The 56,121-nt window shown below is 72.8% G+C and carries 53 protein-coding genes and 2 tRNA genes (2 of these 55 running past the window's edge); 44 read left to right on the top strand and 11 right to left on the bottom strand.

What is annotated here, in order from left to right:
• Positions 1-8, bottom strand: partial view of an SRPBCC domain-containing protein gene (locus EDD26_RS13175; protein WP_123698602.1) — the 5' end (the start) only. It extends 463 nt beyond the left edge of the window; the window shows 8 of its 471 coding nt (coding positions 1-8); it begins with the start codon at positions 6-8; the stop codon falls past the left edge of the window.
• Positions 9-147: 139 nt separating this feature from the next.
• On the opposite strand from EDD26_RS13175, the gene leuS reads away from it, so the two are divergent.
• From leuS to holA, 4 genes are all read left to right on the top strand, one after another.
• On the top strand, positions 148-2,691 hold the full coding sequence (gene leuS / locus EDD26_RS13170) for a leucine--tRNA ligase (protein ID WP_245989918.1): 2,544 nt from the start codon (positions 148-150) through the stop codon (positions 2,689-2,691).
• Between the two features lie 235 nt (positions 2,692-2,926).
• Positions 2,927-3,514 (top strand): ComEA family DNA-binding protein, encoded by a 588-nt coding sequence (locus EDD26_RS13165; protein WP_123698125.1) that lies wholly within the window; start codon positions 2,927-2,929, stop codon positions 3,512-3,514.
• Positions 3,515-3,632: 118 nt separating this feature from the next.
• The gene (locus EDD26_RS13160; RefSeq protein WP_123698124.1) at positions 3,633-5,864 is read left to right on the top strand and encodes a ComEC/Rec2 family competence protein; all 2,232 of its coding nucleotides are present in this window, start codon (positions 3,633-3,635) and stop codon (positions 5,862-5,864) included.
• Between the two features lie 9 nt (positions 5,865-5,873).
• Positions 5,874-6,860, top strand: coding sequence for a DNA polymerase III subunit delta (gene holA / locus EDD26_RS13155; protein WP_123698123.1), 987 nt, complete (start codon positions 5,874-5,876; stop codon positions 6,858-6,860).
• A 152-nt stretch (positions 6,861-7,012) separates the two neighbouring features.
• On the opposite strand, the gene EDD26_RS13150 is transcribed toward holA, so the two are convergent.
• A complete protein-coding gene (locus tag EDD26_RS13150; protein ID WP_123698122.1) occupies positions 7,013-7,597 on the bottom strand; it encodes a helix-turn-helix domain-containing protein in 585 nt (194 codons plus the stop codon).
• Between the two features lie 96 nt (positions 7,598-7,693).
• Between EDD26_RS13150 and speB the strand changes: the two genes are divergently transcribed.
• The 4 genes from speB to EDD26_RS13130 are packed head-to-tail and all read left to right on the top strand — an operon-like array spanning position 7,694 to position 11,197.
• On the top strand, positions 7,694-8,698 hold the full coding sequence (speB, locus tag EDD26_RS13145) for an agmatinase (protein ID WP_123698121.1): 1,005 nt from the start codon (positions 7,694-7,696) through the stop codon (positions 8,696-8,698).
• Entirely contained in the window at positions 8,695-9,120 is a 426-nt protein-coding gene (locus tag EDD26_RS13140; RefSeq protein WP_170165638.1) for a nuclear transport factor 2 family protein, read from the top strand. Before speB ends, EDD26_RS13140 begins: the two co-directional genes overlap by 4 nt.
• Positions 9,121-9,174: 54 nt before the next feature.
• The gene (locus EDD26_RS13135) at positions 9,175-10,554 is read left to right on the top strand and encodes a purine-cytosine permease family protein (RefSeq protein WP_123698120.1); all 1,380 of its coding nucleotides are present in this window, start codon (positions 9,175-9,177) and stop codon (positions 10,552-10,554) included.
• Positions 10,544-11,197 carry a cyclase family protein gene (locus EDD26_RS13130; RefSeq protein WP_123698119.1) on the top strand — a complete coding sequence of 218 codons (654 nt, stop codon included), beginning with the start codon at positions 10,544-10,546 and terminating at the stop codon, positions 11,195-11,197. Before EDD26_RS13135 ends, EDD26_RS13130 begins: the two co-directional genes overlap by 11 nt.
• A 564-nt stretch (positions 11,198-11,761) precedes the next feature.
• Here EDD26_RS13130 and rpsT read toward each other — a convergent pair.
• Positions 11,762-12,022: a 30S ribosomal protein S20 gene (gene rpsT, locus EDD26_RS13125; protein ID WP_123698118.1), complete on the bottom strand. Its 261-nt coding sequence runs from the start codon at positions 12,020-12,022 to the stop codon at positions 11,762-11,764.
• A 252-nt stretch (positions 12,023-12,274) separates the two neighbouring features.
• Here rpsT and lepA point away from each other — a divergent pair, with 252 nt between their 5' ends.
• Genes lepA through hemW form a run of 3 tightly spaced genes read left to right on the top strand, consistent with a single transcriptional unit; the run spans position 12,275 to position 16,000 of the window.
• Positions 12,275-14,125 (top strand): translation elongation factor 4, encoded by a 1,851-nt coding sequence (gene lepA, locus EDD26_RS13120; RefSeq protein ID WP_123698117.1) that lies wholly within the window; start codon positions 12,275-12,277, stop codon positions 14,123-14,125.
• Positions 14,126-14,156: 31 nt separating this feature from the next.
• Positions 14,157-14,792, top strand: coding sequence for a DUF1990 domain-containing protein (locus EDD26_RS13115; RefSeq protein WP_123698116.1), 636 nt, complete (start codon positions 14,157-14,159; stop codon positions 14,790-14,792).
• Between the two features lie 2 nt (positions 14,793-14,794).
• Positions 14,795-16,000 (top strand): radical SAM family heme chaperone HemW, encoded by a 1,206-nt coding sequence (gene hemW / locus EDD26_RS13110; RefSeq protein WP_123698115.1) that lies wholly within the window; start codon positions 14,795-14,797, stop codon positions 15,998-16,000.
• A 9-nt stretch (positions 16,001-16,009) separates the two neighbouring features.
• Here the strand turns inward: hemW and EDD26_RS13105 are convergent, their stop codons facing one another.
• On the bottom strand, positions 16,010-16,879 hold the full coding sequence (locus EDD26_RS13105) for a DUF4870 domain-containing protein (protein WP_123698114.1): 870 nt from the start codon (positions 16,877-16,879) through the stop codon (positions 16,010-16,012).
• Between the two features lie 181 nt (positions 16,880-17,060).
• Between EDD26_RS13105 and hrcA the strand changes: the two genes are divergently transcribed.
• From hrcA to era, 8 genes are read left to right on the top strand one after another with little or no spacing between them, the layout of a single operon-like run.
• Positions 17,061-18,074 carry a heat-inducible transcriptional repressor HrcA gene (hrcA, locus tag EDD26_RS13100; protein ID WP_123698113.1) on the top strand — a complete coding sequence of 338 codons (1,014 nt, stop codon included), beginning with the start codon at positions 17,061-17,063 and terminating at the stop codon, positions 18,072-18,074.
• On the top strand, positions 18,075-19,163 hold the full coding sequence (locus EDD26_RS13095; protein WP_123698112.1) for a DnaJ C-terminal domain-containing protein: 1,089 nt from the start codon (positions 18,075-18,077) through the stop codon (positions 19,161-19,163).
• Positions 19,163-19,888, top strand: a complete 726-nt coding sequence (locus EDD26_RS13090) for a 16S rRNA (uracil(1498)-N(3))-methyltransferase (protein ID WP_123698111.1) — start codon at positions 19,163-19,165, stop codon at positions 19,886-19,888. The genes EDD26_RS13095 and EDD26_RS13090 overlap by 1 nt, the downstream gene beginning before the upstream one ends.
• A gap of 25 nt (positions 19,889-19,913) precedes the next feature.
• On the top strand, positions 19,914-20,261 hold the full coding sequence (locus EDD26_RS13085; protein ID WP_123698110.1) for a histidine triad nucleotide-binding protein: 348 nt from the start codon (positions 19,914-19,916) through the stop codon (positions 20,259-20,261).
• Positions 20,262-20,295: 34 nt separating this feature from the next.
• A complete protein-coding gene (locus tag EDD26_RS13080) occupies positions 20,296-21,270 on the top strand; it encodes a PhoH family protein (protein ID WP_123698599.1) in 975 nt (324 codons plus the stop codon).
• The gene (gene ybeY / locus EDD26_RS13075) at positions 21,270-21,746 is read left to right on the top strand and encodes an rRNA maturation RNase YbeY (RefSeq protein ID WP_123698109.1); all 477 of its coding nucleotides are present in this window, start codon (positions 21,270-21,272) and stop codon (positions 21,744-21,746) included. Before EDD26_RS13080 ends, ybeY begins: the two co-directional genes overlap by 1 nt.
• Positions 21,746-23,023, top strand: a complete 1,278-nt coding sequence (locus tag EDD26_RS13070; RefSeq protein WP_123698108.1) for a hemolysin family protein — start codon at positions 21,746-21,748, stop codon at positions 23,021-23,023. The genes ybeY and EDD26_RS13070 overlap by 1 nt, the downstream gene beginning before the upstream one ends.
• Complete coding sequence (gene era / locus EDD26_RS13065) at positions 23,023-23,964, top strand: GTPase Era (protein ID WP_123698107.1); 942 nt, start codon at positions 23,023-23,025, stop codon at positions 23,962-23,964. The genes EDD26_RS13070 and era overlap by 1 nt, the downstream gene beginning before the upstream one ends.
• 153 nt (positions 23,965-24,117) lie before the next feature.
• Here era and EDD26_RS13060 read toward each other — a convergent pair whose 3' ends face one another.
• Positions 24,118-24,894 carry an FkbM family methyltransferase gene (locus EDD26_RS13060; RefSeq protein WP_123698106.1) on the bottom strand — a complete coding sequence of 259 codons (777 nt, stop codon included), beginning with the start codon at positions 24,892-24,894 and terminating at the stop codon, positions 24,118-24,120.
• A 122-nt stretch (positions 24,895-25,016) separates the two neighbouring features.
• Between EDD26_RS13060 and EDD26_RS13055 the strand changes: the two genes are divergently transcribed.
• The 9 genes from EDD26_RS13055 to EDD26_RS13015 all read left to right on the top strand — a co-directional run bounded on the left by EDD26_RS13055 (position 25,017) and on the right by EDD26_RS13015 (position 34,849).
• The gene (locus tag EDD26_RS13055; protein ID WP_123698105.1) at positions 25,017-25,952 is read left to right on the top strand and encodes a hypothetical protein; all 936 of its coding nucleotides are present in this window, start codon (positions 25,017-25,019) and stop codon (positions 25,950-25,952) included.
• A gap of 81 nt (positions 25,953-26,033) precedes the next feature.
• Complete coding sequence (locus EDD26_RS13050) at positions 26,034-27,245, top strand: sensor histidine kinase (protein ID WP_123698104.1); 1,212 nt, start codon at positions 26,034-26,036, stop codon at positions 27,243-27,245.
• Positions 27,242-27,892, top strand: coding sequence for a response regulator (locus tag EDD26_RS13045; RefSeq protein WP_123698103.1), 651 nt, complete (start codon positions 27,242-27,244; stop codon positions 27,890-27,892). The genes EDD26_RS13050 and EDD26_RS13045 overlap by 4 nt, the downstream gene beginning before the upstream one ends.
• Before the next feature lie 379 nt (positions 27,893-28,271).
• Complete coding sequence (locus EDD26_RS13040; protein WP_245989917.1) at positions 28,272-29,093, top strand: ABC transporter ATP-binding protein; 822 nt, start codon at positions 28,272-28,274, stop codon at positions 29,091-29,093.
• Positions 29,090-30,541, top strand: a complete 1,452-nt coding sequence (locus tag EDD26_RS13035) for an ABC transporter permease (RefSeq protein WP_123698101.1) — start codon at positions 29,090-29,092, stop codon at positions 30,539-30,541. The genes EDD26_RS13040 and EDD26_RS13035 overlap by 4 nt, the downstream gene beginning before the upstream one ends.
• A 171-nt stretch (positions 30,542-30,712) precedes the next feature.
• Positions 30,713-32,506 carry a 2-isopropylmalate synthase gene (gene leuA, locus EDD26_RS13030; protein WP_123698100.1) on the top strand — a complete coding sequence of 598 codons (1,794 nt, stop codon included), beginning with the start codon at positions 30,713-30,715 and terminating at the stop codon, positions 32,504-32,506.
• A complete protein-coding gene (recO, locus tag EDD26_RS13025; RefSeq protein ID WP_123698099.1) occupies positions 32,506-33,237 on the top strand; it encodes a DNA repair protein RecO in 732 nt (243 codons plus the stop codon). Before leuA ends, recO begins: the two co-directional genes overlap by 1 nt.
• The gene (locus EDD26_RS13020; RefSeq protein WP_245989916.1) at positions 33,234-34,010 is read left to right on the top strand and encodes an isoprenyl transferase; all 777 of its coding nucleotides are present in this window, start codon (positions 33,234-33,236) and stop codon (positions 34,008-34,010) included. The genes recO and EDD26_RS13020 overlap by 4 nt, the downstream gene beginning before the upstream one ends.
• Positions 34,010-34,849 carry an endo alpha-1,4 polygalactosaminidase gene (locus EDD26_RS13015; RefSeq protein WP_123698598.1) on the top strand — a complete coding sequence of 280 codons (840 nt, stop codon included), beginning with the start codon at positions 34,010-34,012 and terminating at the stop codon, positions 34,847-34,849. Before EDD26_RS13020 ends, EDD26_RS13015 begins: the two co-directional genes overlap by 1 nt.
• 103 nt (positions 34,850-34,952) lie before the next feature.
• Here the strand turns inward: EDD26_RS13015 and EDD26_RS13010 are convergent, their stop codons facing one another.
• Entirely contained in the window at positions 34,953-35,552 is a 600-nt protein-coding gene (locus EDD26_RS13010; protein ID WP_123698097.1) for a nucleotidyltransferase domain-containing protein, read from the bottom strand.
• 203 nt (positions 35,553-35,755) lie between these two features.
• Between EDD26_RS13010 and EDD26_RS13005 the strand changes: the two genes are divergently transcribed.
• From EDD26_RS13005 to dnaG, 4 genes are read left to right on the top strand one after another with little or no spacing between them, the layout of a single operon-like run.
• Positions 35,756-37,135 (top strand): glycine--tRNA ligase, encoded by a 1,380-nt coding sequence (locus tag EDD26_RS13005; RefSeq protein WP_123698096.1) that lies wholly within the window; start codon positions 35,756-35,758, stop codon positions 37,133-37,135.
• Positions 37,132-38,286, top strand: coding sequence for a tRNA dihydrouridine synthase DusB (gene dusB, locus EDD26_RS13000; RefSeq protein ID WP_123698095.1), 1,155 nt, complete (start codon positions 37,132-37,134; stop codon positions 38,284-38,286). The genes EDD26_RS13005 and dusB overlap by 4 nt, the downstream gene beginning before the upstream one ends.
• Positions 38,276-39,526: a deoxyguanosinetriphosphate triphosphohydrolase gene (locus EDD26_RS12995; RefSeq protein WP_123698094.1), complete on the top strand. Its 1,251-nt coding sequence runs from the start codon at positions 38,276-38,278 to the stop codon at positions 39,524-39,526. The genes dusB and EDD26_RS12995 overlap by 11 nt, the downstream gene beginning before the upstream one ends.
• Positions 39,527-39,535: 9 nt before the next feature.
• The gene (gene dnaG, locus EDD26_RS12990; protein ID WP_123698093.1) at positions 39,536-41,386 is read left to right on the top strand and encodes a DNA primase; all 1,851 of its coding nucleotides are present in this window, start codon (positions 39,536-39,538) and stop codon (positions 41,384-41,386) included.
• Between the two features lie 31 nt (positions 41,387-41,417).
• Here the strand turns inward: dnaG and EDD26_RS12985 are convergent, their stop codons facing one another.
• Positions 41,418-42,107 (bottom strand): hypothetical protein, encoded by a 690-nt coding sequence (locus tag EDD26_RS12985; RefSeq protein WP_123698092.1) that lies wholly within the window; start codon positions 42,105-42,107, stop codon positions 41,418-41,420.
• Positions 42,108-42,217: 110 nt separating this feature from the next.
• On the opposite strand from EDD26_RS12985, the gene EDD26_RS12980 reads away from it, so the two are divergent.
• A tRNA-Asn gene (locus EDD26_RS12980) sits at positions 42,218-42,290 on the top strand.
• 108 nt (positions 42,291-42,398) lie between these two features.
• On the opposite strand, the gene def is transcribed toward EDD26_RS12980, so the two are convergent.
• On the bottom strand, positions 42,399-42,962 hold the full coding sequence (gene def, locus EDD26_RS12975) for a peptide deformylase (protein ID WP_123698091.1): 564 nt from the start codon (positions 42,960-42,962) through the stop codon (positions 42,399-42,401).
• Between the two features lie 41 nt (positions 42,963-43,003).
• On the opposite strand from def, the gene EDD26_RS12970 reads away from it, so the two are divergent.
• The 3 genes from EDD26_RS12970 to EDD26_RS12960 all read left to right on the top strand — a co-directional run bounded on the left by EDD26_RS12970 (position 43,004) and on the right by EDD26_RS12960 (position 45,244).
• Positions 43,004-43,945 (top strand): DMT family transporter, encoded by a 942-nt coding sequence (locus EDD26_RS12970; protein ID WP_245989915.1) that lies wholly within the window; start codon positions 43,004-43,006, stop codon positions 43,943-43,945.
• Positions 43,942-45,141 carry a glycosyltransferase gene (locus EDD26_RS12965; RefSeq protein WP_123698090.1) on the top strand — a complete coding sequence of 400 codons (1,200 nt, stop codon included), beginning with the start codon at positions 43,942-43,944 and terminating at the stop codon, positions 45,139-45,141. The genes EDD26_RS12970 and EDD26_RS12965 overlap by 4 nt, the downstream gene beginning before the upstream one ends.
• Before the next feature lie 26 nt (positions 45,142-45,167).
• Positions 45,168-45,244: transfer RNA gene (locus EDD26_RS12960), tRNA-Ile, on the top strand.
• A gap of 88 nt (positions 45,245-45,332) precedes the next feature.
• On the opposite strand, the gene EDD26_RS12955 is transcribed toward EDD26_RS12960, so the two are convergent.
• A complete protein-coding gene (locus tag EDD26_RS12955; protein ID WP_123698089.1) occupies positions 45,333-46,025 on the bottom strand; it encodes a hypothetical protein in 693 nt (230 codons plus the stop codon).
• 248 nt (positions 46,026-46,273) lie between these two features.
• Between EDD26_RS12955 and EDD26_RS12950 the strand changes: the two genes are divergently transcribed.
• The 3 genes from EDD26_RS12950 to EDD26_RS12940 all read left to right on the top strand — a co-directional run bounded on the left by EDD26_RS12950 (position 46,274) and on the right by EDD26_RS12940 (position 48,191).
• On the top strand, positions 46,274-47,122 hold the full coding sequence (locus EDD26_RS12950; RefSeq protein WP_123698088.1) for a phosphatase PAP2 family protein: 849 nt from the start codon (positions 46,274-46,276) through the stop codon (positions 47,120-47,122).
• Positions 47,123-47,212: 90 nt separating this feature from the next.
• Positions 47,213-47,407 carry a hypothetical protein gene (locus tag EDD26_RS12945; RefSeq protein ID WP_123698087.1) on the top strand — a complete coding sequence of 65 codons (195 nt, stop codon included), beginning with the start codon at positions 47,213-47,215 and terminating at the stop codon, positions 47,405-47,407.
• A 109-nt stretch (positions 47,408-47,516) separates the two neighbouring features.
• On the top strand, positions 47,517-48,191 hold the full coding sequence (locus EDD26_RS12940; protein ID WP_123698086.1) for a DUF6338 family protein: 675 nt from the start codon (positions 47,517-47,519) through the stop codon (positions 48,189-48,191).
• A gap of 13 nt (positions 48,192-48,204) precedes the next feature.
• Here EDD26_RS12940 and EDD26_RS12935 read toward each other — a convergent pair whose 3' ends face one another.
• Positions 48,205-49,548 (bottom strand): APC family permease, encoded by a 1,344-nt coding sequence (locus tag EDD26_RS12935; protein WP_123698085.1) that lies wholly within the window; start codon positions 49,546-49,548, stop codon positions 48,205-48,207.
• 133 nt (positions 49,549-49,681) lie between these two features.
• Here EDD26_RS12935 and EDD26_RS12930 point away from each other — a divergent pair, with 133 nt between their 5' ends.
• Together EDD26_RS12930 and EDD26_RS12925 are read left to right on the top strand one after the other, a co-directional pair.
• Complete coding sequence (locus tag EDD26_RS12930; protein ID WP_123698084.1) at positions 49,682-52,249, top strand: hypothetical protein; 2,568 nt, start codon at positions 49,682-49,684, stop codon at positions 52,247-52,249.
• Between the two features lie 60 nt (positions 52,250-52,309).
• Complete coding sequence (locus EDD26_RS12925; protein ID WP_123698083.1) at positions 52,310-53,386, top strand: alanine racemase; 1,077 nt, start codon at positions 52,310-52,312, stop codon at positions 53,384-53,386.
• On the opposite strand, the gene EDD26_RS12920 is transcribed toward EDD26_RS12925, so the two are convergent.
• Positions 53,383-54,219 (bottom strand): LLM class flavin-dependent oxidoreductase, encoded by an 837-nt coding sequence (locus EDD26_RS12920; protein ID WP_123698082.1) that lies wholly within the window; start codon positions 54,217-54,219, stop codon positions 53,383-53,385. The two genes, EDD26_RS12925 and EDD26_RS12920, sit on opposite strands and share 4 nt — an antisense overlap.
• 70 nt (positions 54,220-54,289) lie before the next feature.
• Between EDD26_RS12920 and EDD26_RS12915 the strand changes: the two genes are divergently transcribed.
• From EDD26_RS12915 to EDD26_RS12905, 3 genes are all read left to right on the top strand, one after another.
• Positions 54,290-55,111, top strand: a complete 822-nt coding sequence (locus tag EDD26_RS12915) for a DUF1684 domain-containing protein (protein ID WP_123698081.1) — start codon at positions 54,290-54,292, stop codon at positions 55,109-55,111.
• Positions 55,112-55,184: 73 nt separating this feature from the next.
• Positions 55,185-55,607, top strand: a complete 423-nt coding sequence (locus EDD26_RS12910) for a hypothetical protein (protein ID WP_123698080.1) — start codon at positions 55,185-55,187, stop codon at positions 55,605-55,607.
• Positions 55,567-56,121, top strand: the start of a protein-coding gene (locus tag EDD26_RS12905) for an HNH endonuclease signature motif containing protein (RefSeq protein ID WP_123698079.1). Its footprint extends 783 nt past the window's final position; 555 of the gene's 1,338 nt are visible here — the first part of the coding sequence; the start codon lies at positions 55,567-55,569; the stop codon falls past the right edge of the window. Before EDD26_RS12910 ends, EDD26_RS12905 begins: the two co-directional genes overlap by 41 nt.

Raw genomic sequence — 56,121 nt, 5'->3', positions numbered from 1 at the left:
TCCGGCACCGACGACTCCCTTCCGCCACCCCGGCGGCCGTGGTGGCCGCGGGAACGGTCTCGATCATGCCATGCGGGGCTCTGCCTGGCTCGCCGTAGACTGGGAAGCCGTCGTGCCGCCTCCGGCCGACGACACCCAGGAGCATCTGTGACCGACGAGACCTACGACTTCGCCCGCATCCAGCAGCGCTGGCTGCCGGTGTGGGACCGCATCCGCCCCTTCGCGACCGACGACGAGACCGACGCACGGCCGCGCAAGTACGTGCTCGACATGTTCCCGTACCCCTCGGGCGACCTCCACATGGGGCACGCGGAGTCGTACGCGTACGGCGATGTGCTCGCGCGCTACTGGCGCCAGCAGGGCTTCAACGTGCTGCACCCGATCGGCTGGGACTCGTTCGGACTGCCCGCCGAGAACGCGGCGATCCAGCGCGGGATCGACCCGAAGGCCTGGACGGCCGACAACATCGAGCAGCACAAGCGCTCGATGCGGCAGTACGCGACCGCGTTCGACTGGGACCGCATCCTGCACACGTCCGACCCGGCGTACTACAAGTGGAACCAGTGGCTGTTCCTCGAGCTCTACAAGGCGGGTCTCGCCTACCGGAAGCCGTCGAACGTCAACTGGTGCCCGAAGGACCAGACGGTGCTCGCGAACGAGCAGGTCGTCGCCGGCGCGTGCGAGCGCTGCGGCACGCCCGTGGTCAAGAAGAAGCTCACGCAGTGGTACTTCAAGATCACCGACTACGCGGACCGCCTGCTCGACGACCTCAACCAGCTCGAGGGCCGCTGGCCCGACAAGGTGCTGCGCATGCAGCGCAACTGGATCGGCCGCTCGGTCGGCGCCGAAGTCGAGTTCGAGATCGAGGGCCACCACAGCCGCGTGCCGGTCTTCACGACGCGCCCCGACACCCTCTACGGCGCGACCTTCATGGTCGTCGCGCCCGACTCCGACCTGGCCGCCGAGCTCGCCTCGGGTGCGTCGCCGGAGGTGCGGATGCGGTTCCAGGCGTACCTGGAGGACGTCGGTCGCATGACCGAGATCGACCGCCAGAACGCCGAGCGCACGAAGACGGGCGTCGACCTGGGCCGCTTCGCGATCCACCCGCTGACGGGGGAGCGCCTGCCGATCTGGACCGCCGACTACGTGCTGGCCGACTACGGCCACGGCGCGGTCATGGCCGTGCCCGCGCACGACCAGCGCGACCTCGACTTCGCGCGCGCCTTCGACCTGCCGGTCAAGGTGGTCGTCGACACGAACGCAGCCGTCACGGGCGTCATGCCGATGATCCCGATCGACGACGAGGGCAACGCGATCGAGCCCGAGGGCTTCGAGCCGCTCGACCCGAAGGCGACCGGCGAGGCGCTCACCGGCGACGGCCGGATGGTGAACTCGGGCGACCTCGACGGCATGTCGAAGCAGCACGCGATCGGCCGCATGGTGCAGATGCTCGAGGCGAAGGGCGTCGGCCGCGCCGCGAAGTCGTTCCGCCTGCGCGACTGGCTCGTGAGCCGGCAGCGCTACTGGGGCACGCCCATCCCGATCATCCACACCGCCGACGGCCAGGAGGTGCCGGTGCCGCTCGAGCAGCTGCCCGTCACGCTGCCCGACACCGCCGGTCTCGACCTGACGCCGAAGGGCACGAGCCCGCTCGGCGCCGCCGAGGACTGGGTCAACGTGCCGTCGCCGATCGACGGCAGCCCCGCGCGCCGCGACGCCGACACCATGGACACGTTCGTCGACTCGTCCTGGTACTACCTGCGGTTCCTGAGCCCGAACGACGACACGCAGCCGTTCGACCGCGCGCAGGTCGAGCGCTGGGCGCCCGTCGACCGCTACGTCGGCGGCGTCGAGCACGCGATCCTGCACCTGCTCTACGCGCGCTTCATCACGAAGGTGCTCTTCGACCTCGGCCACGTGCCGTTCACGGAGCCCTTCGAGTCGCTGCTCAACCAGGGCATGGTCATCCTCGACGGCGCGAAGATGTCGAAGTCGAAGGGCAACCTCGTCACGCTCTCGGAGGAGCTCGAGCAGTACGGCGTCGACGCCGTGCGGCTCGCGATGAGCTTCGCCGGCCCGCCCGAGGACGACATCGACTGGAAGGACGTCAGCCCGACCGGCGCGCAGAAGTTCCTGGCGCGCGCGTGGCGGCTCTCGAAGGAGTCGCTCGCGAAGCCGAGCACCGACCCGAAGCCGGGCGACCGCGCGCTGCGCCGCGAGACGCACCGGTTCCTCGCGGATGCCCCGGGGCTCATCGAGGCGCTGAAGTTCAACGTGGTCGTCGCTCGCCTCATGGAGCTGACGAACGCCGCGCGGAAGACGGTCGACACGGGTGCCGGCGCCGCCGACCCCGCGGTGCGCGAGGCGGTCGAGACGATCGCGCTCGGTCTGTCGCTCTTCGCGCCGTACACGGCCGAGGAGATGTGGGCGAACCTGGGCTTCGAGCCGTCGATCGCGAACGCCGGCTGGCGGAAGGCCGACCGCTCGCTGCTCGTCGAGCAGACCGTCACCGCGGTGGTGCAGGTCAACGGCAAGGTGCGCGACCGCATCGAGGTGGCGGCGGACGTCGCCGGTGACGAGCTCGAGCGGCTCGCGCGCGAGCTGCCGGGCGTCGCACGCTCGATCGGTGACGCGACCGTGCGGCAGGCGATCGTGCGGGCGCCGCGGCTCGTGAACTTCGTCGTCGGGTAGCGCCTTCCCTGCTGGTCGAGCCGCACGGCGAAGCCGCGCGAGTCGAGACCACCGCGCCATCGATCGGGCTGAGCGCGTCGCCAGCACCCCATCGGGGTCGGCGCACGGCTCAGCCCGATCGGGCGTGCCCGCCCGGGCTGCCTCCACCGGAGCACCGCGCGCGCCGTCAGCCCTGCATCCACAGGGCTGACCGCGGCGCGCTCGCCCGCAGGCCGGCCGGCCCTACCGTGCGGGAATGGCCGGTGAGGGTGAGCGCGCTGCGGATGCGCGCTGGCGGCTCGGCGCGGGCGCTGCGGTCGTGCTCGTGCTCGGTGCCGTCGCGGGCGGCGTCGTGCAGCGGATGGTCGCCGACGCCCAGCCCGCGGTCGTCGCCGCCACGCCGGTCGCGACCGCCTCGACGGGGCCGGCGGAGGTCGTCGTCGACGTGCAGGGGGCGGTCGCGCATCCGGGCGTCTACCGGTTGCCGGCCGGCTCGCGCGTGCTCGACGCGATCGCCCGTGCCGGCGGCACGAGCGCGGAGGCCGCGCCCGGTGCGCTGAACCTCGCGCGGCCGGTCGTCGACGGCGAGCAGCTGCTCGTGCCGACCGAGGGGGAGCAGGCGGAGGCAGCCGCCGCGTCTCCCGAACAGGGCGCACTCGTCTCGCTCAACCAGTCCGATCAGGCCGCACTCGAGACGCTGCCGCGCGTCGGCCCCACGCTCGCGCTCGCGATCATCGCCCACCGCGACGAGCAGGGTCCCTTCACCGACGTCGCACAGCTCGACGACGTGCCGGGCATCGGCCCAGCGCTGCTCGCGGCGCTGACCCCGCTTGTGACGCTGTGAGGATGCGCGCCCACCGATCATGCGGACCCACCGATCATGCGCACCCACCGATCATGCGCACCCACCGATCATGCGCACCCACCGACCATGAGCAGGCACTGATCATGAGCAGCTACTGATGCGCGACCTCCGGCTCGCCCTGCCGGTCGCCCTCGCATGGGCGGTGCTCGCTGCGCTCAGCCCGCACGTGGCGATGCTGGGTCCCGCCGCAGCCGGCTGCGCCCTCGTGGCCGGCGCCTGCCTGCTCGGCGCACGCGGCGCAGCCGCTCGGCACGACCACGTCGCGGCAGCGCTGAGCACCGCCGCCGTCGGCGCCGGCCTCGCGGTGCCGTTGCTCGCCGGCGCCGCCTCGGCGACCTCGGTGCCGCTCGACGCGTGCGACACCGTGTCGCTGCTGGTGCTCGGCGCATCGACGCCTGCCGAGGTGCTCGTCACCGGTTGCGACGGAGCAGCCGCCGCTTCCATCCCGCCGAGCGCGCTGCTGCTGCGCGCGGATGCCCCGCTCGCGATCGGCGCGACCGCGCTAGGCGCGTGCGACGCGTGGCTCGACGGATCGCGGTGGCTGCTCGCCTGCGCACGGCTCGATGTCGCGGAGCCTGCGGCGTGGGCGGCATGGGCGTCCCCGCTGCGCGACGGCCTGCTCACCGCGTCGGCGCAGCTGCCGGGCGCTGGCGGCCAGCTCCTGCCGGGGCTCGCGATCGGTGACGAGCGGCGGATCGGGCCTGCGCTCGAGGCCGCGATGCTCGGCGCGGGGCTGAGCCACCTCACCGCCGTCTCAGGGGCGAACTGCGTCATCGTCGTCGGCGCCGCCTTCCACGCCGCTGCCGCGCTCGGCGCCCGACGGGGGGTGCGGGTCGCGATCGCCGCGGGCGCGCTGGCCGGCTTCGTGCTGCTGGTGACGCCGGAGCCGTCGGTCGTGCGCGCCGGCACGATGGCCGGCATCGCCTTGATCGGCCTCATCACTGGCCGCCGCGTTGGTGCGCTCGCGCTGCTCGCCCTCGCTGTGCTGCTCGCGCTCGCCGCGCAGCCCCACCTCGCGACGAGCGCCGGGTTCGCGCTCTCGGTGCTCGCGACCTGCGGCCTCATCGTGCACGCGCGTCCCATCGCGATCGTGCTCGGGCGCGTGCTCCCGATGCCGGTCGCTGCGCTCATCGCCGTGCCGGCAGCCGCACAGCTCTGGTGCATGCCGGTGCTCGTCGCGCTCGACGCCAGCGTGAGCCTCGTCGCGGTGCTCGCCAACCTGCTCGCGGGCCCCGCCGCGCCGCTCGCGACGGTGCTCGGGCTCGCGGCGTGCGTCGCAGCGCCGCTCGTGACGGGCGTCGCGGCGGCCCTCGCGTGGATCGCGTGGCTGCCCGCCGCGTGGATCGCGCAGGTCGCGATGCTCGCGCAGCAGCTGCCGGCCTCGCAGACCGCGTGGCCCGCTGCGCCCTGGGGCGTCGTCGCCGCATCCGTCATGCTCGCCGCGGTCGTGCTCGGGCATGCGCGTCGGCACGTCATGCGAGGCGTGGCGGTCGCCTCGGCCGTCGGTCTCGTCGCGGCGGGCGTCGCGGCGTGGCCGGCCGTGCGGCTCGGGTCGCTCGCCGACTGGACGATCGCGCAGTGCGACGTCGGGCAGGGGAGCGCGACCGTCGTGCGGCACGCCGGCGCCACGGTGCTCATCGACGCGGGCCGCGAGGCGGAGCCGATCGACCGGTGCCTGCGGATGCTCGGGGTCGGCCGCATCGAGCTGCTCGTGCTGACGCACTTCGACGTCGACCACGCGGGAGGGGCGCCGGCGCTCGCCGGGCGCATCGGCACGCTCGTGCATGGCCCGGTCGACGAGCGCGCCGCGCCGCTCGTGGCCGAGCTCGTCGCCGCGGGCGCGACGGCGCAGGAGGCGCGCCGCGGCGACGCCTGGATGCTCGGCGAGCTGCGCGTCGACGCGCTCTGGCCGACGGGCGACGACGAGCCGGGCAACGACGCGAGCGTCGCCGTCGCGATCGACGTCCCGGATGCGGCCGGCGCAGAGGACGGGGAAGGCGCGCTCGAGCTCGTCGTGCTGGGCGACCTCAGCGCCGACGCGCAGTCGCGACTGCTGCGCGCTGGAGTGCCGGGTCCGGCCTCCGTGATCGTGGTCGCGCACCACGGCTCGGCCGACCAGCTGCCAGCGCTCTACCGCCGGCTCGGCGCGGCCGTCGGGCTCATCGGCGTCGGCCCGAACGACTACGGGCACCCGGCGGATGCGGCGCTGCAGCTCGTGCGCGAGACCGGGGGAGCGCCGCTGGGCACCGACGAGCTCGGCACGATCGCCCTCGCCGTCGACGACGACGGCGTCCGCGTGTGGTCCGAGCGCGTCGGCGGCCCGCCGTAGGCTGATCGCATGGCCGCGAGCATCCCCAAGATCAGCTGGGAGCAGGTGTCGCCCGCACCCGTCGTGCTGGTCTTCGGCAAGGAGTCGTTCCTCGCCGACCGCGCGCTGCAGCGCCTCCGCGCGCTGCTGCTGCTCGAGGACCCAGAGCTCGAGGTGCACGACGTCGACGCCGGCCAGTACAGCGACGGGGCGCTCGAGCTCATCGCGAGCCCCTCGCTCTTCGACGAGCCGCGGCTCGTGCGGGTCGCCAACGGCGTCAAGGCGACCGATGCGTTCATCGCCGACGTGCTCCGATACCTGGCGCAGCCGGTCGACGGCACGACCCTCGTCATCCGGCACGACGGCTCGACCGTGCGCGGCAAGAAGATGCTCGACGCCATCCGGCAGACGCCCGGCGCGATCGAGGTCGTCTGCCAGCCGCTCAAGCGCGGCGACATGGTGCCGTTCGCGCGCACCGAGCTGCGCCTGCTCGAGCGCGAGGCGACACCCGGGGCGATCGCGGCCCTCGTCGACGCCTTCGCCTCCGACGTCTCCGAGCTCGCGAACGCCATCCGCCAGGTCGCCCTCGACACCGAGGGCGAGGTCACCGAGCAGGTCGTGCGCACCTACTACGCGGGGCGCGTCGAGACGACGGCGTTCGCGGTCGTCGACGCGGTCGTCGCCGGAGATGTCGCCCGCGCGCTCGTCACCCTGCGGCAGGCGATCGCGACCGGCGCCGACCCTGTGCCGATCGTCGCGGCGTTCGCGATGCGCTATCGCCAGCTCGCGAAGGTCTCGGGAGCCGGTGGCTCCGACTCGCAGGCCGCGCGGCAGCTCGGCATGCAGGACTGGCAGGTCGGCAACGCGCGCCGCGACCTGCGGTCGTTCACGGATGCGTCGCTGTGCGACGCGATCGAGGCGATCGCCACCGCGGATGCGGCGGTCAAGGGTGCCGAGCGCAGCCCCGGCCACTCCGTCGAGCGGCTCGTGCGCCAGCTCGCGGCGCGCACCGCCTGATCCGAGCGCCCTCGCGCTGCGGCGAAGACAGCAAGCGGTCGTCGTCGTGCCTCCGGTACCGATCTCAGGTACCGATCTGCGGGTGGCGGGGCTGCGCACCCGCAGATCGGTACCGGAACCGCCCCTTCGCGACGCGGGAGCGTGGGCGCGGCTCAGGCCGAGCCGCTCCACGGCGCCGGCACGATCGTCCAGAGCACGACGGCAGGCTCGCCGCCCTCCACCCGCCAGGTGTGCGGCTCGCGGCCCGGCAGGGTGAGCGCCGCCCCGGCGTCGACGGTCACCGTACGGTCGGCGAAGCGCACCGAGACGGAGCCGCTCACGACGTGCAGCACCTCGACGTCGCAGTTGATCGTGTAGAGGTCGCTGCCGCCGTGCGCGTCGGGCTCGAGCTCCGAGCGCAGCAGCTGCACGCGCTCCTGCCCACGCGGCGACAGCATGCGCTCGTCGGCGCCGAAGCCGCCCAGGTTGATCGGCGGCGCCTCGTCCCACGTGACGAGCTGCACCTCCGGCTCGACGAACAGCGCGCCGACGGGCAGGGAGAGCACCTGGCACAGCTGCACGAGCGTGGCGACGCTCGGCGACGTCTCGTCGCGCTCGACCCGGCTGAGGAACCCCTTCGAGAGGCCCGTCGTCGTCGCGACCTGGCTCAGCGACATGCCCTGCGCGGTGCGCGCGGCGCGCAGCTTCGCCCCGATCGGGGTCGCGCCCTCGTCGGCGGCGGGGTGGATCGAGCGCATGGATGCTCCTGGTCGCGCGGGCCCGCTTGACGCGTCCGTGCGTGAGGCGTACCTTGTGGGCAATCGTTGCGTCCAGAGTATCGAAGGTTGTCAAATATGCAACTCCCGCAGGAGCAGGATCGAGTGGCAGCGGACGGCGCCGTCGAGAGCCATCCGACGCCGCGCGGCCCCGTCGACGCGAGCATCGTGCCGCGCTTCGCCGGCATCGCCACGTTCGCCCGCCTGCCGCGGCTCGACGAGGTCGGCCGCGCCGACATCGCGATCGCCGGCGTGCCGTTCGACAGCGGCGTGAGCTACCGCCCGGGCGCCCGCTTCGGCCCGGCGCACGTGCGTGAGGCATCCCGCCTGCTGCGGCCCTACAACCCCGCGCAGGACGTCTTCCCGTTCGCCTCGCAGCAGGTCGCCGACGCCGGCGACCTCGTCGCCAACCCCTTCGACCTCACGGCCGCGGTCGCCGAGATCGAGGCCGGTGCGCTCGAGCTGCGGCGGAGCGCCGACCGGCTCGTCGTCATCGGCGGCGACCACACGATCGCGCTGCCGCTGCTGCGCGCGGTGCACGCCGAGCACGGCCCCGTCGCGGTGCTGCACTTCGACGCGCACCTCGACACCTGGGACACCTACTTCGGCGCGCCCATCACGCACGGCACGCCGTTCCGCCGCGCGTCGGAGGAGGGCCTCATCGACCTCACCGCGAGCATGCACGTCGGCACCCGCGGCCCCCTCTATGACAAGGGCGACCTCGAGGACGACGAGCGGCTCGGCTTCGCGGTCGTCACGAGCGAGTTCGTCGAGGAGCACGGCGTCGCGACGGCGATCGACCGCATCCGTGCGCGCGTCGGCACCGCCCCGCTCTACATCTCGATCGACATCGACGTGCTCGACCCCGCGCACGCTCCCGGCACCGGCACGCCCGAGGCGGGCGGGCTCACGAGCCGTGAGCTGCTGCGCATCCTGCGCGCCCTCTCCGACCTCCGGATCGTCGGCGCCGACGTCGTCGAGGTCGCCCCCGCGTACGACCACGCGCAGCTCACGGCGATCGCCGCGAGCCACGTCGTCTACGAGCTGCTGAGCGCGATGGCGCCGAGGGAGGCACGAGCATGACGGCCGAGGAGCAGGGCCTGCGCACGCCCGACCGAGCAGCGGTCGAGGCCGCGGCCGACGCGATCATCGACGCCTTCGCGGCGACCGACGGCGAGCGCTACTTCGCGGGCTTCTCGCCCGACGCGACGTTCATCTTCCACACCGAGCCCGCCCGGCTCGACGACCGCGCCGCGTACGAGCGGTTGTGGGGCGGATGGGTCGACAGCGGCTGGCGCGTCGCATCCTGCACGTCGACCGACCGCCTCGTGCAGGTCTGGCCCGGCGGCGCCGTCTTCACGCACACCGTCGACACCGCCGTCGAGACCACGGACGGGCCCTCCGCCTACCGCGAGAGCGAGTCGATCGTGTTCGCGCTCGACGGCGACCGCCTCGTCGCCGTGCACGAGCACCTCTCGCCCCTCACCGAGCCCACCCCCGCCTGACCCTGCACGACCCGCGCACGCCGCGCACCTGACGACATCCGCCGAAGGAGTCCCATGTCGCTCTACTCCCGCCTCGAACGCCGACTGGAGGCGAGCTCTGACGACGCCGGCCCCGTGCGCGGCACGTACTCGTCCGGCCGGATGCTCATGATCTGGCTCGCAGCCAATCTCGTCGTCACGACGCTGCTGACCGGCACGCTCTTCGTGCCCGACGTGCCGTACGGCCTCGTGCTCGGGCTCATCGTCGGCGGCACGGTCGTCGGCGCTGCCGTGCTCGTGCTCATCGGCGCGATCGGTACCCGCACCGGACTGCCGACCATGGCGCTCACCCGCGGCCCGTTCGGCACCCGCGGCAGCCTGCTGCCGCTCGCCGCGAACGTGATCATCCTCATGGGCTGGAGCTGGGTGCAGGCGATGCTCGCCGGCATCTCGCTCGACTTCATCGTCGCCTCGATCACGGGCTTCTCGAACCCGGTGATCTTCGCCGTGCTGTGCCAGACGATCGTCGTCGTGCTCGCGATCTTCGGCCACGCGGGCGTCGCGCGCGTCGAGCCGTGGTTCGCCGCGGTCATCCTCGCGATCGCCGCCTACATCTTCATCGCGTCGTTCACGACCTTCGCGCCCGCCGACTTCGCCGCGATCCCCAGCAACCCGGAGGCGTTCTACACGCCGGGGCTGGTCTTCGACGTCGTGCTCGCGACCGCCATCTCGTGGACCGTGCTCTCGGCCGACTTCAACCGCTTCGCACGGACGACGCGTGCCGGCGTCATCGGCTCGGGCATCGGCTACACGCTCTCGACCATCATCTCGATGGCGCTCGGCGCGACCGCGATCGGCTACGTCGCGCTGAGCGGCGGCGAGGTCGTCGCGTTCGACCCGGTCACGATCATCGACGCCTTCGGGGTGCTGTTCGCGGTGGCGATCTTCCTCTCGGTGATGGCGACGAACACGATGGTCGTCTACGGCATGGTGACCTCGGTGATCAACGCCCTGCCCGGCCGCAAGGTGCCGTTCCTCGCCAGCGCGCTCGTGCTCGGGGCCATCTCGATCATCGGCTCGACGTTCTTCGGCCTGCTCGCGCAGTTCACGACCTTCCTCGTCACGATCAGCGCGCTCTTCGCGCCCGTCTTCGCGATCATGATCGTCGACTACTACCTGCTGCAGCGCCGCTCCTACGACGCCGACATCCTGCGTCCGACGGGCGGCCGCTACTGGTACTGGGCGGGCGTCAACTGGGTCGCGGTCGTCTCGTGGACGATCGGCGCGACGCTCGCCTACGTGTGGGCGTACGTCTGGCCGCTGCCGATCGGCGCGACCGTGCCGGCGTTCATCGCGACGTTCGTCATCTACCTGGCGCTCTCGCTGCCGTTCCGCGGCAAGGTCGCGCCGGCGCCCGCCCGGCACCTGGCGGATGCTTCGTCGGATGCCCGCTGACGCCTCGAGGCTCGTCGACCTGAGCCACCCCATTCGCGACGGCATGCCGGTGTATCCCGGCGACCCGGGGGTGTCGATCGGTCCGGCGCTCACCGTCGACGCCGACGGGGTCGACGTCGCGGGCATCCGGATGGGCTCCCACACCGGCACGCACGTCGACGCGCCGTCGCACACGGTGCGGGGCGGCCGGACGATGGCCGACGTCGGGCTCGACGAGCTCGTCGGCGACGCGGTCGTGCTGCGGGTGCCGGGGCTCGCCGAGGGTGAGGTCTACGACTGGGACCGGCTCGAGGCGCACGGCTCGCTGCCGGCGCAGCTGCCGCCGATCGTGCTCATCGACACCGGCTGGGCGCGCTGGTTCGACGATGAGCGGCGCACGCGGCATCCGGCGCTCGCCGCCGAAGCCGCCGAGGAGCTGCTGCGGCGCGGCATGCGCGTGCTCGGCGTCGACACGCTGAGCCCGGACGCGACGGCCGGGGGAGCGGCGTTCCCGGTCCACGACGCCGTGCTCGGGAGCGGCCGGCTCATCGTCGAGAACGTGGCCAACCTGGATGCCGTGCCCGACCGCGTGCGCGTCGGCTTCTTCCCGCTGCGCCTCGCCGGCGACGGCGCTCCGGTCCGAGCGGTCGCGTTCCTCGACTGACCGCCGTGCGCCTGAGTGGTCACTGCGGCACGTGAGTGGTCACTCCGGCACGTGAGTGGTCGCTGCGGTGGGTGAGTGGTCACTGCGGCCGGTGAGCGGTCACCCTGGGAGGTGAGCGGTCACTGCGGGAAGTCAGTGGTCACTCCGGCACGTGAACCGAGAGTTTGCAGGGTGAGTTGCGTGGGCGGTGCGTGCGTTCCGCATCCGGGAGGTGGAAACGCATGCGCGGTCGCCGGACGATGCCGTCCCCGATGCGCCGCTCGTGGGCGCCAGTGACCTCTCGCGCCCGGGAGTGACCGCTCAGGTGCGGGAGTGACCGCTCAGATGCGGGAGTGACCGCTCAGGTGCGGGAGTGACCGCTCAGGTGCGGGAGTGACCGCTCATTGGCGGGAGTGACCGCTCAGGTGCGGGAGTGACCGCTCAGGCGCGCGAATGACCACTCAGGCGCGGGGGTGACCACTCGGGTGCAGGAGGTTCCACCCGCCCGCGCGCAGCGACGACCCCGCCCGCGCGCAGCAACGACGAAGGGGACCCCCTCGGGGTCCCCTTCGTGCAGCGGTCAGCTCAGAGCGACGCGGCAGCCTTCGTGATCGACGACTTGCGGTTCGCGGCCTGGTTGCGGTGGATGACACCCTTCGACACGGCCTTGTCGAGCTTGCGGCCGGCGATCGCGACCTTCTCCTGCGCGACGGCCTTGTCGCCGGCGGCGATGGCCTTGCGGGCCTCGCGCACGGCGGTCTTGAGCTCGCTCTTGACGGCGCGGTTGCGGAGCGTCGCCTTCTCGTTGGTGAGGATGCGCTTGATCTGCGACTTGATGTTCGCCACGTGGTGTCCTGTTCTGATTCGAAGAGTGGTTGGCGGCGGCTTCTGCTCGCCTGAGCCGCCGCGACCCGCCCTCGCGCGACGGGCGCGCAGAAGAAGGGGAAGCCAGCGAATGACTCTACCAGCGCGCGGTGGCCGGGCGCAACGCGGCCCCGCCCCTCCGCTGTGGGAGAATGGACGCTTCCGCACCGCACCCCTGCACCGCTTGACCGCGACCGCAGCGGCGCGGCGATCCCCAGCCGACGAGAAGGACCCGTGAGCCCCCGAGCGACCAAGGCACTCGAGCCAGCCTCCACCGATCCGGCGAAGATCCGCAACTTCTGCATCATCGCCCACATCGACCACGGCAAGTCGACGCTCGCGGACCGCATGCTGCAGCTCACCGGCGTCGTCGACGACCGCTCGATGCGCGCGCAGTACCTCGACCGCATGGACATCGAGCGCGAGCGCGGCATCACGATCAAGTCGCAGGCCGTGCGGATGCCGTGGGAGCTGGACGGTGAGACGTTCGCCCTCAACATGATCGACACCCCCGGCCACGTCGACTTCACGTACGAGGTCTCGCGATCCCTCGCCGCGTGCGAGGGCGCGATCCTGCTCGTCGACGCGGCCCAGGGCATCGAGGCGCAGACCCTCGCCAACCTGTACCTGGCGATGGACAACGACCTCGAGATCATCCCGGTGCTCAACAAGATCGATCTGCCGGCCGCCGACCCCGAGAAGTACGCCGCCGAGATCGCGCGCCTGATCGGCGGCGACCCCGACGACGTGCTGCGCGTGAGCGGCAAGACCGGCATGGGCGTCGACGCGCTGCTCGACCGCGTCGTGCGCACCGTCCCCGCGCCCACGGGTGATGTCGACGGCCCCGCCCGCGCGATGATCTTCGACTCGGTCTACGACGCCTACCGCGGCGTCGTCACCTACGTGCGCATGGTCGACGGCACGCTGCGCCCGCGCGAACAGGTCGTGATGATGTCGACCGGCTCGAAGCACGAGGCGCTCGAGGTGGGCGTCTCGAGCCCCGAGCCGCTCCCCTCGAAGGGCCTCGGCGTCGGCGAGGTCGGCTACCTCATCACGGGCGTCAAGGATGTGCGCCTGTCGAAGGTCGGCGACACCGTCACGACCGTGAAGTCGCCCGCCACGACGCCGCTCAAGGGCTACGCCGACCCGAAGCCGATGGTCTTCTCGGGGCTCTACCCGATCGACGGCAGCGACTACCCGGTGCTGCGCGAGTCGCTCGACAAGCTCAAGCTGTCGGATGCCGCGCTCGTCTACGAGCCCGAGACCTCCGTCGCGCTGGGCTTCGGGTTCCGCTGCGGCTTCCTGGGCCTGCTGCACCTCGAGATCATCTCGGAGCGGCTGGAGCGCGAGTTCGGCCTCGACCTCATCGCGACCGCCCCGAGCGTGCCGTACCAGGTGCAGACCGAGGACCGGCAGACGCACGTGGTCACGAACCCGAGCGAGTTCCCCGAGGGGAAGATCCTGTCGGTCGTCGAGCCGATGGTGCGCGCGACGATCCTCGCGCCGAAGGACTACGTCGGCGCGATCATGGAGCTCTGCCAGACGCGCCGCGGCACGCTCGGCGGCATGGAGTACCTCTCGGAGGACCGCGTCGAGCTGCGCTACCGGATCCCGCTCGGCGAGATCGTCTTCGACTTCTTCGACCAGCTGAAGTCGCGCACGCAGGGCTACGCCTCGCTCGACTACGAGGTCGACGGCGAGGAGGAGGGCGACCTCGTCAAGGTCGACATCCTGCTGCAGGGCGAGCAGGTCGACGCGTTCAGCGCGATCGTGCACCGCGACAAGGCCTACGCCTACGGCGTGCTCATGGCGGGCAAGCTGCGCGAGCTCATCCCGCGCCAGCAGTTCGAGGTGCCGATCCAGGCCGCGATCGGCGCACGGATCATCGCGCGCGAGACGATCCGGGCCATCCGCAAGGACGTGCTCGCGAAGTGCTACGGCGGCGACATCACCCGCAAGCGCAAGCTGCTCGAGAAGCAGAAGGAGGGCAAGAAGCGCATGAAGATGGTCGGTCGCGTCGAGGTCCCCCAGGAGGCGTTCATCGCCGCGCTCTCGACCGGCGAGACGAAGAAGGACGCCAAGTGACGGCGGCAGCCCACGCGAGGAGGACAGCACTGTGAAGCCGATCGGCGAGCGCTCGACGAACTACGGCGCCGTGGGCGCCACCGCGCACTTCGACTTCCACCGGTTCCCGCCGAAGGGCTTCGAGGTCGTGCAGAAGCGCGCCCGCATCGGGCACGGCCGACCGCGCTACGACGCGGCCGTCGCCGCGCTCCGCACCTGGAAGATCCAGCGGCTCTCGGGCATCGAGGTCGACGTCGTCGGCACCGAGGAGGGCACCGTCTACCGGCCTGTGGGCTTCGACGGCACCGAGGCGACGCGCGCGGCGAGCATCGAGCCGCAGCAGGACTTCGGCCCCGACGGCGAGCCGTTCCTGCAGCCGGGCGACTCGGTCGACCAGCGCATCCGCGTCGCCGGCATGCAGATCCATGCCCCGATGCGCGTGATCGCGGTCGAGGAGGAGCCGAGCACCCACGTCGTCATCGTCGGCTCGCTCGAGGGCCACCCGCTCGCCGGCGAGGAGCGCTTCACCGTCGAGATCGCCGAGGACGAGACCGTCTTCCTGCACTTCCGGGCGATCGTCCGGCAGGACGCCTTGTGGGCCCGGCTCGGCACCCCGTTCGCGCGGGCGCTCCGGCGCCGCTACCACGACCGGTTCATGGACGTGCTGCGCTCGATCGACGTCCGCTGACGATGGGGCGGCTGCCGGAGGGCGAGGCCGCGCCGACGGACGGGCGGCTGCCGCTGGGCACCGCCGTCGACGGCCCGTTCGGCGTCTACCTGCACGTGCCGTTCTGCTCGGTGCGGTGCGGCTACTGCGACTTCAACACCTACACGGCCGATGAGCTTCGCGGTGCGACGCGCGCCGGCTACCCGGACGACGTCGCCGCCGAGATCGCGCTCGCCGCGGCCTCGCTCGCCGAGCTCGGCCCGCTGCGACCGGCGCAGACGGTCTTCTTCGGCGGCGGCACGCCCACGCTGCTGCCGGCGGGCGACCTGCTGACCATGCTCGCGGGCGTGCGGGATGCCTTCGGGCTCGCCCCGGATGCGGAGGTCTCGGTCGAGGCGAACCCCGACTCGATCGACGCAGGCGGCCTCGCGCAGCTGCGCGCGGGCGGCGTCACGCGCGTCTCGTTCGGGATGCAGTCGGCCGTGCCGCACGTGCTCGCGGCGCTCGACCGCACCCACGACCCCGAGCGCGTGCCGCTCGTCGTCGGCTGGGCGCGCGACGCCGGCCTCGAGGTCTCCGTCGACCTCATCTACGGGGCGCCGGGGGAGTCGCTCGACGACTGGCAGCGGTCGCTCGACGCGGCCGTCGCGATGGAGCCGGACCACATCTCGGCCTACGCGCTCATCGTCGAGGACGGCACCGCGCTCGCCCGCCGCATCCGCAAGGGCGAGCTCACCGCGCCCGACGACGACCTGCAGGCCGCGATGTACGAGGCGGCGGATGCGACGCTCGGCGCCGCCGGGTTCGAGTGGTACGAGGTGTCGAACTGGGCGCGCGGCGACCGCGTCGCCCGCCACAACCTCGCCTACTGGCGCGGCCAGGACTGGTGGGGCTTCGGGCCCGGCGCGCACAGCCACGTCGGCGGCGTGCGCTGGTGGAACGTCAAGCATCCGGCCGCCTACCGCGACCGGCTGCTCGCCGGCGCCTCGCCCGCGCTCGCGCGCGAGGTGCTCGACGACGAGACGCGCCGCGTCGAGCGGGTGCTGCTCGAGTCGCGCATCGTCGACGGCCTGCCGATCTCGATGCTCGAGCCGGAGGGGCGCCGCGAGGTCGCGGGCCTCATCGCCGACGAGCTCATCGACGGAGGAGCCGCCCTCGCCGGCCGGGTGGTCCCGACGCTGCGAGGGCGGCTCCTGGCCGACGCGGTGGTGCGGCGGCTGCTGCCCTGAGGCTGCGGCCTACTTCACGAGCCGCCAGTTGAACGGGTAGCGGTACGAGCCGCCGCTGTTGACGCGCATGGCGCCGACGATCGAGAAGATCACCTGGAGCAGGCCCGGCACCCACCAGAGGATGAGCAGGATGAAGCCGATCCCGACGAAGCTCAGGATGGTGCCGACGACGAGCAGTCCGACGGTGACGATCGTCATGAGGATGCCGAAGTTCAGCGCCTCCTTCGACTCCTGCCTCGCGAACGCGCTCCGGTCCTTGTAGATCATGTAGACGATGAGCGGCCCGACCCAGCCGCCGTAGCCACCGGTGACGATCGTCGAGAGGCCGGAGAGATGACCCCACATGCCGGCGTTCTTCTCGTCGACGGGCGACATCGGCGCGGCGGCCGCGTACTGCGGCTGCCCGGGGGCGCCGTACTGCGGCTGCTGGCCGTACTGCTGCGGGCCGCCGTACTGCTGGCCCGACTGCGGCTGGCCGTACTGCGGCTGGCCGTAGGGAGGCTGACCAGGCTGCCCCGGCTGACCCTGGCCGAACTGGCCCTGCCCGTACTGGCCCTGCCCTGACTGGCCCTGGCCGTACTGCGGGGCGCTCGAGCCGGCACCGCCGAAGGGCTGCTCGCCGGGGCGGGGGGCGGCCGATGCGCCGCCGGATGCCTGCTGGCCCTGCTGCCACTCCTGGCCGGCCTGCGGGGCGCCGCCGAACGCGGGCGGTCCGGGCACCTCAGCGGGGGAGGAGAAGGACTGCGCGGGCTGGCCCACGCCGGGCGCGGGCGCCGCAGGAGCGCTCGGGGCGGCGTGCTGCTCATGGGTGACGTCGAAGCCCTCCGGGTGCTCCGGGGGAACGGGCTGCTCCCCGCGGGGAGCGTTGGGATCGGTCATGGCATGCCTTTCGTGTCGGCCTCGCGGAGCGCGGGGCGTCGCGGGCCCATTGTGCGCCCGATCGGCTGTGCATGGCATCCGAGACTTCGCGCCGCTCGCGGTAGGATTGGCAGTCAGACGACGGGAGTGCCAAGGGGTGCGTCCACAGCGGATGCGTCCCCACCGGACGAGAGGAGCGCGGATGGTCTCGGATCGCGGCCTCGATGTGCTGCGGGCCATCGTGCAGGACTACGTGGCGATGCGCGAGCCGGTGGGCTCGAAGTCGATCGTCGAGCGCCACGCGTTCGGCGTCTCCGCCGCCACCATCCGCAACGACATGGCGCTCCTCGAGGAGGAGGAGCTCATCGTCGCTCCGCACACCTCCTCCGGGCGGGTGCCGACCGACAAGGGCTACCGCGTGTTCGTCGACCGGCTGCAGCGCATGCAGCCCCTCACCGCCGCGCAGCGCGTGGCCATCACGCGCTTCCTCGACGAGGCCGTCGACCGCGACGACGTGCTCGCGCGCACCGCGCGCCTGCTCTCGAGCCTCACGAACCAGGTCGCGCTCGTCCAGGTGCCGATGCGGCGCCCCGCAGGGGTGCGCCGCGTCGAGCTCGTCGCGGTCGCCGAGACGCGGCTGCTCGCGGTGCTCATCCTCGACTCCGGCCGCGTGGAGCAGCGGGTGCTCGACGCGCAGCAGCGCATCGAGCCCGAGCAGGCGACCGCGCTCGGCCGCGCCTTCACCGAGACCACCGCCGAGCTGCCGCCGGCCGAGGCCGTCCAGCGGCTCTCGTCGGCAGCCGCATCCGCCCCGCCGTCGCTGCACGCGGCGACCTCGGCGGTCGCGACCGCGCTCACCGAGATGCTGCAGGCCGCCGGCGGCGACCGCATCGTGATGGCGGGCGCCTCGCACCTCGTGCGCGAGGAGCGCGACTTCCACGGCCGGGTGACCCCCGTGCTCGACGCGATCGAGGAGCAGGTCACGCTGCTGCGCCTCTTCGACGAGATGGGCGCGGAGGGCGAGGTCGCGACCCGCATCGGCCGCGAGCTCTCGGGCCCGCTCGGCGAGGCGGCCGTCGTGGCGTCGACCTACAGCGACTCGAGGCTCGAGGGGCACGTGGGCGTGCTGGGCCCGACCCGGATGGACTACGCAGGGAACATGGCCGCGGTGCGCGCAGTTGCGCGCTACCTGACGCGGCTGCTGAGCGAGGACTGAGTGACTGACCACTACGAGACCCTCGGCGTCGCGCGCGACGCCGGCCAGGACGAGATCAAGAAGGCGTACCGCCGGCTGGCTCGCGAGCTGCACCCGGACGTGAACCCGAGCGCAGACGCGGCGGAGCGGTTCAAGACCGTCACGCACGCGTACGACGTGCTCGGCGACGCCCAGTCGCGCGCCGAGTACGACCGCGGGCCGTCGGGCGGCGCGGGTGCCTTCGGGTTCGGCGACATCTTCGAGCAGTTCTTCGGCGGCGGCGGCCGCTCGCAGGCACCGCGGTCGAGGCGGCAGCCGGGGCAGGACAGCCTGCTGCGCGTCGACCTCGACCTCGCCGACGTCGTCTTCGGCGTGCACCGCGAGCTGCGCGTGCAGACGGCCGTGCTGTGTGAGACGTGCGGCGGCGCGTGCACCGCGCCCGGCACGAGCCCCGAGCGCTGCACGATGTGCGGCGGCTCCGGCCACGTGCAGCGGCAGGTGCGCTCGCTGCTCGGCAACGTCGTGACGAGCCAGCCGTGCGCGGTCTGCCAGGGCTACGGCAGCGTCATCCCCGAGCCCTGCCCGACGTGCGCGGGCCACGGCCGCGTGCGCGCCGAGCGCAGCATCCCGGTCGACATCCCCGCGGGCGTCGACACCGGGCTGCGCATCCAGATGCCCGGCCAGGGCGAGGTCGGCGAGGCCGGCGGACCGGCAGGCACGCTCTACCTCGAGGTGAACGTGCGGCACCACGACGTCTTCAGCCGCGCAGGGGACGACCTGCTCGGCACCCTCGAGGTGTCGATGCCGGATGCGGCGCTCGGTGCGCGCGCGACCGTCGAGGCGATCGACGGGCCCGTCGACGTCGAGGTGCGCCCCGGCACGCAGTCCGGCGACGTCATCACGATCGCCGACCGCGGCGTCACGCGCCTGCGCGGCGCCGGCCGCGGCGACCTGAAGCTCGGCGTGCAGGTGGTGACGCCGCAGCGCGTCGACCGTCGCACCGAGGAGCTGCTGCGCGAGCTGCGCGACCGCACGAAGGCGCCCGCGCCGCACCTCGCGCAGTTCAAGCAGGGGCTGTTCGCGAAGATGCGCGACCGCCTCCGCCTCTGATGGCCCACTGCTACTGGCACGACGAGCTCGAGGGCTCGGTCGCCGGCGACGTGGTGACGCTCACCGGCGAGGAGGCGCACCACGCCGCCGTCGTCTCCCGCATGCGACGCGGCGAGCGCGTGCTCGTCAGCGACGGCCGCGGCACCCTCGCCGAGGGCGTGATCGACCGCGCCGAGAAGGACGGGGTCGACGTGGTGCTGCACCGCATCGAGCACGTGCCGCCGCCCACGCCGCGCATCGCCCTCGCCCAGGCGCTCGCCAAGGGCGACCGGGCCGAGCTCGCCGTGCAGGCGTCGACCGAGCTCGGCGTCGATGTGATCGTGCCCTGGCAGGCGCGCCGGAGCGTCGTGCAGTGGAAGGGCGACCGCGCCGAGAAGTCGCTCGACCGCTGGCGCCGGGTGGTGCGCGAGGCGGGCAAGCAGGCGCTCAGGCCCAGGCTGCCCGAGGTCGTGCCGGTCGTGGACGCCGACGGCCTCGCGCAGCTCGGCTTCGCGTGGCGCCCGGTCGTGCTCGACCCCACCGCAGAGGCGTCGCTCGCCGACGTGCCGCTCGACCGCGACATCCTGCTCATCGTCGGGCCGGAGGGCGGCATCGATCCGGCCGAGATGGAGCGGCTCGAGGCCGCGGGCGGCGTGCGCGTGCGGATGGGCGACCACGTGCTGCGGACGTCGACGGCGGGGCTCGCGGCGATCGCGGCCCTCAGCGTGCGACTCGGCCGCTGGTGAGCGGCGCGAAGGTAGGCTGACTGCCATGGCTGAGCCCACCGTCTTCGAGAAGATCATCGCCCGAGAGATCCCCGCCGAGATCGTGCTCGAGACCGATCGGATCATCGCGTTCACCGACATCCACCCCCAGGCGCCCATGCACGTGCTCGTCGTGCCGAAGACGCCCGCGTACCGCGACGTCGTCGAGCTCGCGGCCGCCGAGCCCGAGCTGCTCGCCGAGATGATCCAGGCCGCGCAGGCCATCGCGCGCGAGCGCGGCGACGGCGGCGACTTCCGCCTCGTGTTCAACACCGGCGAGCTCGCCGGCCAGACCGTGTTCCACGCCCACGCGCACGTGCTCGCGGGCTCCTTCGGAGAGGGCTCGCTTGCCTGACGCATCACAGTCCATCGAGATCGACGGCATCGAGATGGTGCGGCTGCTGGGGCCGCAGGACCGGCTGCTGACGCGGCTCGAGCACGAGCACCCCGACGTGCGCGTCGCCGTGCGCGGCAACCTCGTCACCCTCGAGGGCCCGGAGGACGACGTGCTCGTCGCGGGCCGGCTCGTGCAGGAGCTCGTCGACATGCTGCGCCAGGGCGCCGACCTCAGCCAGACCGAGGTCGCCGAGGGCACGCGCATCCTGCGCCAGGACTCCACCCGCAACCTGTCCGACGCGATGGGCGAGGCGATCCTCACGTCGCGCGGCAAGTCGGTGCGGCCGAAGACGGAGGGCCAGCGCGCCTACGTCGACGCCATCGACCAGCACACGATCGTCTTCGGCATCGGCCCCGCCGGCACCGGCAAGACCTACCTCGCGATGGCGAAGGCCGTGCAGGCCCTCCACCGCAAGGAGGTCGACCGCATCATCCTCACCCGCCCCGCGGTCGAGGCGGGCGAGCGGCTGGGCTTCCTGCCGGGCACGCTCACCGACAAGATCGACCCCTACCTGCGACCGCTCTACGACGCCCTCAACGAGATGATGGACCCGGAGCTGGTGCCCAAGCTGCTCGCGACCGGCGTCGTCGAGGTCGCGCCGCTCGCCTACATGCGCGGCCGCACGCTCAACAGCTCGTTCATCGTGCTCGACGAGGCGCAGAACACCAGCCCCGAGCAGATGAAGATGTTCCTCACGCGCCTCGGCTTCGGCTCGCAGATGGTCGTCACCGGCGATGCGACGCAGGTCGACCTGCCGGCAGGCACCTCGGGGCTGCAGGTCGCGCAGCAGGTGCTGGGACGCATCGACGACATCCACTTCTCGATGCTCACGAGCGCCGATGTGGTGCGCCACACGCTCGTCGGCGAGATCGTCGACGCCTACACCGAGCACGACCAGAAGCAGATGGCGAAGCAGGCCCGCAAGGCGCAGGGGCCGCACCACCAGCAGCGCGGACGAGGTCGCTGATGGCGATCGACCTGCTCAACGAGACCGAGGCGTCGGTCGACGAGGCGCAGCTCGTGCGGCTCGTCGCGTTCGACCTCGAGCGGCTCTTCGTGCACCCGGATGCCGACGTGTCGATCGTGCTCGTCGACGTCGCGGCGATGGAGCAGCTGCACGTGCAGTGGATGGACGAGCCCGGCCCCACCGACGTGCTCTCGTTCCCGATGGACGAGCTGCGCCCCGGCGCGCACGACCGGCTGACGCCGGCCGGCCTGCTCGGCGACATCGTGCTGTGCCCCGAGGTCGCGCAGGCGCAGGCCACCGAGGCCGGGCACAGCCTCATGACCGAGCTGCGGCTGCTCACGACCCACGGCCTGCTGCACCTGCTCGGCTTCGACCACGCCGAGCCTGCGGAGCGCGACGAGATGTTCACGCTGCAGGACAAGCTGCTCGCCGGCTTCGAGGAGCACGACGCCGGCACGCCCGGCCGCACCCCCTGATGTTCGAGATCCTGCTCTTCCTCGCCGCCGGCGTGCTGATCGCCTTCGGCGCCTGGCTCGCCGCCGCCGATGCCGCGCTCGGCGTCGTCTCGCGCGCCGAGCTGCAGGAGGCGGCCGTCACCGCACGTCGCGGCTCGGCGATGCTTGCGATCGCCGACGACCTCCGCGGCCACGTCATGACGCTGCAGTTCGGCCGCATCATGTGCGAGACGATCGCAGCGGTGCTCATCACCCTCGCCGTCGACTCGCTCGTCACCGAGTGGTGGATCACGCTGGCCGTCGCGGCCGGCGCGATGATCGTCGTCTCATTCGTGCTCGTCGGCACGAGCCCCCGCGCCGTCGGCCGCACGCACGCGATCGCGCTGCTGCGCGCCTCCGCCCGCTTCCTGCGCTTCTGGCGCGTGCTCATGGGTCCGATCGCGAGCCTCATCGCGAGCGTCGGCGACAAGATCACGCCGGGGCGCCAGCGCGAGACCGCGTTCACGACCGAGGCGCAGCTGCTCTCGATGGTCGACGCGGCCGCCGAGTCGGATGTCCTCGAGGACGACGACCGCGAGCTCATCCACTCGATCTTCGAGTTCAACGAGACGCTCGTGCGCGAGGTCATGGTGCCCCGGCCCGACATGATCACCGTCGACCGCGACGCGACCGCGAAGGACGCGCTGCGGCAGTTCCTCGACAACGGCCTGTCGCGGATGCCGGTGGTGGGGGAGTCGACCGACGAGATCCTCGGCATCCTCTACCTCCGCGACGTCGTCCGGAGCCGCACCTGGCGACCGGAGGCGACCGAGACAGCCGAGGAGCTCGCGCGCCCGGCCATCCTCGTGCCCGAGTCGAAGAAGGGCGACGACACGCTCGCGCTCATGCAGGCCGAGCGCGTGCACGTCGCGATGGTCGTCGACGAGTACGGCGGCATCGCCGGGCTCGTGACCCTCGAGGACCTGGTCGAGGAGCTCGTCGGCGAGATCCGCGACGAGCACGACCGCGGTCGCGCCGAGGTCGTCGACGAGGGCGAGGGCGTGTGGCGGGTCTCCGCCCGCCTGCAGATCGACGAGCTGGGCGACCTGTTCGACCTGACGCTCGAGGATGAGGACGTCGACACGGTCGGCGGCCTCGTGCAGAAGGAGCTGGGGCGCATCGCGGAGGTGGGCGACGTCGTGCACGTCGGTGACCTGCGCATCGCCGTGCGCTCGATCGACGGCCGGGGCCGCAACGCCGGCGAGATGGAGGTCTCGCGCATGGTGCGCGCCGACCACGAGGCCGAGGGGGCCGCTTGATGGACGACACCGCAGACGCCGGGTTCGACTCCGGCGCGCAGGGCCAGCGCGACGCCGCGCACCGCAGCGGCTTCGTGACCTTCGTGGGTCGCCCGAACGCGGGCAAGTCGACGCTCATGAACGCCATCGTCGGCGAGAAGATCGCCATCACGTCGTCGAAGCCGCAGACGACGCGGCACGCGATCCGCGGCGTCGTGCACCGCGACGACGCGCAGCTCGTGATCGTCGACACCCCGGGCATGCACAAGCCGCGCACGCTGCTGGGCAAGCGCCTGAACGCCGTCGTCCAGACGACGCTCGGCGACGTCGACGTCATCTGCCTGTGCGTGCCGGCGAACGAGCCGCTCGGACCGGGCGACCGCTTCATCGACCAGCAGCTCGAGGGGTTCCCGAGGGCGAAGAAGGTCGCCGTCGTGACGAAGACCGACGCCGCGTCGAAACAGCGCGTCGCCGAGCAGCTGCTCGCCGTCACGGAGCTGCGCGAGTGGGATGCGGTCGTGCCGCTGTCATCGCTGCGGGGCACCCAGCTCGACGTGCTCGTCGACACGCTCGTCGGCCTGCTGCCGCAGGGACCGCCGCTCTACGAGGCCGAGACGACCACCGAGGAGCCGCTCGACATCCGCATCGCCGAGCTCATCCGCGAAGCGGCGCTCGAGGGCGTGCGGGACGAGCTGCCGCACTCGATCATGGTGACGATCGACGACATCGTGCGGCGCGAGGATCGCGAGCTCACCGACGTCTACGCCAACCTGTGGGTCGAGCGCGACAGCCAGAAGGGCATCGTGATCGGCAAGGGCGGCTCGCGGCTGCGGCAGGTGGGGGCGGATGCGCGCGCCGAGATCGAGCGCATCGTCGGCACGCAGGTGCACCTCGACCTGCGCGTGAAGATCGCGAAGGAGTGGCAGGGCGACCCGAAGCAGCTCGGCCGCTTCGGCTTCTAGCCTCCCCGCTGGTCGAGCACCACGCGGAGCGCACCCTGCTGGTCGACCAGCAGGCGAAGCGCACCCTGCTGCTCGAGCAGCACGCGAAGCGCACCCTGCTGGTCGAGTAGCACGCGAAGCGCGCGTATCGAGACCACGCCCTGCGAACCGCCCCTACGCCGCCCGGAACAGGTAGTTCCGCGTGCCGAGCACGACCCGCTCCGCGGCCCGCCAGCCGCCGTCGCGCCACGTCTGCATCGCGTAGCCGCGTTCGCGCAGCATCCCGCTCACCTCGTCGGCCGTGCGTCCGTAGCGGCCGAGGTGGCGGTCCTCGATCTCGAGCAGCAGCGCCGGCATGTCGCGCTCGAGCACGCGCGCGGCACCGTGGAGCACCTCGGGCTCGAAGCCCTCGACGTCGGCCTTGATGAAGTGCACGCGCGCGATCGCGTGCTCGGCGCAGACGTCGTCGATCGTCGTCACCGGCACGCGGATGCGCCGCGGCGCGGGCCCGGCGGTCGGCGCCTGCGCGGCGAGGCGATCCGCGAGGTGCGCGTGCCCGCTGATCCGCACGCCGTAGCGCGACGGCAGCACGAGCGGCAGGTGGCCGGCGCGGCGGCCCATCCCGTGGTCGGACAGGCGCACGTGCGCCGCGCCCACCGCGCGACGCATCGCCGCGAGCACCGCGCGGGGCCGCGGCTGCGGCTCGAAGCTGTGCACGGCGCCGCGCGGCCCGACGAGCTCCGCCAGCGGGAACGTGTACATCCCGTAGGCGGCGCCCACGTCGAAGCACACGTCGCCGGCGCGCACGAGGTGGTGCAGACCGCGGATCTCTGGCTCGACCATCCGCAACCTGGCTGCGGCGCGCAGCGATGCCGCGGCGAGGGCGAGCCGACCGCGGCCGCGCGCACGCTCGGCACGTCGCGGCGACGTCTCGACGGTGATCTCGTCCACGGGGCCTCGGTCCTCTGGTGGTGGCTGCACCGGTGCAGAGGCTGAGCATATCCATGTGGACACGTCCGCCTATGCCAGCGCGCGGGCCGATCGACGGCGCCCTCCGAACCTAGGATGCTCGCGTGACCGCATCCTCGCCGCCGGCCAGCGACGCGCTGCCGACCGTGACGATGCTGGTGCATTCCATCCACCCACTGCGATGGACCCCGCGCGTCATCGAGCTGACGCTGGACCGCGAGGCGCTCCGCCCGAGCGATGTGGTCGCCATCCAACTGCGCCGCATGGCAGCGGGTCTCCCGCTCGACGAGCGCGAGGAGGCGACGGCGCTCGCGCTTCGCGACGAGCTCCCGGCTGTGCGATCGCGCTGGTCGCTCGACGCCGTTCGGCCCGACCAGTACCTCGAGCTCTACGATCTCCGCGCCCACGAGCGCCGCCTCGTGCTCGCCGTGCTGCTCGCACACCTGGTCGACAGCGTCGGCTACGTGAGCCTCGAGGACGAGGCGGGGTGCCTCATCGACTCGCACGGCCGCGGCGGTCGCTTCCAGGAGCTCGTGCCGTGGGGGCCACTCTCGCGCGCGTCGCGGGTATGGCTGCGCGGTCACCGGCCGAGACCGTTCCGCGCCGCGCTCCGCGAGGCGATCGACGATGAGGCGAGGGCGCTGGCGGACGTCGCAGAGCCGCCCGCGCGCACACGCTCCGCCGCGTCGACGGCGGTGAGCGGGCTTGCGCGCCGCCGCCTGCGCCGGGAGATCTTCGCGACGTCCTCCGCGCTGCTGCCCGCCGACGAGCTGCCGTCGATCGAGCTCGGATCCGACGATCCCGAGGTCGACGCGCTGGTCGTGGGCGTCCATCAGCTGCAGCAGCGAATCGACGGCCAGCCGTGGCGCTCGGCCGACGCCCTGGGACGGCGGATCCGCGACGAGCTCATCGCCGCGGCGGACGGGCTCGCCGCTGCGAGCGCGAGCCTGCGGCTGCACGCCACGGCAGAGCGGCTGCGCGCGCTCCACCAGGCGCTCGACCGCTACGACGCGGCAGCGACGCTACCGCCTCATCCGTGACCGGCCAGCCGCCTCCGCCGAGCGGATGATTCCCGGACGCCGCGCGCGCCCCGTGCGCGTCGCCGACCTACGCTGGATCGCGTGACCACCCTCCCGATCGCCGACCCGACCGCGCCCGCAGCGGCGCCGGCGATCGAGCACGGGTCGCTGCGGTCGGACGCGATCATCGCCGCCGTCACGGCGCTCGTGCTCGCGGTGCCGACGCTGCTGCTCGGCACGGTCGGCTTCGGCTGGCACTGGGTGATGGCCGGCGTCGTCGCGCTCGCGATCCCCGGCGCGATCCTGCTGCGGCGGTCGCGGCCGGTGCTCGCCATCGCCGGGCTCACCGCGCTCGCCGCCGTGCACGTCGCGGTCGCCGCGCCGATGTTCCCGATGTGGTTCGGCGTGCTCGTGCTGCTCTACTCCGCCGGCCGCTTCTCGCGCTGGTCGGGGCGGCTCGGCGCCTTCGGGCTGTCGCTCGTCGCGTCGGTGCTCGCGGCCTACTGGATCACGACCACCGGTGGGCTCGCGGGCTTCGCACCGGGGGAGCCGGTGCCGCTCGGCGAGATCGTGCGGCTCGTCGCGTTCCTGTGGATCCCGCCGATGCTGCTGTTCTCGATGACGATCCTCGTGGGCTGGGGCGTCGCCGCCGCGGCGCGCACCGAGGCGGCCACCGTCGTCGCGCAGGTCTCGCTGCAGCGAGCCGACCAGGAGGAGGAGCGCGCCGCCCTCGCCCGCGACATGCACGACGTCGTCGCGCACTCGCTCGCCGTGGTCATCGCCCAGGCGAACGGCGCGCGGTACACGGCCGATCCGGCCGCGAAGGACGCATCGCTCGAGACGATCGCGGGCACCGCCAAGCAGGCGCTCGGCGACGTGCGGCTGCTGCTCGCGCAGCTGCGCCACAGCGAGGCGCCCGATCCCGTCGCGTCGCTCGACGATGTCGATGCGCTCATCGAGCGGATGCGCGACAGCGGCCTCGACGTGCGGCTCGAGCGGGTGGGCGCGCGGTTCGCGCTCCCGCGCACCGCCGACATCGCCGCCTACCGCATCCTGCAGGAGGCGCTCACGAACGCGCTGCGCCACGGCGACCGCGCGCATCCCGTCCACGTGCGGATGCGCGGCGTCGGCTTCCCGGGTGGGACTGGCATCGTGGTCGACGTGCACAACCGCGTCCTCAGCACCCCCGGCCTCGCCGGCCACGGCGTGCGCGGCATGCACGAGCGCGCCCGGCTCTCCGGCGGCGAGCTCTGGACCGGCATCGAGGACGGCTGGTTCCGCGTGCGCGCAGCCTTCCCGGCGGGCGTCGCATGATCCGCGTGCTGATCGTCGACGACCAGGCGCTGTTCCGTGGCGGCATCCGGATGCTCGTCGAGTCGCAGCCCGACCTCGTGTGCGTCGGCGAGGCCGCCGATGGCGCGCAGGCGGTGCGGCTGGCGGAGGAGCAGCAGCCCGACGTCGTGCTCATGGACGTGCGGATGCCGGTGCTCGACGGCATCTCGGCGACCGACCGGATCGTGCGGGCGAACCCCGGCATCCGGGTCGTGGTGCTCACGACGTTCGACCTCGATGAGGCGGCGGCGCGGGCGATCCGGGTCGGCGCCTCCGGCTTCATCCTCAAGGATGCGGAGCCCGAGCTCGTGCTCGCGGCGATCCGCACGGTGCACGCGGGCAACGAGGTCGTCGCCGCGAGTGCGACGCGCGCGCTGTTCAAGGCGTTCGGGCGTCAGCGGCGGACGGCCCCGGCGGCGTTCGGCGAGCTGACCGACCGCGAGCGCGAGATCTTCGCGCTCGCGGCGAAGGGGCTGTCGAACACCGAGATCGCGCGCTCGGAGTTCGTGTCGGAGGCGACCGTGAAGACGCACATCTCGCGGATCCTGGCGAAGCTCGGGCTGCGCGACCGCGTGCAGCTCGTCGTCTTCGCCTACGAGCACGGGCTCGTGGGGGACCAGCAGGCCTGATGGCCGCTCGCCGCTCGATCTGCGGGTCGAGCCCTGCTGCTGGTCGAGCCGGTCCGCGTACTGCTGTTGGTCGAGCCGGTCCGCGCGCGCAGCGCGCTGACCGAGTCGAGGCCACCGGCTCGGCCCGGTGTGGTCTCGACTCGCGCGGCCGCCGGGGCGGCCGTGCGGCTCGACCAGCAGCAGCGGGTGTGGTCTCGACTCGCGCGGCCGCCGGGGCGGCCGTGCGGCTCGACCAGCAGCGGGGGCGGCCGTGCGGCTCGACCAGCAGCAGCGGGCGGCCGTGCGGCTCGACCGGCAGCGGCGGATCATCCGCTCGGATGACCGGGAGTCGGCCTGCAGCCCGACGACGCGGCGCGCGCCGCCGCGTTGACTGATGAGCATGCACCAGCACGCACTCCGGCTCCGCACCGTCACGAAGCGCTTCGGCCTCGGCGACGCATCCGTCACCGCCCTCGACCACCTCGACCTCGAGATCGCCCCCGGCACCCTCACCGCCGTCATGGGGCAGTCCGGCTCCGGCAAGTCGACGCTCCTCCACCTCGCTGCGGGCCTCGACGCGCCCACGTCCGGCGACGTCGTCATCGGCGGCACCTCCGTCGTCGGGCTCGACGACGACGCCCTCACCGCGCTCCGCCGCCGCGAGGTGGGCGTCGTCTTCCAGTCGTTCAACCTCGTGCCCAGCCTCACCGCGCTCGAGAACGTGCAGCTGCCCGCGCTGCTCGCCGGCCACGAGCCCGAGCACGACCGCATCCGCACGCTGCTCGACGACCTCGGCATCGCCGGCCTCGCGGCCCGTCGCCCGCACGAGCTCTCCGGCGGCCAGCAGCAGCGTTTCGCCATCGCCCGCGCGCTCGCGCACCGGCCCGCGATCGTGCTCGCCGACGAGCCGACCGGCGCGCTCGACAGCGCCACCTCGCTCGAGGTGCAGGAGATCCTCGTCGCCCAGGCCGCCGCCGGCCAGGCGATCGTCGTCGTCACGCACGACCCCGCGGTGGCGGCGCGCGCCGAGCGCGTCGTGCTGCTCCGCGACGGCCGCATCGACGACGACCTGCCGGCGACGGATGCCGCCACCATCGCCCAGCGGATGCTGCGGCGCGTCGACGCCATGGACCCCATCCCGGCCGCCGGACCCCGGATCACGGGTCCGGCGGCCGCGATCGGGTCCGCGGGCGACCGCGCCATCGACGGCGGCTCGCGATGACCGCGACGCTCGCGCCGGCCGAGGCTCCGGCGGCCGCGCCCCGCTCCGCCCGCGCGGCGACCGCCTCCTCGCGCACCGGCGCCGTGCTCGCCTTCTCGGTCGCCGCGCTCGCCTCCGCGTTCGGCACCGCGCTCTCGACGCTCATGGAGCACGCGGCGCTCGCCCTCTACGGCGAGCGGATGGTCGCCGAGAGCGAGACGGCGCGGCTGCTGCTCGCGCTCGCCGGCACGCTGCTCATCGGCGTCTCGGTCGTCGTCGCGGCGATCGTCGTCCGCCAGGCGCTCACGAGCGCCGTCGAGGACCTGCGCGGCGAGATCGCGCTGCGCCGCCTGCTCGGCGCCACCGCGCGCGCCGAGCGGCGACGGATGCTCGGCCGCTTCGTCGGCGTCGGCGTGGGTGGCGCCGCGCTCGGCTGGGGCCTCGGCGTGTTCGCCGCGATGCCGGTCGAGGCGCTGCTCTCGCAGCTCTCCGGCGGCCTGGAGCTCGTCGGCATGCCGCCGGTCATGCCTGCCGCGATCGTGCCCGCCGCTGCGGTCGCCGTCGCAGCCGCCGTCGCCGCGTGGCTCGCGACCGGCGCCGTGCTCGCCGTCACCCCGCTCGAGGCGCTCCGCGGCTCGGGCGTCGACGCCGAGACGACCGGGCGCCGCCCGCGCCGCGCCGTCGCGCTCACCGCACTCGGCATCGGCGCGCTGCTGCTCGCCGGCGCGGTCGTGCTCGGCGCCGTCTCGCCCTTCGCCGTGCTCGTCGGCTTCGCGGGCGGCGTCGTGCTCGTCATCGGCATCGTCGGCATCGCCCCGGTCGTCGCGCCGCCGCTCGTCGCCCTCGCCGGCCGCGCCATGGGCCGCTCCGTGCCGGCCCGTGTCGCCGCCGGGACGCTCGCCACGCATCCGGGCCGCACGGCATCCCTCGTGCTCGCCCTCTTCGTCGGCGCCGCGATCGTCACGATGATGGTGACCGCCGGCGCGTCGCTCACGACCGCCGTGCTCACCATCGAGCGCGACCCGGTGTTCCGCGCCGAGCTCGAGGCGCTGCTCACCGGCGTCACGACCGTCGTCACGGCGATCGTCGGGTTCTCGGCGGTGCTCGGCGTGCTCGGCTTCGTCGCCGCGATGCTGCTGTCGGTGCGCCGCCGCACCCGCGAGATCGGCCTGCTGCGGATGCTCGGCATGCGTCGCGCGCACACCATGCGGATGCTGCTGGCCGAGGCGGCCGCCATCACGATCGTCGCCGTGACGACCGGTTTCGGCATGGGCGTGCTGCTCGGCTGGATCGGCGTGCAGTCGATGGTGGGCTCGGTGCTCGGGGTCGTCTCGACCGCGCCGACCATCCCGTGGCAGCTGCCGGTCGCGCTCGCGGTCGCCGGACTCCTCGTCGCCGCGACGGCGAGCTGGCCCGCCGGCCGGCGCGCGTCGCGCATCGCGCCGCTCGCCGCCGTCGCCGCAGACTGACGCGCCGCGGCGCCACCACCCCCGCCCCACCCTGCCCGGGAGGGGCGGGGGTGTACGCTGGCCCCATGCAGAGCGCGCTGCTCCTTCGTCGCCGCGACGAGGCCTGACCCCGGGCTTCCTCGTCGCGGAGGCCGTCCTGCCCGGACACGAGAGCAGCGACAGGAGCGAACGATGAAGAACATGCAGCAGCCGAGCGGGATGCCGGCGCACCGCTACACCCCGTACCACGAGCAGATCCGGGTCGACCTCCCCGACCGGACGTGGCCGTCGAAGCGCATCGAGCGCGCGCCCCGCTGGTGCGCGGTCGATCTCCGCGACGGCAACCAGGCGCTCATCGACCCGATGACCCCCGACCGCAAGCTGATGATGTTCCAGCTGCTGGTGCGGATGGGCTACAAGGAGATCGAGGTCGGGTTCCCGTCCGCGAGCCAGCTCGACTTCGACTTCGTGCGCAAGCTCATCGACGAGGACCTCATCCCCGACGACGTCACCATCCAGGTGCTGACGCAGTGCCGCGACCACCTCATCCGCCGCACGTTCGAGTCGATCGACGGCGCCAAGCAGGCGATCGTGCACATCTACAACTCGACGAGCGTGCTGCAGCGCGACGTCGTCTTCCGCTCCGACCGCGAGGGCGTCAAGCAGATCGCCGTCGACGGCGCGAAGCTGTGCCTCGAGCTCGAGGGCATGCTCGAGCGCACGCAGGTCTTCTACGAGTACAGCCCGGAGTCGTACACCGGCACCGAGCTCGACTACGCCGTCGAGGTCTGCAACGCGATCATCGAGACGTTCGACGCGCGCCCCGAGCGCCCGGTCATCATCAACCTGCCCGCGACCGTCGAGATGGCGACGCCCAACGTCTACGCCGACTCGATCGAGTGGATGCACCGCCACCTCGCGCGCCGCGACTCCGTCATCCTGTCGCTGCACCCGCACAACGACCGCGGCACGGGCATCGCGGCGGCGGAGCTCGGCTACATGGCCGGCGCCGACCGCATCGAGGGCTGCCTGTTCGGCAACGGCGAGCGCACCGGCAACGTCGACCTCGTCGCGCTGGGCCTCAACCTGCTGACGCAGGGCATCGACCCCGAGATCGACTTCTCCGACCTCGACGGCATCCGCCGGGTCGCCGAGCACTGCAACCAGCTCAAGGTGCACGAGCGCAGCCCCTGGGCGGGCGACCTCGTCTACACCGCCTTCTCGGGCTCGCACCAGGACGCCATCAAGAAGGGCTTCGAGCGGATGGCCGAGGACGCGGCCGCGCAGGGCAAGAGCGTCGACGAGATCACCTGGGCCGTGCCGTACCTGCCGATCGACCCGAAGGACGTCGGCCGCAGCTACGAGGCCGTCATCCGGGTGAACTCGCAGTCGGGCAAGGGCGGCGTCGCCTACCTGCTGAAGGCCGACCGCGGGCTCGACCTGCCGCGCCGCCTGCAGATCGAGTTCTCGAACATCGTGCAGGGTCGCACCGACAGCGAGGGCGGCGAGGTCACGAGCGACGCGATCTGGACGATCTTCAGCGACGAGTACCTGCCCAACCCGTCGCGCGAGGCGGAGGACCAGTGGGGCCGGTTCGAGCTGCGCGAGGTCGGCTCGTCGTCGTCGCTCGGCGGCGAGACGCGCCTGACGGTCGTGCTGCGCGACGAGCAGACGCTGCGCGACGTCGAGTCGGCCGGCAACGGCCCGATCGACGCGCTGCTGTCGCTGCTGCGGGCCGAGGGCGTCGAGGTCTCGCTCATCGACTACGTCGAGCACACGCTCGCCGAGGGCCAGGACGCCCAGGCGGCGTCCTACGTCGAGCTCGAGCTCGGCGGCGTGCGCTACTGGGGCGTCGGCATCGACCACTCGTCGACGAACGCGTCGCTGCGGGCGATCGTCTCGGCCGTGAACCGCGGGCTGCGCGCCGCGGGCCCCGTGCAGGCCGTGGCGGAGGAGCGCGCGGCCGCCGAGCACGTCTCCGCCTAGTGCCCACGTACCGCGACGAGGGGGTCGTCCTCCGCACCCACCAGCTGGGAGAGGCCGACCGCATCGTCACGCTGCTGACGCGCGAGCACGGCAAGGTCCGTGCCGTCGCCCGCGGCGTGCGGCGCACCTCGTCGCGGTTCGGGGGCCGGCTCGAGCCGTTCATGGTCGCCGACCTGCAGCTCGCGGTCGGCCGCAGCCTCGACATCGTCACGCAGGCGGTGACGCTCGGCAGCTACGCGCCGGTGATCGTCGCCGACTACCGCAGCTACACCGCGGCGGCCGCGATGGTCGAGACGGCCGACCGGCTCACCGACGAGGACGCCTCCCGGCAGCAGTACCTGCTGCTCGTCGGCGCCCTGCGATCGCTCGCGCGCCAGGAGCACGACCCGTCGCTGACGCTCGACTCCTACCTGCTGCGGGCGCTGTCGGTCGCCGGATGGGCGCCCTCGTTCGGGGACTGCGCCGTCACCGGCGAGCCTGGCCCGCACCGCGCGTTCGTGCCGCGGCTCGGCGGGATGGTCGCCGACCAGGCGGCGCCCCCGGGCTCGCTGCGCATCGACGAGCCGACGCTCGACCTGCTGTCGGCGCTGCTGACGGGCGACTGGGTGCACGCGGAGGCCGCACATCAGGGCGTGCGCACCCGCGCATCCGGTGCCGTCGCCGCGTACGTGCAGTGGCACCTCGAGCGCGGCCTGCGCAGCCTCGAGCACGTCGATCGCGGCGTGCAGTGAGCGAGCCGCTGCGGCCCGTCGACTGGACGGGCGAGCACCCGCCGGCCTACGACCCGGGCACCGTGCCGAAGCACGTCGCGATCATCATGGACGGCAACGGCCGCTGGGCGAACCAGCGCGGGCTCACGCGCACGCAGGGGCACGCCGCCGGCGAGGCCGTGCTGCTCGACGTCGTCGCGGGCGCGCTGCAGGCGGGCGTGCAGCACCTGTCGGTCTACGCCTTCTCGACCGAGAACTGGAAGCGCAGCCCCGACGAGGTGCGCTTCCTGATGGGCTTCAACAAGGACGTGCTGCGCCGCCGCCGCGACCAGCTCGACGCCTGGGGCGTGCGCGTGCGCTGGGCCGGCCGCCGTCCGCGGCTCTGGACCTCGGTCATCCGCGAGCTCGAGGAGGCGGAGCGCCGCACCGCCGGCAACTCGACCATGACGCTGCAGATGTGCGTGAACTACGGCGGCACGCACGAGATCGCGGATGCGGTGCGCTCGATCGCCGACGACGTCGCGGCCGGGCGGCTCAAGCCCTCCGGCGTGACCGACAAGCTCGTGCGCAGCCGCATGTACAACCCCGACGTGCCGGACGTCGACCTCTACATCCGCTCGTCGGGCGAGCAGCGCATCTCGAACTTCCTCACCCTGCAGGGGGCCTACGCCGAGATGGTCTTCCTCGACCGGCTGTGGCCTGACTTCACGCGCCGCGACCTGTGGCGGGCGCTCGACGTCTACACCGGGCGGGACCGCCGCTTCGGCGGCGCCGTCGACGCGCCCAAGGCGTGATGCGCCGCGCGATCGCCGCCGCGGCGGCCGTGCTGCTCGCGGCGGTCGGATGCGCGCAGGCCGATGCCGAGCCGACGCCGGCGGCCGCGTTCGACGAGGCCGCCTTCGCGGCGCTCTGGGCCGAGGCCGAGGCGGGCGCGCTCGACTACCAGCTCGGCGGCGCGTACGAGCCGGGCGACGGCGTGACCGTGGTCGTGCGCGACCGCGAGGCGGCGCCCGCGGGCGTCGCGATCGACGTCTGCTACGTGAACGGCTTCCAGACGCAGCCCGGCGAGCTCGACTGGTGGCTCAGCGAGCACCCCGAGCTGCTGCTGCGCGGCGGCGACGGTGAGCCGGTGGTCGATCCCGCCTGGCCCGACGAGCGCATCCTCGACACGTCGACGGCCGCCGCGCGCGACGCGGTCGCCGGCGTCGTCGGCGGCTGGATCGACGGATGCGCCGACGCCGGCTACGAGGCGGTCGAGCTCGACAACCTCGACTCGTGGACGCGCGCCGACGGTCTCGACGCGGAGGGCAACCTGGCGCTCGCGGCGCTGCTGACCGCCCGCGCGCACTCGGCGGGCATCGCCGTCGCGCAGAAGAACGCGCTCGAAGCGGGCGACGCCGGGCCCGCCGCGGGCTTCGACCTCGTGGTCACCGAGGAGTGCGCGCGCTTCGACGAGTGCGACGACTACGGCGCGCTCTACGAGCGCCACCTCGCGGTCGAGTACGAGGGCGAGCTGCCCGAGGGCGGCTTCGCGGCCGTCTGCGAGCGCGCGGACCAGCCGGCGCTCACGGTGCTCCGCGATCTCGACCTCACGACGCCGGACGACCCGGCGCACGTCGTGGAGCGCTGCTGACCGACCTCATCCGTCGAACTTCCCCGAACTCCGGGTTTCCGAGGCGAAATCCCGGAGTTTCGGGAAGCTCGGCGTTCCGCGCGCCGGCGGGCGCCGCGGCGCGTCAGGTGAGGCGGGCGCGCCAGGGGTGGTCGTCGGCCAGGCGCTCGGCGAGCCACGCTCGCGCCTCGGCGTCGAGCGAGGGCAGCGCCTCGTCGAGCCACGCCACGTCGGCGTGCTCTGCGGCCGCGTAGGCGAGCACGATCTGCGGCTTCGCGAAGCGGATACCGTCGACGGTCGCGAGCGCATCCTCGAGCGGCATCGTCACGGCCGTGTCGCGGCGGAACCGCCACGACTCGCTGTCGCTCGGGTCGAGGAGCACCTCGTACTCCCACTGGCCGTAGGCGCTGTGGCGCAGCCAGATGCTCGTCGTGCCGATCGGCAGCACGTCCGAGTCGTGGGGGAGCAGCGGCTTGAGCGCGCCCTGGAACGTGGACCACAGCTGCCACTTGCCGCCGAGCCAGCCGCGCAGGAGGCTGAGCTCGCTGCGGGGGATGACGATGTCGAGGTCGCCGTGCTCGCGTCGGCGGCCGGTCGCGACGTCGATCGCCCAGCTGCCGCCGATCCACCACGCACCGGAGTAGCCGTCGAGCAGCTCGGCCGCATCGCTGGGCCATCGCTCCGCCCAGGCCCCGTAGAGCTCCCGCCGCTCCTCGCTCCGCATCAAGCCTCCTCGCACGCGATCGGGGCGCTGACGCCCCGAGGGATGAGCCTATCCCAGCGCCGTCTCGCACCACGTGCACACCGGCGGCGGCGTGCGCCGCGATCGCGCGCCGCGCTCGGTAGAATCGAGGTTCACGTGCCGCGCGCGCGGCTCGGGCTGACCGGCCCGGGCGGGCGGCGCGCGACCGATCTCAAGGAGCCCCCGTGGTGCAGAACCGTCTCGACGCCGTCATCAACCTCGCGAAGCGACGCGGCTTCGTGTTCCAGGCGGGCGAGATCTACGGCGGATCCCGGTCGGCGTGGGACTACGGGCCCCTCGGCGTGGCGCTCAAGGAGAACATCAAGCGCCAGTGGTGGAAGACGTTCGTGCAGGGCCGCGACGACATGGTCGGGCTCGACTCGTCGATCATCCTGCCCTCGGCCGTGTGGCAGGCATCCGGTCACGTCGCGACCTTCACCGACCCCCTGGTCGAGTGCCTGCAGTGCCACAAGCGGCACCGCCAGGACCACCTCGAGGAGGCGTTCGAGGCCAAGAAGGGCCGCGCCGCCGCCTCGATGGAGGAGATCACCTGCCCCGACTGCGGCACGACCGGCAAGTGGACCGAGCCGCAGATGTTCTCGGGCCTCATGAAGACGTACCTCGGCCCGGTCGACAACGAGGCCGGCCAGCACTACCTGCGCCCCGAGACGGCGCAGGGCATCTTCGTCAACTTCTCCAACGTCCTCACGGTCTCGCGCAAGAAGCCGCCGTTCGGCATCGGCCAGGTCGGCAAGGCGTTCCGCAACGAGATCACGCCCGGCAACTTCATCTTCCGCACGCGCGAGTTCGAGCAGATGGAGATCGAGTTCTTCACCGCGCCCGACGACGCCCCCGAGTGGTTCGACCGCTGGGTCGAGGCGTGCTGGTCGTGGTTCGTCGACCTCGGCGTCGACCCGGCCAACATGCGCCGCTTCGAGGTGCCTGAGGACGAGCGGGCGCACTACTCGGCCGGCACGATCGACGTCGAGTACCGCTTCGGCTTCCAGGGCTCCGAGTGGGGCGAGCTCATGGGCATCGCGAACCGCACCGACTTCGACCTCTCGTCGCACTCGAAGGCGTCCGGCAAGGACCTCGTCTACTTCGACCAGGCGACCGGCGAGCGCTACACGCCCTTCGTCATCGAGCCGTCGTTCGGCCTCACCCGCAGCCTGATGGCGTTCCTCGTCGACGCGTACGCCGAGGAGGAGGTGCCGAACGCCAAGGGCGGCACCGACACCCGCACCGTGCTGCGGCTCGACCCGCGCCTCGCGCCGGTGAAGGTCGCCGTGCTGCCGCTGTCGCGCAACGAGCAGCTCTCGCCGCTCGCCCGCGAGATCGCCGGCCGCCTGCGCAGCCTCTGGGCGATCGACTTCGACGACGCCGGCGCGATCGGCCGCCGCTACCGCCGCCAGGACGAGGTGGGCACGCCGTTCTGCGTCACGATCGACTTCGACTCGCTCGAGGACGGCGCCGTGACCGTGCGCGAGCGCGACTCGATGGCGCAGACCCGCGTCAAGGTCGACGAGCTCGAGGCGCACCTCGCGCAGGGGCTCATCGGGGCGTGAGCACTCCAGTGCGCACCACGCCGGCGCTGTCGATCGGGCCCATCGCCCTCGACGCGCCGGTCGTGCTCGCGCCCATGGCCGGCATCACGAACACCGCCTTCCGGCGGCTGTGCCGCGAGTTCGGCGCCGGCCTGTACGTGAGCGAGATGATCACCTCGCGCGCGCTCGTCGAGCGCACGCCCGAGACGATGCGGCTCATCAGCCACCACGAGTCGGAGTCGCTGCGCTCGGTGCAGCTGTACGGCGTCGACCCGCGCACGATCGAGCAGGCCGTCGGCATCCTCGTCGACGAGGACCGCGCCGACCACATCGACCTCAACTTCGGCTGCCCGGTGCCGAAGGTGACCCGCCGCGGCGGCGGCAGCGCCCTGCCCTGGAAGCGCGACCTGTTCGCCGCGATCGTGACGCGCGCGGTCGAGCGGGCCGGCGACATCCCGGTGACGGTCAAGATGCGCAAGGGCATCGACGACGACCACCTGACGTTCCTGGATGCGGGTCGCATCGCCGAGGACGCGGGCGTCGCCGCGGTCGCGCTGCACGGCCGCACCGCGGCGCAGCACTACTCCGGCACCGCCGACTGGTCCGCGATCGCGAAGCTCAAGGAGGCCGTCACCTCGGTGCCGGTGCTCGGCAACGGCGACATCTGGCAGGCGGAGGACGCCGTGCGGATGATGCGCGAGACCGGCGTCGACGGCGTCGTCGTCGGCCGCGGCTGCCTCGGCCGGCCCTGGCTGTTCGGCGACCTCGCGGCCGCCTTCTCGGGCAGCGACGCACGCCACCGCCCGACGCTCGGCCAGGTCGCCGACGCCTTCCGCCGCCACGCCGAGCTGCTCGTCGAGTTCTTCGACGAGGAGGATCGCGCCTGCCGCGACATCCGCAAGCACGTCGCCTGGTACTTCAAGGGGTACCCGGTCGGCGGCGACGCCCGTCGCGCGCTCGCCGGCGTCGAGTCGCTCGCGCAGCTCGACGACCTGCTCGGCGCGCTCGACCACGCCGTGCCCTACGTCGCCGAGGGCATCGAGGGCCAGCGCGGCCGCGCCGGCAGCCCGCGGAAGCCCGCGCTGCCCGACGGCTGGCTCGACAGTCCCGAGCTGAGCCCGGCGCAGCGCGCCGCGCTCATCGAGGACGAGAGCGACACCCGTGGCGGCTGAGCGCGGGACCGGCATCGGGGCGTACAGCGCGCACGACGCCGAGCGACGGCTGCCCGAGACGCACGCATCCGCGCGCACCGACTTCGCCCGCGACCGCGCGCGGCTGCTGCACTCGAGCGCCTTCCGCAGGCTCGGGCAGAAGACGCAGGTGCTCTCACCCACGATGGGATTCGACGACTCCCGCACGCGCCTGACGCACTCGCTGGAGGTCGCGCAGATCGGGCGCGAGCTCGCCGGCGAGCTGCGCCTCGACCCGGACGTCGTCGACACCGCGTGCCTCGCGCACGACATCGGGCATCCGCCGTTCGGCCACAACGGCGAGCGCGGCCTCAACGAGTGGGCGCTCTCGATCGGCGGCTTCGAGGGCAACGCGCAGACGCTCCGGGTCATCACGCGCCTCGAGCCGAAGGTCATCCGAGACCAGCCCTACGGGCTCAACCTGACGCGCGCCTCCGTCGACGCCGCGTGCAAGTACCCGTGGCCCGCCGGTGACGTGCACGACGCGTCCGGCCGCATCAAGTTCGGCTTCTACGAGTCCGACCGAGCGGCGTTCGAGTGGATGCGCGAGGGCGCGCCCGCCAGACGCCCGAGCGTCGAGGCGCAGGTCATGGACCTCGCCGACGACATCGCCTACTCGGTGCACGACTTCGAGGACGCGGTCGTCGGCGGCTACGTCGACGTCGCGAAGCTGCAGAGCCGCGTCGGCCACGACGAGCTCGTCTCGACGATGCTCACGTGGGTCGGGCCGGAGTTCACGCGCGACGAGCTGCTCGCCGCCTTCGACCGGCTCGACGACCTCGACACCTGGCTGCGCTCGTTCGACGGCTCCCGCGCTGACCACGCGCGCCTCAAGAACCTCACGTCGAAGCTCATCGGCCGCTTCGCGAACGCGGCGAGCCGGCTGACGCGCGAGACGCACGCGGGGCCGCTCGCGCGCTTCGGCGCGACCGTCGAGGTGCCCCGCGAGGTGCGCGCCGAGATCGCGGTGCTCAAGGGCACGGCCGCGAGCTTCATCCTCGCCGAGCGCCGGCAGCCGATCTACGCGAGCCAGCGGCGCATCCTGCAGGAGCTGTGCGACGCGCTCCTGCGCATCGGCCCCGAGGCGCTCGACCGTGCCTACGCGGATGACTGGGCACAGGCGCCCGACGACGCCGCGCGCGCCCGCGTGGTCGTCGACCAGGTGTCGAGCCTCACCGACCGCGGCGCGTTCGCGTGGCACGAGCGCCACGTGGGGGACTGAGGGGCGGCCATGGCGGGGCGGATCCGGCGGGAGGACATCGACGAGCTGCGCGCTCGCATCTCGATCGTCGACGTCGTCGGCGCCCACGTCACGCTCAAGACGGCGGGCGTCGGCAGCATGAAGGGGCTCTGCCCGTTCCACGACGAGCGCTCTCCGTCCTTCCACGTGCGGCCGGCCGTCGGCCGCTACCACTGCTTCGGCTGCGGCGAGGACGGCGACGTCTTCCAGTTCGCGATGGCGATGGATCACACCTCGTTCGCCGAGACGGTCGAGCGCTTCGCGGCGCAGGCCGGCTTCACGCTCCACTACGAGGACGGCAAGCCGCAGGAGGAGACGAGCGGCCGCCTGCGCCTGCTCGAGGCGAGCCGCGCTGCCGAGGCCTACTTCCGCGAGCAGCTCGTGACGCCCGCCGCGGCGCTCGGGCAGCGGTTCCTGGGGGAGCGGGGCTTCGACCTGGCCGCTGCCGAGCGCTTCGGCGTGGGCTTCGCCCCGGCATCCTTCGATGCGCTCGGCCGGCACCTCAAGGGCCGAGGGTTCACCGAGGCCGAGCTGCTCGGCGCCGGCCTCCTGAGCGAGGGCCAGCGCGGCAGCTACGACCGCTTCCGCGGACGCCTCATCTGGCCCATCCGCGACGTCGCCGGCGCCACCGTCGGGTTCGGCGCGCGCCGGCTCTCGGACGACGACAAGGGCCCGAAGTACCTGAACTCGCCCGAGACGCCCATCTTCCGCAAGAGCCAGGTGCTCTACGGGCTCGACCTCGCGAAGCGCGACATCGCACGTGGGCACGAGGCGGTGGTGGTCGAGGGCTACACGGATGTCATGGCGTGCCACCTCGCGGGCGTCACGACCGCGGTCGCGACCTGCGGCACGTCGTTCGGCGTCGACCACATCAAGGTGCTCCGGCGCGTGCTCGGCGACGTGTCGACGACCGACACGCGCTCGCTCGGCCGCGTCGTCTTCACCTTCGACCCGGACGAGGCTGGCCAGCAGGCGGCCGCCCGCACGTTCGCCGAGGAGCAGCGCTTCGCCGCGCAGACGTTCGTCGCGGTGCCGCCCGGCGGCCTCGACCCGTGCGACCTGCGGCTCGAGCGCGGCGACGACGCCGTGCGACGGCTCGTACAGCAGCCGCGGCCGCTGTTCGAGTTCATGCTGCGCCGGATCGTCGCGCAGCACGACCTCGAGACCGTCGAGGGCCGCGTCGCCGCGATGCGCCGTGCAGCGCCCGTGCTGCAGTCGATCCGCGACCGCGCGCTCGCCGACGGCTACACGCGCACGGTCGCCGGATGGCTTGGCGTCTCGCCCGACGAGGTGCGCTCGGCGGTGCGGCAGGCGGGCCCGCGCCCCGCTGCCGCGGCCGAGGGTGCGGCCGCCGGGCATCCGCCCGCCGACGTCGCGCTGCGCCAGCTCGAGCGCGACCCCGCATCGCGGCTTGAGCGCGACGCCATCTCGGCGCTGCTGCAGCAGCCGGCGGTGCTCGGCCGCGAGCTCGCCGTGCGCGGTGCGACCGCCTACATCGCGAACCCGTCGCTCGCGGTCGTGCGCGACGGCGTGCTCGCGTCGCTCGACGCGATCGAGGCGACCGACTTCTCGGAGCGCGTCGCCGAGGCGGTGCCCGCCGAGATCGTGCCGCTCGTGCGCACGCTCGCGATGGCGCCCATCCCGCAGTCCACGAACGAGGGCGTCAAGGCCTACGTGCGCGGCATCGTCGGCTCGCTCGTCGACCGCGACATCCTGCGCCGCAAGGCCGAGCTGCTCGGAAGCCTGCAGCGCATGGGCGGCGCCGACCCCGAGGGCTCGAAGCGCCTGCAGGAGCAGCTGCTCGAGCTCGAGCGCGAGCGGCGGTCGCTGCGCTCGGAGTGACCGCCGCTTGTGCTCGGCTGCTGCGCTGCCGCTACGGGACCAGGAAGTTGATCTGGAAGTGCTCGGCGATGAGGTCGTCGATGTGGTCGATGCCGCCGGCCGCGCCGCCGCAGGTCGCGCGGATCGAGCTCGTCGACTGGCTCGACTGGAAGTTGCGGGCGAAGTACGCCTCGGCGTCGCCGGTCGCCTCGTCCTCGGTGTAGATCGAGAGGAACGCGACCGTGACGCCCTGCGTCGAGGGGCTCAGGTCGAGCGTGTCGGGGTCCCAGTCGTCGGTCGTCGTGCCGGAGAGAGCGGCGAGGGTCGCCTCCGAGCTCGCGTACTCGTCGGTGTCCGCGCTGTCCTGCGCGCCCTGGTAGGCCCAGATGTCGCAGCCGGTGGCGGTCTCGATGACGTGGATCGTCGGGCCGGCCGGGAAGTCGGAGTCGGCCTGCACCGCGAAGGCGTCGTCGACGATGATGCTGGTCTCCCAGCCGGCGAGCGTGCCCGCCTCGAGCTCGGTGCCGAAGTCGACGTACTCGGGGAGGTCGCCACTCCCTGCGTCGGGCGTCGGCTCAGTGTCCTCCGTCTCGACCGGCTCGGGCGCCGCCTGGGTCTCGGTCGGCACGGGCGGCGGCGGGAGCGTCGGCACGGCCGGGGGCAGCACGATGCAGCCCGAGAGGGTGAGCGCGGCGCCGGCGGCGACGACGAGGAGCGGCAGGCGGAAGCGGGACGAGGGCATGGATGCTCCAGGGCGTGCAGGCGGCAGTGGTGCTCGAACGCTAGCGCGGAACCGCGGCGTGCGACCGGTGGCCGCGCGGGATGCTACGATTGTCGTCGCTGCTGCAGCGATCCTCGATAGCTCAATTGGCAGAGCAGCCGGCTGTTAACCGGCAGGTTGATGGTTCGAGTCCATCTCGGGGAGCGACAAGGCCCCGCCTCACGGCGGGGCCTTTCTCGTGCCCGCTGTTGGTCGAGCCGCACGGCCGCCCCGGCGGCCGCGCGAGTCGAGACCACCGCGGGTGCGAGCGCCTCAGCCCTCCAGGTCGTCCACGCCCGGCAGCCAGCTGAGGCCCTCGACGCCCCACTTGTTGCGCTTGACCGCCTTCTGCACGCCCTTCGTGCCGAACGCATCCAGCCGGTCGGCGTAGAGCACGCCGTCGAGGTGGTCGAACTCGTGCTGCAGGATGCGCGCGAGCCAGCCCGACGCCTCGAGCTCGTAGTGCTCGCCGTGCTCGTCCTGCGCGCGGAGGATCGCCCGCTCGGCCCGCAGCAGCGCGAAGCGCTCACCCGGGATCGAGAGGCAGCCCTCCTCGTCGTCATCCTCGGGCACACCGACCGGCAGCGGCGTGATCCACAGCTCCGGGTTGACCGCGACGCCGCGCGTCTGCACGCCGTCCTCATCCGTCCAGTCGTAGACGAACACGCGCTTGCCGACGCCGACCTGCGGGCCGGCGAGGCCGACGCCCGGCGCGGCCTCCATCGTCGCGAACATGTCGGCGACGAGGGTCGCGAGCTCCGCATCGAAGTCGGTGACGGGCTCGGCGACGCGGTGGAGCACCGGCTCCCCGGTGATGCAGATGGGCAGAACAGTCATGTCCTCCAGGCTATCGAGGCCCGCGGCGGTAGGTTCGACACGTGCTGTCCACCTCGCTCGACGACCTCGCGGCGGAGATCTCCCTCACGCCGCTGCAGGCCGTCGGCATCCCGCTCGCGATCGTGGGCGCGGTCTTCCTGTCGGTGGGCACCCAGTTCCAGCATCGCGGGGTCGGTCACTTCCAGGGCGGCGACCAGCGCGGCGCCGCGCTCGGCGGCAAGGCCGTCCTCAAGATGCTGCGCGAGCCGGCCTGGGTCGTCGGCACCCTGCTGCTCGGCCTCGCGATCATCTTCCAGCTCGGCGCGCTCGCGTTCGCCCCGCTCATCGTGGTGCAGCCGCTCGGCGCGGTCGCCCTCGTCGTCACGGCGCTGCTCAACGCGCGCCTCGCCGGCATCCGGCTCGACCACCGCACCGTCCGCTCGATCGTGCTGTGCCTCATCGGCATCGGCATCTTCGTGTTCATCGCCGCGATCTTCGCGATCGAGCGCCCCATCCGCGATCAGCAGCTGCTCACGGTGCTGGCGCTGCTCGTGGTCGCCCTCGGCGGTCTCGGCGCGCTCTGGTGGTTCTTCCGGTCGCGGGCGAACGCGGTCTTCTACATCGTCGCCGCCGGCGTGCTGTACGGATTCGTCGTGACGCTCTCGAAGGTCGTGATCAACCGCATCATCTCCGGGCAGTTCGAGTGGCTGACGGTGCTCTGCGCCGTCGCCATGCTCATCGCCGTGCTGGCCGGCAGCTATGCCGTCCAGCTCGCCCACGCCTCGGGCCCGCCCGATCTCGTGATCGCCGGCCTCACCGTCATCGACCCGCTCATCGCCGTGCTCATCGGCGTCACCGTGCTCGGCGAGGCGGCCGCGACGCCGCCGTGGGCGATCATCGTCTACGCCGGCGCCGGTGCGCTCGCCGTCACCGGGGTCTTCCAGCTCGCCCGGCACCACCCCCAGATCCGGATGCCCGGTGCGGCATCGGAGGAGGACGAATGACCGACCGACCGCTGCGCATCCTCATCGCGACCGACACCTTCGCGCCCGACGTCAACGGCGCCGCGAAGTTCACCACCCGGCTCGCCGCTCGACTCTCGAAGCGGGGCCACGAGGTGCACGTCGTCGCGTCGGCGCTCGGCCGCGGCAAGCAGGGCACGCACATCGAGGAGCACGAGGGCCAGCGCTTCACGGTGCACCGCCTCCGCTCGATGCTCTACCCCGGCCACGAGTGGCTGCGCTTCGCGGAGCCGTGGCGGATCTGGCAGAACGCCGCCTCGCTGCTCGACGCGCTGCGGCCCGACGTCGTGCACTTCCAGTCGCACCTCGTGCTCGGACGCGCGTTCTCGACCGAGGCGAAGAAGCGCGGCATCCGCGTCGTCGGCACCAACCACCTGATGTTCGAGAACCTCATGGACCACTCGAACATCCCACGCGCGATGCACGGCAGGGCGGTGGACTTCGCCTGGCACGACGCCGCCACCGTGTTCGGCCGCTGCGACGTCGTGACGACGCCGACGCGACGAAGCGCCGACTACCTCGAGCGCAAGACCGGCATCACCGGAGTGCACGCGATCTCGTGCGGCCTGCCCGGGGACGAGTACCTGCCCAACCCCGAGCGCCAGCGCGGACGGATCGTCTTCGTCGGCCGTGTCACGAGCGAGAAGCGGCTCGAGACGCTCGTGCGAGCCGTCTCGCAGCTGCCGGCGGATCTCGAGTGGCACCTCGACATCGTCGGCGGCGGCGACCTCATCGACGAGCTGGGTGCGCTCGCGCGCGACCTGCGCGTCGCCGACCGCGTCACGCTCACCGGCTTCGTGAGCGACGACGAGCTGCGAGAGCGCCTGCGCTCCGCCGAGGTCTTCGCGATGCCGTCGACCGCTGAGCTGCAGTCGATCGCGACGATGGAGGCGATGGCGACCGGGCTGCCGGTCGTGGCGGCGGATGCGATGGCCCTGCCGCACCTCGTGCGGGACGGCGCCAACGGCTGGCTCTTCCGGCCGGACGACGCGACCGACCTCTCCGAGAAGCTCGAGCGCATCCTGCGGCTCGACGACGACGAGTACCGCGCGTTCCAGCAGCACAGCCTCGACATGGTCGCGCCGCACGACATCGAGCGGACGATCACCGCATATGAGCGGCTCTACCGCGGCGAGGAGATCCGCGACCCCGAGACCCGGGTCGAGCTGCACGGCTAGGCTCGATCTCCGGGCCGGAAGGCCTCGGGGCGGTAGCTCAGCTGGTCAGAGCAGGGGACTCATAATCCCTCGGTCACGGGTTCAAGTCCCGTCCGCCCTACCATCGCGGCACCATGATGACGCGGACCACCGATCGACGATGTCCCGCGTCATCTCCGCACTCGCCGGCCGAGACCGAACGGTGTCGGTTCCTAGCGCAGCACGCCGCAGGCAGCAGGGTCAGTCGCCTCGGCGGGCAGGTTGGGGTTCAGCTCGCTGGCGCCCTCGGGGCTGAAGCTGTACATGCCGTTGCCGTCGTAGTCGACGCCGTGGATCACCAGCACGCCTTCGCCGGCGCGGATGGCGTCAGCGATCTGCCGTGCGGTGCCGGTGCCGTCTGCTCCCGGATAGCCGGTTCCGGCGACGTCGGTGAACTCGATGTGGTCCCGGCTGTAGTGGTAGCTGCCATCCTCCGAGACAGGGAAGCGGCCGACGTCGAGGAAGCTGGCGGGCGTGGTGTCGCCGGTGGTGTTCAGCGAGACCACGACCGGGCCGTACGCCGGCACACCCTCGAGGGTGTTGATCCGTCCGTCAGCGTTGCTGTCCAGCGCGAGTGTCGGGCACTCGTTCATGGCCTGCTCGCCGTAGTGGATGTGCTGCGCGTGCGGCGCGTCGGGCGAGAGGCCCTCGGCGTGCACCTCGATGTGCCGGATCTGCTGGTTGCGGACGACAGCTGTCGCGGTGCCGGACGCGCCCGACCCGTTCAGCGCGGTCAGCGTCGCGTGCAGCGTGACCGTCTTCCCGGCGCCCTGCCCGGCGCTCGCCATCGCTGGGGCGGCACCCATCGCCACCGTCGCCAAGACGGCAGCGCTGGCGCCGAGCGCCAGCTTCGTGTTCCTGTTCATGATGACTCCTTCGTCATCGCCCGCAGGGAGGACTCCCTGCCATAGGGAGCGATGCAAGGTATTCGTAGTCAAACGGCGTTCGGATTGAGCGAGCTGACGCCGCTTGCGCGCGCAACGGCCCGTCATTCCTGCTCGTCGGCGACGCTGGGATCACGCGCACGCGCGACCACCGAGCGCTCGTGTCGGACTGCGCCCATCTGCAGCCGGTAGCGTGCGATGTGTACGGTCGGGGTACAGCGAGGAGCGAGATGTCGGTCACACAGCCAGCGGATGAGACGCCCACCGCGCCCGAGCACGGACCCCGCGGCGAGCGCGCGCAGGACACCACCGTCGGCGAGGTCGAGCTCACCCGTTGGCACACGCGGATCGGTCACTGGATGGCCTCGTTCGCGCGGTGGCTCGCCGACACGGTCGGCCCGTACGGCACGCTGCTGCTCACGCTGGCGATCGGTGCAGCCATCGCCGGGCTGCTCAGCGTCGCCGCGGTGCTCGTGTACGACGCGGTCACCGACCAGGACGGCGTCGCGGGCATCGACCGCCCGCTCCTCGACGCCATCCTCACGATCCGCAACCCCGCCGTCGACCCATACATCACGAGCTTCACCGACCTCGCGGGCACGATCGGGATGCCGCTGGTCGCCATCGCGGCCCTGCTCATCCTCAGCATCCGTCGCCGGTCGTGGACGCCCGTCGTGCTCATCGTCGCGGCGGGCGGCGGTTCGCTGCTCATGACGATCGCCGGCAAGGTGCTGATCGGCCGCGAGCGGCCGCCGCTCAGCGACGCCGTGCCGCCCTACGAGGTCTCGGCCTCGTTCCCGAGCGGCCACACGCTGAACGCGGTCGCCATCCTCGGCGTCATCGCCTACCTGCTCGTGCTCCGCCGGCAGAGCAACGCGGCCCGCGCCGCCATCATCGCGGTCGCCGTCATCGCGACGATCTTCGTCGCGGGGAGCCGCGTCTACCTCGGCCACCACTGGGTCACCGACGTGATCGCCGGCTGGGCGCTCGGCGCCGCGTGGCTCGCGCTCGTCATCACCGCGCATCGCCTCTACCTGACGTCCCGGCTCCGACGCGACGAGCACCGCGCGGTCGCCTGAGCCGATCCACTCGGTCGTGGCGGCTTCCACGCCTGGCGGGTCAGCCGGAGCGCGTGCTAGACCGAAGCCTCACCGATCCCGGAGGCCGCCATGGCACCTGACACCGTCGACGACGCCAAGCGAGCCGCCAAGGAGGCTGCGGAGCAGGCCGAGCGCGCGGCGGACGCAGCCGAGCGCGCGGCGGCGAAGCTGGACCAGCAGCGGCGGAGCCAGGATGGTGAAGGCGCTTCCGACGACATCGGCCGCGGCGGCGATGGCATCGGCACCGGGGAGGCCCGCGGATGAGCGCGCCGCGCGACGGGGCGCCCGACGAGCGCGCCGAGCCGTCCAGGGAAGCGCCGGACGTCGGCAAGGGCGGTGACGGCACCGGCTCGGGCCAGGCGATCGGCGGCCGATGATCCCCGAGGGGTTCGCGACCGTCTACGCCTTCCTCGGGCTGGTCGCCCCCGGTCTGCTCTTCGAGATGCTGCGCGAGCGGCGACGGCCCTCGCTCGAGCAGTCGAGCTTCCGAGAGGCGAGCCGCGTCGCGCTCATGAGCCTCGTGCTCACGACCGCGTCGATCCTGATCCTCATGGTGGTCGCGCTCGTGCTGCCGGGAGCGCTGCCCGACCTCGCCGCGTGGGTGAGCGACGGCGACGCGTATGCCCGGGATCACTTCTGGCGCATCGTCGTCGGCATCACGGCGGAGGTCGTGATCGCGTGCCTGCTCGCGCTCGCGGCGGACCGCTACCTGCGTCGCGGTGACACCGCCGCGCATCCCATCGGCCACGGCGACCTCTGGAACTCGCTCTTCTCCGCCGATCTCTCCCGCGACGAGGTCGCGTGGGTGAAGGTCGAGCTCAGCTCGGGAGCCCAGTACTGGGGCTACGTCGACTACTTCACCATCGGGAAGCCCCCGTCGGAGCGGGAGATGGTGCTCAAGGGCCCGCGGATGCAGTCGCGCGACGCCGGTGCGATCAGGGCCTCGGAGGAGGAGTACTGGGCGTACGTCGTCGTGAAGTACGCCGACGTCCGCCTCCTGAAGGTGCGGTACGAGCCGCGCGCGAAGGCATCCGCGCCGCCGTCGTGAGCCGCGCGATCCGTCAGCTGCGCGACGCGGCCTTCCGGCCGACCCTCGTGACGGCGTAGGCGACGAGACCCACGCCGATGGCGATGCCGCCGAACAGCCACACGTGCGGCTCCTGCTGCGTGAGGAGCAGCACGCACGAGCCGATGCCGAGCACGGGCACCCAGGTCCACACGCGGAAGTGGTCGTGCTCGACGCGCTCGCGCCGCAGCACGAGCACCGCCACGTTCGTGCTGAGGAACACGAAGAGCAGGAGCAGCACGACGGTCTCGGCGAGGGTGCCGAGATCGCCGACGAAGGTGAGGCCGATCGCGATCGCGGTCGTGACGAGGATGGCGACCCACGGGGTGCGGCGCCGCGGCAGCACGCGACCGAGCACGGCGGGCAGCAGGCCCTGCTCCGCCATCCCGAATGCGAGGCGGCTCGCCATGATCATCGTCAGCAACGCACCGTTCGCGACCGCGACGAGCGCGATGACGCTGAAGACCCAGCCGGGCAGCGGGGCGCCGGTCGCTGCGAAGACGTCGAGCAGCGGCGAGCTCGAGCCCGAGAGCTCGTCGGCGGGCAGCGCGATCGCGCTCGCCAGCCCGACGAGCAGGTAGACCACGCCGGCCACGAGCAGCGAGCCGATGAGCGCGCGCGGGTACACCTTCGCGGGGTCCTTGATCTCCTCCGCGACGTTCGCCGACGTCTCGAAGCCGACGAACGAGTAGTAGGCGATGATCGCGGCGGCGAGCGTCGCGAGCGCCGGGTTCGCACCGGCCGGGAACTCGCCGACGCGGCTCACATCGCCGCCACCGCCGAGCACCATGAAGGCGACGGCGACGATGATGAGCAACAGCCCGGTGAGCTCGACGATGGTCATGACGACGTTGCCGGCCATCGACTCCCGGATGCCGCGCGCGTTGAGCGCGGCGACGAGCAACAGGAAGACCGGGGCGGCGATCGCCGGCGCGATGGGCACGAGCGCCGCGAGGTAGTCGCCCGCGAAGGCGAGGGCGAGCCCGGCCGCGCTGACGACGCCGGCGGCGAGCATGCAGAAGCCGACGAGGAACGAGACGATCGGGCTGCCGAAGGCGCGCTGCGCGAAGACGGCTGCACCGCCGGCACGCGGATGCTTCGTCACGAGCTCGGCGTACGACCCGGCGGTCAGCAGCGCGAGCAGAAGCGCGAGCAGCAGCGGCAGCCACATGGCGCCCCCGACCTCGGCCGAGAGCTCGCCGGTGAGCGCGTAGACGCCGGCGCCCAGCACGTCGCCGAGGATGAAGACGAACAGCAGCGGCCCCGTGATGCCGCGCTTGAGCTTGCTCGGAGCCTCGTGGCCTGCCGTGGTCGTCGCCCGTCCATGCTCGCTGGTCATCGTTCCAGGCTAGGCGACCGAGGGCAGGCAGGCCGCCATCGCACCGGTCGTGAGCGTCGGAACTGGGCACTTCTGCGCCGCGGAGCTCGGGCGTACAGTGCGCACGGGGTCATCGTGCACGACGGGGGACGCCATGTCAGACCTGGTGGATGCGGCGGCCGCGAGTGAGCCGCGCGTGCTCGAGCTGCGGGTGCACGGCGTCAACAACACGACCCCCGCCGCGCTGCTCGACCTGCCGCAGGACGACATCCAGTGCCTGCGCGGTGACGACAAGGCCGCGTTCTGGCTGGCTGCACCGAGGCAGAACCCTCCGGATCGCGCACGCGGGCACATCCCCGCGGGGATCCGGCGCGAGGCGTACTCGTGGGGTGGGCTCGTGCGGTCGCAGACGGCCAAGCGCACGGCGAGCCGCTCCATCGCGCTCGCCTTCCAGGTGCTCGCCCTCCCGTTCAGCATCGGCAACGGCGCCATGTGGACGCGGCGCCTGCCCCATGACAGCGACACCGGCGCCACCCGCCTCCGAGCGAACATCACCGCGGCGGCGGCGCGGCTCTTCGGGTTCGTGCTCACCCTGCTGTTCACGACGACCGCCGTGACCGTCGCCGTCGACCTCATCGCGCTGCAGTGCTCGATCGGGGGCCACTGCTCGGCCTGGCCGTCCGACCTGCTCGGGAGCGCGGTGGCATCGACGCCAGGGCTTGCCGCGCTGCTCACGCCCAGTCGCGTGCTCGCGCTGCTGGCGATCGTCCCGGTGCTGGGCGTCGCGCTGCTCGTGCTCTTCGCGCGCATCGCGCGCATGCGGTACGACACCCTGCACACCCACGAGACCGCAGCCGGTGCCAAGGCCAGGGAGGCCATGGAGGCGGCGAAGGCCAAGGCCAACGCCAGCGCCGAGGGAAGCCCGGCGGCGCCCGATCGTCGCGCCGTGCTCGCGCAGCCGGCGTTCTGGTCGAACCGCACCACGGCCCACCTCGCGCTCGTGCACTTCGCGGCCGCGACCGCGCTCACGACAGCGCAGGTGTCGTGGAATCTCGTGGTGCTGGATGCGTCGCCCGGCTTCCCCGCGATCCTCTTCTGGGCGGCCGTCGTGCTCCTGGTGCTCTCGGCCGTCGCGGCGGCGATCCTGCCCACCATGACGATCACGCCGAGCGCGCCGGAGGGCCCCCGGTGGAGCGCGTGGCTCGCGCAGGGGCTCCTCGTGCTCGCGATGCTCTGCTTCGCGCTGCTGCTCGTGCTGCTCGTGCTCCCGTCGGCGCCCGACTTGTCGTCGACCGACGGCCTCGCCGGCGACGAGCTGCCCCCGCTCCTCATCATCACGCTCGGCGGGGTGCTCGCGCTCTCGGGCGTCGCGTGGCGGCCTCGCGGCTCCCGCGCCGGCACCGCGTGGCTCGGCTCCACGCCGGCGGTGTTCATGCTGCTGTCGCTCACGGTGGGCGTGCTGACGAGCTCGGCCGTCATCGCGCTGACCACGATCGTCGTCGCGGGATGGGGCGGCCCGGCAGCGCTGGTCGCCGGTGCCGCGACCCGCACGGGACTCCACGTGCCGGATGTCTTCCTCGCCCTCGGTGGGATGATCGCGGTCGCGCTGCTGCTGAGCGTCGCCGTGCTCGTGACCTTCCTCATCCCGCGGAAGCTGCTCGCCGACCGTGCGAAGACGTGGCTCGTGCAGGACGAGGACGACCCGCTCCGCGCACGGCTCGAGCGCGACCGCCGACGTGCCGCGTTCATCCATCTCATCGAGCCGGCGACCGGGATCATCGCCACGCTGATGGCGGTGGCGATCGGCCTCGCGCTGACGTGGGTCTGGGCCGGCATGCTGTGGCAGGCGCCCCTGCCCGGTGTCGCGAGCGGCACGGCCAGGGTGCTCGGCATCCGCGTCGCCGACATCCTCGTGCTCACCACCTGGTCGCTCACGGTGGTGGGCGTAGCGCTCGCGGCGGTCGTGGCGCTCGGGGTGCTGCTGCGGAAGCCCGGACTGCTCGCGATCGTCTGGGACGTCACCTGCTACCTGCCGCGCACGGCCCAGCCGTTCGGCCCGCCGTGCTACGCCGAGCACGCGGTGCCCGACATCGCGCAGGAGCTCGACGAGTGGCTCTGCGAGCACCCCGAGCGGCGCGCGGTGCTCGCCGCGCACAGCATGGGCGCCGTGATCGCGGTCTCGGCCCTCGGGCTGCTGGGGGCGACCACGCGCGACCCGACGGTGGTCGACCGCGTCGCGCTGCTCACCTTCGGCTCACAGCTGCGCACCTACTTCGGTCGGCTGATGCCCGAGCTCGTCGGGCCGGCGGTGCTCGGCACCTACCCCGCGCGAGGGCCGCGTCCGTGGAAGCGCGACCCGTGGTCGATGGATGCGCTCGACGACGACCGCGCGTGGGACGCGCCCCCGTCACAGCCGTCGATGACCCGGCTCGGCGGTGCGCTGCTGCCGGGCGACGGGGTGCCGTGGATCAACCTGTGGCGGCTGAGCGACTACCTCGGCTTCCCGGCGGTGGCGGGGCGCACGAGCCTGCGCCGAGGGGAGACGACCTACGAGAACGCCATCGACCGCTACGCCCAGGAGATCGACCGGACGATCGATCCGCCGGTGGTCGTCACGCACAACGACTACTTCCGGGTGCCCGCGTACCAGGACGCGCTGCTCGAGCTGCTGGGCGGTCCTGAGATCGCCGAGCGGGTGGACGGCGGCTCGGCGGCGCGCTGACGTCGTGCACCCGTGCTGGAGCATCCGCTGGTGGCCGCGTCGGCGGGTACGCTCCGGAGCATGAGCCCGAGCACGCCGTTCCTCTCGGTCGACCTCGAGCGCATGCAGGCGAACATCGCCCGCACCGCCGACGCCGCCACCGCCCGCGGGCTCGCGCTGCGGCCGCACGCCAAGACCCACAAGTGCATCGAGATCGGGCGGATGCAGCTGGCCGCCGGCGCCGTCGGACTCACGGTGGCGACGGTGGGGGAGGCCGAGGTCTTCGCGGCCGCCGGGCTCGACGACCTCTTCATCGCCTACCCGCTCTGGGTCGACGCGGACCGCGCAGCGCGGCTCAGCCACCTCGCCGCGGTCGGCGCCAACGTCGCCATCGGCGTCGACTCGGTCGAGGGGGTCCGGCGCCTGACGCGCGGGGGCCTCGCCGGTCGCGTCGCCGTGCGCGTCGAGATCGACGCGGGCCACCATCGGTCCGGATGCGACCCGACGGCCGGGGCCGACGTCGCGATCGCCGCCGCGCGCGCCGGCTTCGACGTCGAGGGCGTCTTCGCGTTCCCCGGCCACGCCTACGCGCCCGGTGCCAGGGAGCGCGCTGCCCTCGACGAGGCGCAGGCGCTCACGGTCGCCGTCGCGACGATGCACGATGCGGGCATCGCGCCGCGCGTGGTCTCGGGCGGCTCCACGCCGAGCTTCGACGCCGCGCTCGCGATCGACTCGCCGGTCACCGAGCTGCGACCGGGGGTCGGCGTGCTGGGCGATGCGCAGCAGTGGGAGCTCGGCAGCATGCCGGCGACCGACCTCGCCCTCACCTGTCACGCGACGGTCGTCTCGCACGCCGGCGGTCGGCTCGTGCTCGACGCCGGCTCGAAGGTGCTGGGCGCCGACCGCCCGGCGTGGGCCACCGGTCACGGGCGGCTGCTCGACCACCCCGACGCGCGCATCGTGCTGCTGAGCGAGCACCACGCCGTCGTCGACATGGGCGACGAGGCGCTGCCCGCGCTCGGCAGCATCGTGCGGGTCGTGCCCAACCACGTGTGCACCGCGGTCAACCTCGTCGACGAGCTCGCGGTGCACCACCACGGCACCGACGCCCAGCCCGCGGCCAGGTGGCGCGTCGCGGCGCGCGGCCGCAACAGCTAGCGGGCCTGCGCGCGCGCCGCGCCACCGATCGTCGCCGCGAGCTGCAGGATGCCGTCACCGGCTTCCGGCGCGCCGTCGGGACCGAGCGCGATGAGCGGCACGCTCGTCACGCCCAGCTCGCCGAGGGCGGCGGCGAAGGACGAGACCTCGTCGGCCGACGCATCCGACCGGATGCCCGCGAACTGGACGACGTCGAACGCGCCACGGAGCCCCGCCGCGGCCCGGGCCTCGCGCACGACCTGGATGGCGTCGCGCGTCACCGAGCGATCGGCGTCGGGGGTGAGATCGCCGGCGAGGATGACGCCGTCGCCGAGCTCGCCCGCGAGGCCGAGCGTCTTGGGCTTGCCACCGCCGATGAGCAGCGGCGGGACCGGCTCGGGCAGCCAGCGCAGCCGCACACTGTCGAGCCGCACGTAGCGGCCCTCGACGCTCAGCTCGTCGCCGGCGAGCAGCGTCCGCAGCGCCGTGGCCTGCTCGGCGAGCAGCGTGAGCGGCGACTGCGCGCGCACACCCGCCTGCGCCATCCACTCGAGCACGCCGTGGCCGATGCCGGGCAGCAGGCGGCCGGGGAACATCCGCCCGAGCGTCGCGATCTCCATCGCGGTCAGCGCGACGTTGCGCAGCGGGACGGGCATGAGGCCGATGCCGACGCGGATGCGCTCGGTCGCGGCGAGCACGGCGGCGGCGGTCGACGTGCCGGACTGCCCGAAGCAGTCCTCCCACAGCCAGACCTCGTCGACGCCCGCCTGGTCGGCGGCGCGGGCGACCGCGATGAAGCGCTCCGGCGGCTGGTCGGGCGGGATGATGAGGCCGAGCGTCGGGGCTTGGTGCATGCGTCGAATGTACGATGCGGCACCCACGCGTGCGCTGTCGGCCCGGCGGCGCTCGTTTAGGCTGGGGTGCATGAGCGACACGGCCCAGACGGCGCCTGACGACGCCATCGCGCAGCACGAGGCATTCCGACGCAAGCGCGAGCAGAGCGTGCGCGCCCCGCAGGGGTCGCTCGCGCTCGTCGCGACCGCCTGGATCTCCGAGCCCACGACCGTCGAGGGCGTGCCCGGCACGTGGGCGGCGTCGCCCGCCGGCGACGGGCTGCAGGTCTCGGCGGATGCCGCAGACGACATCAGCGTCGACGGCCAGGTGGTGGACGGGGCTGCCATCGTCTACGGCCACGACTCGATGACGCCGAGCTCGGTGCGGTTCGACGACCGCCGCACGGCGTTCGCGATCGGTCCCGACTTCCACGGTCGCTTCGCGCTGCAGGTGTGGGACGCCGACGCTGCCGAGGAGCGTGGCTTCGAGGGCATCGACGCCTACCCGTACGACCCCGCGTGGGTGAAGCAGGGCACGTTCGAGGCCGTGGAGGGCGGTGTGGGCTTCGAGTACGAGAAGTCGCGCGGCGGCTCGCTGCGCCAGGCGGTCTCGCCCGGACGCATCCGCTTCGAGCACGAGGGCGCCGAGATCGAGCTGCTCGCGCTGCCCGACGGCGACAGCCTGCAGATCGTCTTCGCCGACGCCACGACCGGAGACGAGACCTACGACGTCGGCCGCTTCCTCTTCGTGAAGCCGCGCCACGACGGCACCGTCGTGCTCGACTTCAACCGGGCGATCGTGCCGCCCTGCGCGATGAGCGACCTCTTCAACTGCCCGCTGCCGCCCGCCGGCAACCGCCTCGCCATCGCCGTCCGGGCGGGGGAGCAGCGACCGAGGTTCGCGCAGCCGTAGACATTCGACCTGCCGCGGCCGCACGTGTCCACAGCAGGGGTGCCATGTCAGTGGCCCATGGTGTGATGCGCACATGGACGACTGGGGCATCGACGCAGAGGGCTACATCGCAGCCGTCCGCGCGGGTGCGCTCGACCCCTATGGGCAGACCGCCGACGAGTTGCAGGCATCGCTCGACGCGTTCGACCTCGAGCTGACGCAGCGCATCCTGGCGATGACGCCCGACGAGGTCGAGGCGGGTGCCGACCTGCCGCCGCTGCGGCGGGAGCCGGAGTCGCCGGCGCAGGAGCGGCAGCGGCTCGACGACGAGTTCGCGACGCGCATGCGGGCGCTCGAGACGCAGTCGGCGCGGGTCGAGGGGTCGCGTCGTGCGCTCATGGCCGAGCACATGCAGCGGGTGCTCGACCTGCCCGGTGACGCCGGCCCGAAGGTCAAGGAGCTCGCGTCGTGCGCTCATGGCCGAGCACATGCAGCGGGTGCTCGACCTGCCCGGTGACGCCGGCCCGAAGGTCAAGGAGCTCGCGTCGTTCGCCGCGGTCGAGGTCGGCCTCACGACTGGCGGGATGCAGCAGCGGATGACCCAGGCGTGGACGATCGTCACGGAGCTGCCGGCGGCGCACGAGGCGGCCTCCGCAGGACGGATCACCACCGCGCACCTCCGGGTGATCGAGTCCGAGACGCGCGCGGCGCGGCTGGACCCTGGTGTGGATGCCGGGCAGCGGGCGCGCGTGGTCGAGGCGCTCGTGGCGGTCGCGGAGCGCTCGAGCACGAGCGAGCTGCGGGCGCGCGCGAAGCGGATCGTGAACGAGGTGCTGAGCGAGCCGCTGCAGGTGCGCCACGACGCTGCCAGGCAGCAGCGGCGGGTCGAGCTGTTCGATGCGGGCGACGGGATGTCCGACGTGGTCGCGAGGGTGCCGACGCTCGAGGGGACGGCGATCCTCGACCGGCTCACGCAGGCGGCGCGCGGCAAGCCGAAGGATGACCCGCGCACGTTCGACCAGTTCCGCGCC

The organism is Agrococcus jenensis (assembly GCF_003752465.1).
Lineage (GTDB): Bacteria > Actinomycetota > Actinomycetes > Actinomycetales > Microbacteriaceae > Agrococcus > Agrococcus jenensis.
This window is presented reverse-complemented; position numbering and strand designations above follow the sequence as displayed.

Bases quoted from the DNA above. Each gene is read 5' to 3' on its own strand.
- def (WP_123698091.1), bottom strand. From the start codon at position 42,962: ATGACTGTTCTGCCCATCTGCATCACCGGGGAGCCGGTGCTCCACCGC.
- EDD26_RS12940 (WP_123698086.1), top strand. From the start codon at position 47,517: ATGATCCCCGAGGGGTTCGCGACCGTCTACGCCTTCCTCGGGCTGGTC.
- EDD26_RS13015 (WP_123698598.1), top strand. From the start codon at position 34,010: ATGCGCCGCGCGATCGCCGCCGCGGCGGCCGTGCTGCTCGCGGCGGTC.
- speB (WP_123698121.1), top strand. From the start codon at position 7,694: ATGCAACTCCCGCAGGAGCAGGATCGAGTGGCAGCGGACGGCGCCGTC.
- EDD26_RS12925 (WP_123698083.1), top strand. From the start codon at position 52,310: ATGAGCCCGAGCACGCCGTTCCTCTCGGTCGACCTCGAGCGCATGCAG.
- hrcA (WP_123698113.1), top strand. From the start codon at position 17,061: ATGGTCTCGGATCGCGGCCTCGATGTGCTGCGGGCCATCGTGCAGGAC.
- EDD26_RS12955 (WP_123698089.1), bottom strand. From the start codon at position 46,025: ATGAACAGGAACACGAAGCTGGCGCTCGGCGCCAGCGCTGCCGTCTTG.
- EDD26_RS13035 (WP_123698101.1), top strand. From the start codon at position 29,090: ATGACCGCGACGCTCGCGCCGGCCGAGGCTCCGGCGGCCGCGCCCCGC.
- EDD26_RS13130 (WP_123698119.1), top strand. From the start codon at position 10,544: ATGCCCGCTGACGCCTCGAGGCTCGTCGACCTGAGCCACCCCATTCGC.
- EDD26_RS13045 (WP_123698103.1), top strand. From the start codon at position 27,242: ATGATCCGCGTGCTGATCGTCGACGACCAGGCGCTGTTCCGTGGCGGC.
- EDD26_RS13090 (WP_123698111.1), top strand. From the start codon at position 19,163: ATGGCCCACTGCTACTGGCACGACGAGCTCGAGGGCTCGGTCGCCGGC.
- EDD26_RS12920 (WP_123698082.1), bottom strand. From the start codon at position 54,219: ATGCACCAAGCCCCGACGCTCGGCCTCATCATCCCGCCCGACCAGCCG.
- EDD26_RS13070 (WP_123698108.1), top strand. From the start codon at position 21,746: ATGTTCGAGATCCTGCTCTTCCTCGCCGCCGGCGTGCTGATCGCCTTC.
- ybeY (WP_123698109.1), top strand. From the start codon at position 21,270: ATGGCGATCGACCTGCTCAACGAGACCGAGGCGTCGGTCGACGAGGCG.
- EDD26_RS12915 (WP_123698081.1), top strand. From the start codon at position 54,290: ATGAGCGACACGGCCCAGACGGCGCCTGACGACGCCATCGCGCAGCAC.
- EDD26_RS13040 (WP_245989917.1), top strand. From the start codon at position 28,272: ATGCACCAGCACGCACTCCGGCTCCGCACCGTCACGAAGCGCTTCGGC.
- dnaG (WP_123698093.1), top strand. From the start codon at position 39,536: ATGGCGGGGCGGATCCGGCGGGAGGACATCGACGAGCTGCGCGCTCGC.
- EDD26_RS13010 (WP_123698097.1), bottom strand. From the start codon at position 35,552: ATGCGGAGCGAGGAGCGGCGGGAGCTCTACGGGGCCTGGGCGGAGCGA.
- EDD26_RS12965 (WP_123698090.1), top strand. From the start codon at position 43,942: ATGACCGACCGACCGCTGCGCATCCTCATCGCGACCGACACCTTCGCG.
- EDD26_RS12985 (WP_123698092.1), bottom strand. From the start codon at position 42,107: ATGCCCTCGTCCCGCTTCCGCCTGCCGCTCCTCGTCGTCGCCGCCGGC.
- EDD26_RS13085 (WP_123698110.1), top strand. From the start codon at position 19,914: ATGGCTGAGCCCACCGTCTTCGAGAAGATCATCGCCCGAGAGATCCCC.
- EDD26_RS13080 (WP_123698599.1), top strand. From the start codon at position 20,296: ATGGTGCGGCTGCTGGGGCCGCAGGACCGGCTGCTGACGCGGCTCGAG.
- EDD26_RS12910 (WP_123698080.1), top strand. From the start codon at position 55,185: ATGGACGACTGGGGCATCGACGCAGAGGGCTACATCGCAGCCGTCCGC.
- EDD26_RS13105 (WP_123698114.1), bottom strand. From the start codon at position 16,879: ATGACCGATCCCAACGCTCCCCGCGGGGAGCAGCCCGTTCCCCCGGAG.
- holA (WP_123698123.1), top strand. From the start codon at position 5,874: ATGGCCGCGAGCATCCCCAAGATCAGCTGGGAGCAGGTGTCGCCCGCA.
- leuA (WP_123698100.1), top strand. From the start codon at position 30,713: ATGAAGAACATGCAGCAGCCGAGCGGGATGCCGGCGCACCGCTACACC.
- EDD26_RS13140 (WP_170165638.1), top strand. From the start codon at position 8,695: ATGACGGCCGAGGAGCAGGGCCTGCGCACGCCCGACCGAGCAGCGGTC.
- EDD26_RS13135 (WP_123698120.1), top strand. From the start codon at position 9,175: ATGTCGCTCTACTCCCGCCTCGAACGCCGACTGGAGGCGAGCTCTGAC.
- EDD26_RS12935 (WP_123698085.1), bottom strand. From the start codon at position 49,548: ATGACCAGCGAGCATGGACGGGCGACGACCACGGCAGGCCACGAGGCT.
- EDD26_RS13150 (WP_123698122.1), bottom strand. From the start codon at position 7,597: ATGCGCTCGATCCACCCCGCCGCCGACGAGGGCGCGACCCCGATCGGG.
- EDD26_RS12950 (WP_123698088.1), top strand. From the start codon at position 46,274: ATGTCGGTCACACAGCCAGCGGATGAGACGCCCACCGCGCCCGAGCAC.
- era (WP_123698107.1), top strand. From the start codon at position 23,023: ATGGACGACACCGCAGACGCCGGGTTCGACTCCGGCGCGCAGGGCCAG.
- hemW (WP_123698115.1), top strand. From the start codon at position 14,795: ATGGGGCGGCTGCCGGAGGGCGAGGCCGCGCCGACGGACGGGCGGCTG.
- EDD26_RS13165 (WP_123698125.1), top strand. From the start codon at position 2,927: ATGGCCGGTGAGGGTGAGCGCGCTGCGGATGCGCGCTGGCGGCTCGGC.
- EDD26_RS12930 (WP_123698084.1), top strand. From the start codon at position 49,682: ATGTCAGACCTGGTGGATGCGGCGGCCGCGAGTGAGCCGCGCGTGCTC.
- EDD26_RS12945 (WP_123698087.1), top strand. From the start codon at position 47,213: ATGGCACCTGACACCGTCGACGACGCCAAGCGAGCCGCCAAGGAGGCT.
- EDD26_RS13160 (WP_123698124.1), top strand. From the start codon at position 3,633: ATGCGCGACCTCCGGCTCGCCCTGCCGGTCGCCCTCGCATGGGCGGTG.